The organism is Massilia varians (assembly GCF_027923905.1).
Taxonomy (GTDB): Bacteria; Pseudomonadota; Gammaproteobacteria; order Burkholderiales; family Burkholderiaceae_D; genus Telluria; species Telluria varians_B.
The window spans coordinates 1,451,979-1,508,325 of the sequence record NZ_AP026966.1; the positions used below are offsets into that span (position 1 = coordinate 1,451,979).

The 56,347-nt window shown below is 65.4% G+C and carries 53 protein-coding genes, 1 tRNA gene and 1 pseudogene (1 of these 55 running past the window's edge); 27 read left to right on the forward strand and 28 right to left on the reverse strand.

All coding sequences use genetic code 11. The annotated features are described in order from the left end of the window. Positions 1 to 542: the final stretch of a type VI secretion system Vgr family protein gene (locus tag MasN3_RS06735; protein WP_307730404.1), read on the forward strand. Its footprint begins 760 nt before the window's first position; the window shows 542 of its 1,302 coding nt (coding positions 761–1,302); the start codon falls outside the window, past its left edge; the stop codon is at positions 540 to 542. Between the two features lie 184 nt (positions 543 to 726). After that, a complete protein-coding gene (locus MasN3_RS06740) occupies positions 727 to 1,368 on the forward strand; it encodes a DUF2076 family protein (protein WP_281913167.1) in 642 nt (213 codons plus the stop codon). Between the two features lie 20 nt (positions 1,369 to 1,388). On the opposite strand, the gene MasN3_RS06745 is transcribed toward MasN3_RS06740, so the two are convergent. The 6 genes from MasN3_RS06745 to MasN3_RS06770 all read right to left on the reverse strand — a co-directional run bounded on the left by MasN3_RS06745 (position 1,389) and on the right by MasN3_RS06770 (position 6,103). Then, positions 1,389 to 2,171 (reverse strand): LytR/AlgR family response regulator transcription factor, encoded by a 783-nt coding sequence (locus tag MasN3_RS06745; RefSeq protein WP_281913168.1) that lies wholly within the window; start codon positions 2,169 to 2,171, stop codon positions 1,389 to 1,391. Further along, entirely contained in the window at positions 2,171 to 3,061 is an 891-nt protein-coding gene (locus tag MasN3_RS06750) for a sensor histidine kinase (RefSeq protein WP_281913170.1), read from the reverse strand. The genes MasN3_RS06745 and MasN3_RS06750 overlap by 1 nt, the downstream gene beginning before the upstream one ends. A gap of 3 nt (positions 3,062 to 3,064) precedes the next feature. After that, entirely contained in the window at positions 3,065 to 3,316 is a 252-nt protein-coding gene (locus tag MasN3_RS06755) for a hypothetical protein (protein WP_281913171.1), read from the reverse strand. 131 nt (positions 3,317 to 3,447) lie between these two features. Next, entirely contained in the window at positions 3,448 to 4,026 is a 579-nt protein-coding gene (locus tag MasN3_RS06760; protein WP_281913172.1) for a GNAT family N-acetyltransferase, read from the reverse strand. 39 nt (positions 4,027 to 4,065) lie between these two features. Next, positions 4,066 to 4,698 carry a TetR/AcrR family transcriptional regulator gene (locus tag MasN3_RS06765; protein WP_281913173.1) on the reverse strand — a complete coding sequence of 211 codons (633 nt, stop codon included), beginning with the start codon at positions 4,696 to 4,698 and terminating at the stop codon, positions 4,066 to 4,068. A gap of 7 nt (positions 4,699 to 4,705) precedes the next feature. After that, positions 4,706 to 6,103, reverse strand: a complete 1,398-nt coding sequence (locus MasN3_RS06770) for an aminotransferase-like domain-containing protein (protein ID WP_307730405.1) — start codon at positions 6,101 to 6,103, stop codon at positions 4,706 to 4,708. 248 nt (positions 6,104 to 6,351) lie between these two features. On the opposite strand from MasN3_RS06770, the gene MasN3_RS06775 reads away from it, so the two are divergent. The 8 genes from MasN3_RS06775 (at position 6,352) to MasN3_RS06810 (ending at position 16,745) form a co-directional block, all read left to right on the forward strand. Then, positions 6,352 to 7,668 carry an aspartate aminotransferase family protein gene (locus MasN3_RS06775; protein ID WP_281913175.1) on the forward strand — a complete coding sequence of 439 codons (1,317 nt, stop codon included), beginning with the start codon at positions 6,352 to 6,354 and terminating at the stop codon, positions 7,666 to 7,668. A gap of 6 nt (positions 7,669 to 7,674) precedes the next feature. Continuing rightward, positions 7,675 to 9,168 (forward strand): CoA-acylating methylmalonate-semialdehyde dehydrogenase, encoded by a 1,494-nt coding sequence (locus tag MasN3_RS06780; protein WP_281913176.1) that lies wholly within the window; start codon positions 7,675 to 7,677, stop codon positions 9,166 to 9,168. A gap of 107 nt (positions 9,169 to 9,275) precedes the next feature. Continuing rightward, positions 9,276 to 10,652, forward strand: a complete 1,377-nt coding sequence (locus MasN3_RS06785; protein WP_281913178.1) for an NAD(P)-dependent oxidoreductase — start codon at positions 9,276 to 9,278, stop codon at positions 10,650 to 10,652. Beyond that, on the forward strand, positions 10,640 to 11,920 hold the full coding sequence (preA, locus tag MasN3_RS06790; protein WP_281913179.1) for an NAD-dependent dihydropyrimidine dehydrogenase subunit PreA: 1,281 nt from the start codon (positions 10,640 to 10,642) through the stop codon (positions 11,918 to 11,920). The genes MasN3_RS06785 and preA overlap by 13 nt, the downstream gene beginning before the upstream one ends. Positions 11,921 to 12,002: 82 nt before the next feature. After that, complete coding sequence (locus MasN3_RS06795; protein ID WP_281913180.1) at positions 12,003 to 13,517, forward strand: NCS1 family nucleobase:cation symporter-1; 1,515 nt, start codon at positions 12,003 to 12,005, stop codon at positions 13,515 to 13,517. A 10-nt stretch (positions 13,518 to 13,527) separates the two neighbouring features. Beyond that, on the forward strand, positions 13,528 to 14,919 hold the full coding sequence (hydA, locus tag MasN3_RS06800) for a dihydropyrimidinase (RefSeq protein WP_281913181.1): 1,392 nt from the start codon (positions 13,528 to 13,530) through the stop codon (positions 14,917 to 14,919). Positions 14,920 to 14,933: 14 nt separating this feature from the next. Beyond that, positions 14,934 to 16,181, forward strand: coding sequence for a Zn-dependent hydrolase (locus MasN3_RS06805; protein WP_281913182.1), 1,248 nt, complete (start codon positions 14,934 to 14,936; stop codon positions 16,179 to 16,181). Positions 16,182 to 16,253: 72 nt separating this feature from the next. Next, positions 16,254 to 16,745, forward strand: coding sequence for an MgtC/SapB family protein (locus tag MasN3_RS06810; RefSeq protein ID WP_281913183.1), 492 nt, complete (start codon positions 16,254 to 16,256; stop codon positions 16,743 to 16,745). Between the two features lie 8 nt (positions 16,746 to 16,753). On the opposite strand, the gene MasN3_RS06815 is transcribed toward MasN3_RS06810, so the two are convergent. Together MasN3_RS06815 and MasN3_RS06820 are read right to left on the reverse strand one after the other, a co-directional pair. Next, positions 16,754 to 18,511, reverse strand: a complete 1,758-nt coding sequence (locus tag MasN3_RS06815; RefSeq protein WP_281914445.1) for an allantoate amidohydrolase — start codon at positions 18,509 to 18,511, stop codon at positions 16,754 to 16,756. A gap of 94 nt (positions 18,512 to 18,605) precedes the next feature. Next, positions 18,606 to 19,544, reverse strand: a complete 939-nt coding sequence (locus MasN3_RS06820) for a LysR family transcriptional regulator (protein ID WP_281913185.1) — start codon at positions 19,542 to 19,544, stop codon at positions 18,606 to 18,608. Between the two features lie 102 nt (positions 19,545 to 19,646). Here MasN3_RS06820 and MasN3_RS06825 point away from each other — a divergent pair, with 102 nt between their 5' ends. Together MasN3_RS06825 and MasN3_RS06830 are read left to right on the forward strand one after the other, a co-directional pair. Continuing rightward, positions 19,647 to 20,882: a urate hydroxylase PuuD gene (locus MasN3_RS06825; protein ID WP_281913186.1), complete on the forward strand. Its 1,236-nt coding sequence runs from the start codon at positions 19,647 to 19,649 to the stop codon at positions 20,880 to 20,882. Beyond that, on the forward strand, positions 20,882 to 22,114 hold the full coding sequence (locus MasN3_RS06830) for a M20/M25/M40 family metallo-hydrolase (protein WP_281913187.1): 1,233 nt from the start codon (positions 20,882 to 20,884) through the stop codon (positions 22,112 to 22,114). The genes MasN3_RS06825 and MasN3_RS06830 overlap by 1 nt, the downstream gene beginning before the upstream one ends. A 142-nt stretch (positions 22,115 to 22,256) precedes the next feature. Here the strand turns inward: MasN3_RS06830 and MasN3_RS06835 are convergent, their stop codons facing one another. Continuing rightward, positions 22,257 to 24,623, reverse strand: coding sequence for a S9 family peptidase (locus MasN3_RS06835; RefSeq protein WP_281913188.1), 2,367 nt, complete (start codon positions 24,621 to 24,623; stop codon positions 22,257 to 22,259). 652 nt (positions 24,624 to 25,275) lie between these two features. Here MasN3_RS06835 and MasN3_RS06840 point away from each other — a divergent pair. Next, positions 25,276 to 25,974: a PEP-CTERM sorting domain-containing protein gene (locus tag MasN3_RS06840; protein WP_281913189.1), complete on the forward strand. Its 699-nt coding sequence runs from the start codon at positions 25,276 to 25,278 to the stop codon at positions 25,972 to 25,974. 7 nt (positions 25,975 to 25,981) lie between these two features. Here MasN3_RS06840 and MasN3_RS06845 read toward each other — a convergent pair whose 3' ends face one another. The 8 genes from MasN3_RS06845 to ispB form a co-directional block, all read right to left on the reverse strand. Beyond that, positions 25,982 to 26,878, reverse strand: coding sequence for an amidohydrolase (locus MasN3_RS06845; protein WP_307730406.1), 897 nt, complete (start codon positions 26,876 to 26,878; stop codon positions 25,982 to 25,984). A gap of 47 nt (positions 26,879 to 26,925) precedes the next feature. Continuing rightward, complete coding sequence (locus tag MasN3_RS25195) at positions 26,926 to 27,315, reverse strand: hypothetical protein (protein ID WP_307730407.1); 390 nt, start codon at positions 27,313 to 27,315, stop codon at positions 26,926 to 26,928. A 308-nt stretch (positions 27,316 to 27,623) separates the two neighbouring features. Continuing rightward, a complete protein-coding gene (locus tag MasN3_RS06850) occupies positions 27,624 to 28,220 on the reverse strand; it encodes a hypothetical protein (protein ID WP_281913190.1) in 597 nt (198 codons plus the stop codon). 47 nt (positions 28,221 to 28,267) lie between these two features. Beyond that, a complete protein-coding gene (locus MasN3_RS06855) occupies positions 28,268 to 29,518 on the reverse strand; it encodes an IS256 family transposase (RefSeq protein WP_281913402.1) in 1,251 nt (416 codons plus the stop codon). Between the two features lie 232 nt (positions 29,519 to 29,750). Next, a complete protein-coding gene (locus MasN3_RS06860) occupies positions 29,751 to 30,836 on the reverse strand; it encodes a DUF2515 family protein (protein ID WP_281913191.1) in 1,086 nt (361 codons plus the stop codon). 65 nt (positions 30,837 to 30,901) lie between these two features. Continuing rightward, the gene (locus MasN3_RS06865; protein ID WP_281913192.1) at positions 30,902 to 31,468 is read right to left on the reverse strand and encodes a PAAR domain-containing protein; all 567 of its coding nucleotides are present in this window, start codon (positions 31,466 to 31,468) and stop codon (positions 30,902 to 30,904) included. A 275-nt stretch (positions 31,469 to 31,743) separates the two neighbouring features. Continuing rightward, a tRNA-Pro gene (locus tag MasN3_RS06870) sits at positions 31,744 to 31,820 on the reverse strand. 52 nt (positions 31,821 to 31,872) lie between these two features. Further along, a complete protein-coding gene (gene ispB / locus MasN3_RS06875; RefSeq protein ID WP_281913193.1) occupies positions 31,873 to 32,859 on the reverse strand; it encodes an octaprenyl diphosphate synthase in 987 nt (328 codons plus the stop codon). Between the two features lie 283 nt (positions 32,860 to 33,142). Here ispB and rplU point away from each other — a divergent pair, with 283 nt between their 5' ends. The 6 genes from rplU (at position 33,143) to MasN3_RS06905 (ending at position 36,928) form a co-directional block, all read left to right on the forward strand. Continuing rightward, the gene (rplU, locus tag MasN3_RS06880; RefSeq protein ID WP_027865917.1) at positions 33,143 to 33,454 is read left to right on the forward strand and encodes a 50S ribosomal protein L21; all 312 of its coding nucleotides are present in this window, start codon (positions 33,143 to 33,145) and stop codon (positions 33,452 to 33,454) included. A 43-nt stretch (positions 33,455 to 33,497) separates the two neighbouring features. Further along, positions 33,498 to 33,770: a 50S ribosomal protein L27 gene (gene rpmA, locus MasN3_RS06885; RefSeq protein WP_005668438.1), complete on the forward strand. Its 273-nt coding sequence runs from the start codon at positions 33,498 to 33,500 to the stop codon at positions 33,768 to 33,770. Between the two features lie 107 nt (positions 33,771 to 33,877). Continuing rightward, positions 33,878 to 34,990 carry a GTPase ObgE gene (gene obgE / locus MasN3_RS06890; protein ID WP_281913195.1) on the forward strand — a complete coding sequence of 371 codons (1,113 nt, stop codon included), beginning with the start codon at positions 33,878 to 33,880 and terminating at the stop codon, positions 34,988 to 34,990. A gap of 62 nt (positions 34,991 to 35,052) precedes the next feature. After that, positions 35,053 to 35,412 carry a hypothetical protein gene (locus MasN3_RS06895; protein WP_281913196.1) on the forward strand — a complete coding sequence of 120 codons (360 nt, stop codon included), beginning with the start codon at positions 35,053 to 35,055 and terminating at the stop codon, positions 35,410 to 35,412. Next, positions 35,409 to 36,539: a glutamate 5-kinase gene (gene proB, locus MasN3_RS06900; protein ID WP_281913197.1), complete on the forward strand. Its 1,131-nt coding sequence runs from the start codon at positions 35,409 to 35,411 to the stop codon at positions 36,537 to 36,539. The genes MasN3_RS06895 and proB overlap by 4 nt, the downstream gene beginning before the upstream one ends. Before the next feature lie 26 nt (positions 36,540 to 36,565). Further along, positions 36,566 to 36,928 carry a nuclear transport factor 2 family protein gene (locus tag MasN3_RS06905; RefSeq protein ID WP_281913198.1) on the forward strand — a complete coding sequence of 121 codons (363 nt, stop codon included), beginning with the start codon at positions 36,566 to 36,568 and terminating at the stop codon, positions 36,926 to 36,928. Here the strand turns inward: MasN3_RS06905 and nth are convergent. Both nth and rsxB read right to left on the reverse strand, forming a co-directional pair. Next, the gene (gene nth / locus MasN3_RS06910; protein ID WP_281913199.1) at positions 36,925 to 37,617 is read right to left on the reverse strand and encodes an endonuclease III; all 693 of its coding nucleotides are present in this window, start codon (positions 37,615 to 37,617) and stop codon (positions 36,925 to 36,927) included. The two genes, MasN3_RS06905 and nth, sit on opposite strands and share 4 nt — an antisense overlap. A gap of 9 nt (positions 37,618 to 37,626) precedes the next feature. Then, positions 37,627 to 38,319: an electron transport complex subunit RsxB gene (rsxB, locus tag MasN3_RS06915; protein ID WP_281913200.1), complete on the reverse strand. Its 693-nt coding sequence runs from the start codon at positions 38,317 to 38,319 to the stop codon at positions 37,627 to 37,629. A 164-nt stretch (positions 38,320 to 38,483) separates the two neighbouring features. Between rsxB and MasN3_RS06920 the strand changes: the two genes are divergently transcribed. Then, positions 38,484 to 38,816, forward strand: a complete 333-nt coding sequence (locus tag MasN3_RS06920; protein ID WP_281913202.1) for an RcnB family protein — start codon at positions 38,484 to 38,486, stop codon at positions 38,814 to 38,816. A gap of 54 nt (positions 38,817 to 38,870) precedes the next feature. Here MasN3_RS06920 and MasN3_RS06925 read toward each other — a convergent pair whose 3' ends face one another. The 6 genes from MasN3_RS06925 to MasN3_RS06950 form a co-directional block, all read right to left on the reverse strand. Beyond that, a complete protein-coding gene (locus MasN3_RS06925) occupies positions 38,871 to 40,106 on the reverse strand; it encodes a polyhydroxyalkanoate depolymerase (protein WP_281913203.1) in 1,236 nt (411 codons plus the stop codon). A gap of 303 nt (positions 40,107 to 40,409) precedes the next feature. Next, complete coding sequence (locus tag MasN3_RS06930) at positions 40,410 to 41,507, reverse strand: NAD(P)/FAD-dependent oxidoreductase (RefSeq protein ID WP_281913204.1); 1,098 nt, start codon at positions 41,505 to 41,507, stop codon at positions 40,410 to 40,412. 122 nt (positions 41,508 to 41,629) lie between these two features. After that, positions 41,630 to 41,953, reverse strand: a complete 324-nt coding sequence (fdxA, locus tag MasN3_RS06935) for a ferredoxin FdxA (RefSeq protein ID WP_027865906.1) — start codon at positions 41,951 to 41,953, stop codon at positions 41,630 to 41,632. Between the two features lie 182 nt (positions 41,954 to 42,135). Then, entirely contained in the window at positions 42,136 to 42,411 is a 276-nt protein-coding gene (locus tag MasN3_RS06940; RefSeq protein ID WP_281913205.1) for a protealysin inhibitor emfourin, read from the reverse strand. Then, positions 42,408 to 43,514: a hypothetical protein gene (locus tag MasN3_RS06945; protein WP_281913207.1), complete on the reverse strand. Its 1,107-nt coding sequence runs from the start codon at positions 43,512 to 43,514 to the stop codon at positions 42,408 to 42,410. Before MasN3_RS06945 ends, MasN3_RS06940 begins: the two co-directional genes overlap by 4 nt. Next, the gene (locus MasN3_RS06950) at positions 43,481 to 43,915 is read right to left on the reverse strand and encodes a hypothetical protein (RefSeq protein WP_281913208.1); all 435 of its coding nucleotides are present in this window, start codon (positions 43,913 to 43,915) and stop codon (positions 43,481 to 43,483) included. The genes MasN3_RS06945 and MasN3_RS06950 overlap by 34 nt, the downstream gene beginning before the upstream one ends. A gap of 183 nt (positions 43,916 to 44,098) precedes the next feature. Between MasN3_RS06950 and MasN3_RS06955 the strand changes: the two genes are divergently transcribed. Next, positions 44,099 to 44,380, forward strand: a complete 282-nt coding sequence (locus MasN3_RS06955; RefSeq protein WP_027865904.1) for a polyhydroxyalkanoic acid system family protein — start codon at positions 44,099 to 44,101, stop codon at positions 44,378 to 44,380. A gap of 25 nt (positions 44,381 to 44,405) precedes the next feature. On the opposite strand, the gene MasN3_RS06960 is transcribed toward MasN3_RS06955, so the two are convergent. Then, on the reverse strand, positions 44,406 to 44,660 hold the full coding sequence (locus tag MasN3_RS06960; RefSeq protein ID WP_036211942.1) for an acyl-CoA-binding protein: 255 nt from the start codon (positions 44,658 to 44,660) through the stop codon (positions 44,406 to 44,408). A gap of 260 nt (positions 44,661 to 44,920) precedes the next feature. Beyond that, the gene (locus MasN3_RS06965; RefSeq protein WP_027865902.1) at positions 44,921 to 45,277 is read right to left on the reverse strand and encodes an FKBP-type peptidyl-prolyl cis-trans isomerase; all 357 of its coding nucleotides are present in this window, start codon (positions 45,275 to 45,277) and stop codon (positions 44,921 to 44,923) included. Positions 45,278 to 45,438: 161 nt separating this feature from the next. On the opposite strand from MasN3_RS06965, the gene MasN3_RS06970 reads away from it, so the two are divergent. The 5 genes and pseudogenes from MasN3_RS06970 (at position 45,439) to MasN3_RS06990 (ending at position 54,006) form a co-directional block, all read left to right on the forward strand. Continuing rightward, positions 45,439 to 46,245 (forward strand): EI24 domain-containing protein, encoded by an 807-nt coding sequence (locus MasN3_RS06970; RefSeq protein ID WP_281913209.1) that lies wholly within the window; start codon positions 45,439 to 45,441, stop codon positions 46,243 to 46,245. Between the two features lie 16 nt (positions 46,246 to 46,261). Beyond that, positions 46,262 to 47,047, forward strand: coding sequence for a competence/damage-inducible protein A (locus tag MasN3_RS06975; RefSeq protein ID WP_281913210.1), 786 nt, complete (start codon positions 46,262 to 46,264; stop codon positions 47,045 to 47,047). 337 nt (positions 47,048 to 47,384) lie between these two features. Next, positions 47,385 to 50,576: a transglycosylase domain-containing protein gene (locus MasN3_RS06980; protein ID WP_370662348.1), complete on the forward strand. Its 3,192-nt coding sequence runs from the start codon at positions 47,385 to 47,387 to the stop codon at positions 50,574 to 50,576. A 44-nt stretch (positions 50,577 to 50,620) separates the two neighbouring features. Beyond that, positions 50,621 to 51,986 (forward strand): annotated as a pseudogene (locus MasN3_RS06985) (TAXI family TRAP transporter solute-binding subunit). Between the two features lie 70 nt (positions 51,987 to 52,056). Then, the gene (locus MasN3_RS06990; RefSeq protein WP_281913213.1) at positions 52,057 to 54,006 is read left to right on the forward strand and encodes a CocE/NonD family hydrolase; all 1,950 of its coding nucleotides are present in this window, start codon (positions 52,057 to 52,059) and stop codon (positions 54,004 to 54,006) included. Positions 54,007 to 54,105: 99 nt separating this feature from the next. Here the strand turns inward: MasN3_RS06990 and MasN3_RS06995 are convergent, their stop codons facing one another. Further along, positions 54,106 to 54,564: a rhodanese-like domain-containing protein gene (locus tag MasN3_RS06995; RefSeq protein WP_281913214.1), complete on the reverse strand. Its 459-nt coding sequence runs from the start codon at positions 54,562 to 54,564 to the stop codon at positions 54,106 to 54,108. A gap of 286 nt (positions 54,565 to 54,850) precedes the next feature. Here MasN3_RS06995 and glnA point away from each other — a divergent pair, with 286 nt between their 5' ends. Then, positions 54,851 to 56,266, forward strand: a complete 1,416-nt coding sequence (gene glnA, locus MasN3_RS07000; RefSeq protein ID WP_281913215.1) for a type I glutamate--ammonia ligase — start codon at positions 54,851 to 54,853, stop codon at positions 56,264 to 56,266. Positions 56,267 to 56,347 lie beyond the last annotated feature (81 nt).

A 56,347-nucleotide genomic window follows, 5' to 3' on the forward strand; every position in this document is an offset into this window, starting at 1 on the left:
CGAAGGGCATCAGCCTGTTCACCTACGGTAAAGCGACGAACAAGGAAAAGCCGAATCAGGAGGTGGGCATCAAGTTGCACGCGGCCAGCGGGAAGCTGAGCAGCCAGAGTCAGTCAGGCCCGACCAGGCTGACGGCGGACAAGACCATCACCGTGGCGAGTGTGAGCAAATCGGTGGCGATTGCGGCACCGAAGAAGCATGTGTTGCTGACGGCGCAAGGGGCGCACATCAAGCTGGAAGGGGGGAATATCGAGGTGCATGCGCCGGGGAATGTGGAGTTCAAGGCGGGTAAGAAGGAGCTCGCGGGGCCGGTCAGTATTTCCAGCCCGGAGCTGGCCATGAAGGTCTCCGAACTCAAGCTGAAACGCGATCTTGAGATCGAATACGTGGATGCGGACGGTAATAAGCTGGCAGATGAGCCGATTGCACTGCGATTCGCATCGGGTGCCGAGAAAGCTACGGTATTGGATGGGAGCGGAACAGCGGTCATCAAGAATGCACACCTCAGGCCGTTCGGAGCGAAACAGCCGCGACGAAAGTGAGGTTCATCAATGGCAACGAAAATGCAGGTACCGTTAGTCACACGTGTCGCGGTGGCAGACAAGGCAAGACGGACAGCCATCCAGGCGCTACGTCACAGGGCATCGCGACAGCCCAGCGGGCCTTGAAAACGCCACTATCCTCACAACATGCAGCTTTGACCACGTTTTCGATGAGGAGCACCCCATGAGCCCATCCGACACCCAACTGCTGCATGACTTCCTCGGCCAGCTCGTCCAGGCCCGCGGCATCCAGAAAGACCCCGAAGCCGACGCGCTCATCCAGCGCGCGGTCGCACAACAGCCAGATGCCGCCTATCTGCTGGTCCAGCGCGTGCTGCTGATGGAACAAGCCCTCGACAGCGCCAAATCCCGGATCGCCGCACTGGAAAGCCAGCTGCAACAACAGCAGCAACCGGCCAGCCGCGGCGGCTTCCTCGACCCCAACTCCTGGGGCAACCGCCGGCACGCCAGCCACCCGCAATCCCAGCACATGCACTACCAGCACGCCATGCCCGGCTCGATGGGCCGCGGCTTGGGCGGCTTCCTGCGTGGTGGCGGCGGAGGCGGCCTGCTTGGCTCGATCGCCGCGACCGCCGCGGGCGTGGCAGCGGGCAGCTTCCTGTTCCACGGCCTGGACAACCTGCTCCATGACCACGACGGAAACAGCGGCGCCCATCTGCTGGGCGGAGAGAACCTGTCAGGCGGCGACCTGTCGGGCAGTGCGCTGGCCGACCAGGCCGGCCTGAACGACATCGGCACCGGCGACAGCCTGCTCGGCGGCGGCTTCTTCGACGGCGACGGTTCTGACGAAGGCCTGTTCGGCTGAGCGTCAGGCCGGTAAGAAGATCACATCTGCTGGAACAGGTGCCCGTGATTGCGGCTCACTTCCAGCTCGCCCGGGAAGTTACGCAGCCGGACCATCTGGCGCCCGCGCAGGTCGCGGAACACTTCGGCGATCGCATCCACCCGGACCAATGTCGAGCGGTGGATGCGCCAGAACTCGTCCGGGTCCAGCTCGTCCGCCAGTTCCTTGAGCGTCTTGCGGATCAGGAGCTGGGCGGTCGCGGTCTGCACGCAGGTGTACTTGTCGTCGGCCTGGAAGAACAGTACCTCGCGCGTGCTGACCATGCGCAGGCTGCCGCCCACCTGGGCCTGGATCCACTTCAGGTAGTTTGGCCTGGCCGCGCCGCCCTGCTTGAGCAGGGTGCCCAGCTCGGCCAGTTGCGCGCCGATGTCCTGCGGCGCCTTGCTGAGCCGCGCACGGAGGCGCTCGCAGGTGGTCTGCAGCCTTGAAGGGGTCACCGGCTTGAGCAGGTAGTCGATCGCGCCCTGCTCGAAGGCGTCGAGCGCGTACTGGTCGTAGGCGGTGGCGAACACGATGTGGCAGCGGTTGTAGAGCTGGCGCGCGGCGTCGATGCCGCCCATGCCGGGCATGCGGATGTCCAGAAAAGCGATATCGGGCTTGTGCTGCGCCGCGAGTTCCAGCGCCTCGGCGCCGTTGGCCGCTTCGGCCACGATGCGCAGCTCGGGCCACGTATCCGCCAGGCGCATGCGCAACTGGTCGCGCATCGGCGCTTCGTCGTCGGCGATCAGGGCGGTCGGGGCGCCTGGACTCACTTGAGCGCTCATCAATCGAACTCCGTCATGCGGTAAGGGATGCGGATCGAGGCGCAGGCGCCGCCGCCCGGGGGCATCTCGATCACCAGTTCGGCATCGTTCCCGTACAGCAGGGCCAGGCGCTCGCGGATGTTGGCCAGGCCCACCCCTTCGTCGGCGTGCACGTTGATGCCGACACCATCGTCGCACACGTCCACGTGCAGCGTGGCCACTTCGACGTGGGCGCGCACCGTGATGGTGCCGCCGGCCACCTTCGGCTCCAGCCCATGCTTGATTGAATTCTCGATCAGGGTCTGCAGCATCATCGGCGGGAAGGGCGAGCTGCCCAGGAAATCGGGTACCTCGAAGCGCACCTGCAGGCGCTCCTTCATGCGCGCCTGCATGATCGCCAGGTAGGCGCGCGACAGCTCGACCTGCTTGCCCAGGGTGCCACTGCCGCCGGAGCGCATCTGCGGCAGCGAGGAGCGCAGGTATTCGATCAGGTGGGCGTGCACGCGCGCCGCTTCCTTCGGATCGGTCTCGATCAGCTGGCCGATCAGCGCCAGCGTGTTGAACAGGAAGTGCGGTTCGACCTGGGCCTGCAGCGTCGCCATCTGCGCTTCCATCAGGCGGCGCTCCAGGGTGGCCACATTGGCCTTGTCGGCGGCCTCGCGGGCGGTCAGTTCGGCACGGCGCTTGCCGCCGGCCAGCACCTTGACGCCGAACGAGATCAGGATGAACCAGATCGCCAGCTCGGTCAGCTGGAACGAGATGCCGAACACGAAAACCAGGAACCAGGTCACGTACAGCTTGCGCCACTCGACCAGGGCCAGCCAGTCGAAGAAGCTCCACCACAGGGCGCTGGCTTCGTTGACGGCTTCGCGCACGAAGTCGAGTGCGCGGTTGATCGGGGCGGCAGTCATGGCTTACTCCACGAGCTGGGCCGGACGGCGGCCGAACAGGGCCGTCGCGACGACCTTCAGCAGCAGGAAGGCGATGAACAGGGTCAGTGCCAGCGGCACGATGCTCAGGATCAGCGCCAGTCCGATCGACACCGCCAGCAGCGACGGCCAGGACAGCGATGCCAGGGTGCGGGCGCCGGAGCGCAGCGCACGGTTGGCCTTGCGGGCGATGTCTTTCATGTCAGTCATGAACGTATCGAAGCGGGAGGGTTTCATGCGAGGTCCTTCGGTTGAGTTGATGGCGCCACTGTATGCCCTGAGGCGAGGTGGCGCCATGGCCATCCGACGAACGGTCGAAATCCCGGGTCTGGCGGTAGCGTGGACGGATAAGCGGGGGGACCGTTCCCTCACTTTCGGGAGAGCGGCGCGCGGCCGCGGGCGTCCCAGTAGCTGCGCAGCAGCCCATAGTTGACGGTGTCGGCCATCTGGCCGTGCACGAACCAGCGCTCGGGCATGTAGCCTTCCTTGCGAAAGCCCAGGCGTTCGAGTACCGCGGCCGAGGCGCCGTTGCGCGGGTCGATGTCGGCTTCGACGCGGTTCAGCCGCAGCTCATGAAAGCCGTAGTCGAGCGCCACTTCCAGCGCTTCGGTGGCGTAACCCTTGCCCCAGTGGGGACTGCCGAGCGCATAGCCAAGTTCGCAACGCCGGTTCTGCGGAAAGAAATGGTGCAGGTTGACGGTGCCGATGAGAAGGCCGGTGTCGGCAAGCTCGATGCCGAAGCGCACCTCCGTCCCCTCGCGGTAGGCTTCGAGGGCACGCGCAATCGCGCTTTCGGCAAAGGCGACCGAGGTCCAGGGTTCGGCGCTCCAGTAGCGCACCACGGCCGGATCCGAGAACACGGCGAACAGGTCCGCGGCGTCCAGCATCGTCATGGGGCGCAGGGTGAGGCGCTGGGTGGTGAGGATGGGCGTGGGGTAGCTGGACATGGCGAAATGATAACATCGCAAGCGCGGCAGCGGTCTATCTCAGCCGGCAGAGGCCACCGCCCGCACCACCAGGTCGCCGATCAGGCGCTCGGCGTCCTCGAAGTCGGCGCCGGTCAGTTCCGGCTTGTCCAGCACCAGCGCCATCTGGGCCGAGAAATCGGCGTAGGACTGGGTCATGGCCCACAGCGCGAACAGCAGGTGGGTGGCGTCCACGCGGGCAATGCGGCCGTCCGCCATCCAGCGCTCGAAGACCTCGATGTCGCGGCGCAGCAAGGGCACCACGCGGGCGCGGATCTGTTCGCCGTAGCGCTTGGCCCCGCCGATGACCTCCATCGCATACACGCGCGAGGCCCAGGGCTGCTCGCGCGAGAAGCGCAGCTTGGCGGCGACGTAGGCGCGCAGCACGTCGCTTGGCTCGCCGCCGGCATCGGCCAGGTTCGCCATGCGCTCGAGCCAGTCGTCGAGCACGTCGTCGAGCACGCGCCGGTACAGGCCCTGCTTGGTCGGGAAGTAATAGAGCAGGTTCTGCTTCGAGATGCCGGCCCGTTCGGCGACCGTGGCGATGCTGGTGCCGTCGACGCCGCATTCGGCGAACAGGCGGGTGGCGGCGGCAAGGATCGCGCTTTCCAGCTTGTCGCGCCGCCTGGCGCTGTCGGTGACGTGGATGTCCATGGGGTCCTCAGTGCTGCGCGCGCAGGAAGTCGAGCAGTTGCGGGTCGGCCGCGTAGGCGGCATTGAAGCGGAACCAGATGCCCTGCGGTTCGCGCTGCGTGAAGAATTCGCCTGGCGCCAGCAGGATGCCGATTCTCAAGGCGGCGTCGGCGATGCTGCGGCCGTTCCTCGTGGCGCTCGGCGCCTCCGCCCAGCCGGCGCTGACGAACATGCCGCCGCGCGGCCGCGCCAACGGGCGCAATCCGGCATCGAGCAGCGCTTCCAGGCTGCGTTCGCGCGCGTCGTCCAGCTGGCTGCTCAGGCGCTCGACCATGCGGCGGTAGCCGCGCATGCCGGTGGCGTGAAAGACCGCGCGCTCGTTGATCTCCGAGGTCGTCAGGCCCGCCACCATCTTCACGCGCAGCAGTTCCGGCACCAGCGAATGCGAGGCGCACAGCGAGCCCACGCGCAGCACCGGCGACAGGGTCTTGGAAAAGCTGCCGACCCGGATCACGCGGCGCAGCCCGTCCATGGCCGCCAGCGAGGCCTCGCCGGGCGCCGCCAGCTCGCGGTAGATGTCGTCTTCGACCAGCCAGAAATCGAACTGCTCGGCCAGCGCCAGCAGGCGGTGCGCCTGGGCTTGCGACAGCGAGGTGCCGAGCGGATTCTGGAGCACCGTGTTGACGAACATGAGCTTGGGATGCAGCAGGGCGGCCTGGCGCGCCAGTTCCTCCATGTCCAGCCCGGCCTCGGTGCGCGCGATGCCGACCGGGACGCAGCCGTGGTGGCGCACCAGCGACAGCAGGTTGCTGTAGCCCGGGTCTTCCACCAGCACCACGTCGCCGGGCCGGGTGAGCGTGCGCAGCACCAGGTCGAAGGCGTGGGTGGCGCCATTGGTGAGCAGGATCTGGTCGGGCTCGACGGCGAACAGTTCGCCGGAAAGGGCCGAGGCCAGGTGCTGGCGCAGCGCGGGAAAGCCGAGCGGATGGCCGTAGCCGCGCAGGCGGCTGGACGGGATCTTCATCGCGTGGCGCACGGCGTCGAGGATGGTATTTTCGCCATACCACGCGGGCGGCAGCCAGCCGGCGCCGACGGGCAGGGCTTCGGCTTGCCCGTTGTACAAGTCCGGGGCCAGCGCGTCGATTTCGGATTGCAGGCTGGGCGGCGAGGCGCTCGGGGCGCAGGGCGCCTGCGGCAGGCTGCGCGCGACAAAAAAGCCGGCACCGCGGCGCGAGCACAGCAGCCCCAGCTGGGTGAGCCGCTCGTAGGCTTCGACCACCGTGTAGGTGCTGACGCCATTGCACTTTGCGAATTGTCTAACCGATGGCATTTTCGTACCGGCACCGAGCTGGCGCTCGTTTACCATCGTCGAGACCGTTCCGACGATCTGGTCGACCAGGCTGCCGCGGCCCTTCCGATCGATCACGAGCAGCGGCCATGCCGCGCCGCCTGCCATACTGGACGTCGATCGCAAGGCTTCACAAGGAATGACCTCTGTCAAAACAGCTTCTTCCATTGCACCACTCCACTCGAACTGTACAGGTCGCGTTGCCTGTACGGTTGGTCGGTTTTACCCTTGGTGTATCTGTGCCGGTGTTGCCTTGCTGACTATTATTGATCAATATTTTGCCAACTGGTAAAAATTTTTCGCCGTGAACGGCGGGGGAGAGATGCATGAACGAGTCCAGGCCCAATTCGATGTCCGCATTCTGGATGCCTTTCACCAACAATCGCGACTTCAAGGCCAATCCGCGCCTGTTGGTGTCGGCCGAGGGGATGTACTACAAGGATGTGGACGGCAACAGGGTGCTCGACGGCACCGCCGGTCTCTGGTGCGTGCCTTGCGGCCACGCCCAGCCGCGCATCACCCAAGCCGTGAGCGAGATGGTCGGCCAGCTCGACTTCGCGCCGACCTTCCAGATGGGGCACCCGGCCGCGTTCGACCTGGCCGAACAGCTGATGGCGTACACCGGCCACAAGTTCGGCCACGTGTTCTATACCAACTCCGGTTCCGAGGCGGTGGACACCGCGCTCAAGATCGCGCTGGCCTACCACCGGGCGCGCGGCGAAGGCGGGCGCACCCGTCTGATCGGCCGCGAGCGCGGCTACCATGGCGTCGGCTTCGGCGGCCTGTCGGTGGGCGGCATCGGCAACAACCGCAAGAGCTTCGGCCCGTTGCTGCCGGGCGTGGACCACCTGCCGCACACGCACAACCTGCTCAAGAACGCCTTCTCGCGCGGCGAGCCGGACTTCGGCGCCGAGCTGGCCGACGAGCTGGAACGCCTGGTCACGCTGCACGACGCCTCGACCATCGCCGCCGTCATCATCGAGCCGGTAGCCGGCTCCACCGGCGTGCTGGTGCCGCCCAAGGGGTACCTGAAGCGCCTGCGCGAGATCTGCGACAAGCATGGCATCCTCCTGATCTTCGACGAAGTCATCACCGGTTTCGGCCGCCTGTGCACGCCGTTTGCAAGCGACTACTTCGGCGTCGAGCCAGACATGATGACCACGGCCAAGGGCCTGACCAATGGCGTGGTGCCGATGGGCGCCGTGTTCTCCAAGCGCTTCATCCACGACGCCTTCATGGAAGCGCCGGCCGGCATCGAGCTGTTCCACGGCTATACCTATTCCGGCCACCCGCTGGCCTGCGCGGCCTCGCTGGCCACGCTCGAGGTATTCCGCGAGCAGGGCATCATCGAGAACGCCAGGGCGCAGCAAGCCTACTTCGAAGACGCGCTGCACTCGCTGCGCGGCCTGCCGCACGTGATCGACCTGCGCTCGATCGGCCTGGTGGCCGGCATCGAGCTCGAACCCATCGCCGGCAAGCCGGGCGCGCGCGCCTACAGTGCATTCAAAAAGGCCTTCGCGGACGGCATCCTGATCCGCGTGACGGGCGATATCATCGCGCTGTCGCCGCCGCTCATCCTGGACAGGCAGCACATCGACGAACTGTTCGGCAAGCTGGCCAACGTACTCAAACACCTGGACTAGACACACATGAATCTCATTTCGCACTTCATCAACGGCCAGCCGGCGCACGCCGAAGGCACGCGCCAGCTGGATGTCTACAACCCGGCGCGCGGCGAGCCCTGTGCGCGGGTCGCGCTGGCCGAGCCGCGCGAGGTCGACGCTGCGGTGGGCGCCGCGCTCGCCGCCTTCCCGGCCTGGGCCGCCACGCCGCCGCTGGCGCGCGCGCGCATCCTGTTCAAGTACCTGCAGCTGTGCCAGCAGCACGTCGACGACTTCGCCGCCATGGTGGTGCGCGAACACGGCAAGACCTTCGCCGACGCGCAAGGAGAGGTCGCGCGCGGCATCGAGGTGGTCGAATTCGCGGTCGGCATCCCGCAGCTGCTCAAGGGTGAATTTACCGACCAGATCGCGCGCGGCATCGACGCCTGGTCGATGCGCCAGCCGCTCGGCGTGGTGGCCGGCATCACCCCCTTCAACTTCCCGGTGATGGTGCCGATGTGGATGTTCCCGGTCGCGCTCGCCTGCGGCAACACCTTCGTCCTGAAACCCTCGGAACGCGACCCTTCGCCCTCGCTGCTGCATGCGCAGCTGCTGAAGGAAGCCGGCCTGCCGGACGGCGTGTTCAACGTGGTGCAGGGCGACAAGGTGGCGGTCGACGCGCTGCTCGACCATCCGGACGTCCAGGCCATCAGTTTCGTGGGGTCGACCCCGATCGCCGAATACATCTATTCCCGCGGTTCCAGCAAGGGCAAGCGCGTACAGGCCCTGGGCGGCGCCAAGAACCACATGGTGGTGATGCCGGACGCCGACATGGACATGGCGGTCGATGCGCTGATCGGCGCGGCCTACGGCTCGGCGGGCGAGCGCTGCATGGCGATCTCGGTCGCGGTGGCCATCGGCGACGCCGGCGACCAGTTGGTCGCCGCGCTGGCCGAGCGCACCGCCAGGCTCAAGGTAGGCGACGGCATGGCCGACGGGGCCGAAATGGGCCCGGTTGTCAGCGGTGCCGCCAAGGAGCGCATCGAACGCCTGATCGGCCAGGGCGTGGAGCAGGGCGCAACGCTCGTGGTCGACGGCCGCAGCTACCGCGTGGACGGCTGCCCGAACGGCTTCTTCGTGGGCGGCACCCTGTTCGACCACGTCACGCCCGACATGAGCATCTACCAGGAAGAGATCTTCGGCCCGGTGCTGTGCGTGGTGCGCCTGCCGGACGTGGGGCGCGCGGTGGAACTCATCAACGCCAACGAGTACGGCAACGGCGTCGCCATCTTCACCCGCGACGGCGGCGTGGCGCGCGAGTTCGTGCGCCAGATCGAGGTCGGCATGGTCGGCGTGAACGTGCCGCTGCCGGTGCCGATGGCCTTCAACAGCTTCGGCGGCTGGAAGCGCAGCCTGTTCGGCGACCACCACGCCTATGGGCCCGAAGGCGTGCGCTTCTACACGCGCCACAAGGCGGTGATGGAGCGCTGGCCCAGCAGTGCGAGCAGCGGACCGGAGTTCGCTTTTCCGCAGATGAAGTAGGGTGGTCGGCTTTGCCGACCGCGCGTTCAGCTTCCGGATGCAATGTGCCAGCGCATGATCTGGCCACACTGCAGCATGTCCTCGACTTACAAGAAGAAGGGATGCACATGATCGAATCACTCCAGCACCTGCCGGCAGCAAGCGGCTCGAACGCCGAGCTGGCCGCGCAGTTCACCGACCTGGCGCCGCCGCTCAACGCGCGCCAGGCCGCCGTCGAGGCGGCGCGCTGCCTGTACTGCTACGACGCTCCTTGCATGAACGCCTGCCCGACCGGCATCGACGTCGCCGGCTTCATCAAGAACATCCATGACGGCAACGTCGATGGCGCCGCGCACGGCATCCTGAAGGCAAACATCTTCGGCAGCAGCTGCGCCCGGGTGTGCCCCACCGAGATCCTGTGCGAAGACGCCTGCGTGCGCAATAACCCGGCCGAGCGCGCGCCGGTGCGCATCGGCCTGCTACAGCGCTACGCGATCGACAACGCCCGTTTCGAGGGTCATCCCTTCCAGCGCGCACCAGGCACCGGAAAGGTGATCGCCGTGGTCGGCGCCGGCCCGGCCGGCCTGTCCTGCGCCCACCGCCTCGCCATGCTGGGCAACGAGGTCGTCGTGTACGAGGCGCATCCGAAACCGGGCGGCCTGAACGAATACGGCATCGCCCGGTACAAGCTGCCGGGTGATTTTGCCCAGCAGGAGATCGACTTCCTGATGTCGATCGGCGGCATCCGCATCGAATACGGACGCCGGCTCGGCGAGAACCTGGCCCTGGCCGAGCTGCACACGCGCTACGACGCGGTCTTCCTCGGCATCGGGTTGCAGGCCAGCCGCGCGCTCGGCCTGACTGGCGAAAACGCACCCGGCCTGATGGCGGCCATCGACTACATCGCCGCGCTGCGCCAGGCCAGCGACCTGTCGCGGCTGCCGGTGCCGCGCCGCGCGGTGGTCATCGGGGCCGGCAACACCGCCATCGACATGGCGGTGCAAATAAAACGCCTGGGCGCCGAAGACGTCACCCTGGTGTACCGCCGCGGCCTCGAATCGATGAGCGCGACCGGCCACGAGATCGAGATCGCCAAGGCGAACTTCGTGCGCATCCGCACCTGGGCCGCGCCGCTCGAGGTGCTGCTGGACGACAGCGGGCGGGTCGCCGGCATGCGCTTCGAACACACCCGCATGGAGGAGGGCCGCCTGGTGCGTACCGGCGGTGTGCTGGAGATCGCGGCCGACGCCGTGTTCAAGGCCATCGGCCAGGGCATGAGCGAGGAAGGCTTTCAGGAACCCATCGCGCGCGAGCTGTCGCGCGAGGGCGAGCGCATCTGGATCGACGATCGCTTCCGCACCGCGCTGCCGGGCATCTACGCCGGCGGCGACTGCGTCGCGCCGGGGCAGGACCTGACCGTGCAGGCCGTCCAGCACGGCAAGCTGGCTGCAATGGCCATCCACCAAGACATCCAAGCGAACATGGAGGCAGCATGGCCGACCTGAGCATCGATTTCTGCGGCATCAAGAGCCCGAACCCGTTCTGGCTGGCTTCCGCGCCGCCGACCGACAAGGCCTACAACGTCGTGCGCGCCTTCGAGGCGGGGTGGGGCGGCGTGGTGTGGAAGACCCTGGGCGAAGACCCGCCGGCGGTCAACGTCTCCTCGCGCTACTCGGCCCATTACGGCAAGAACCGCGAGGTGATCGGTTTCAACAACATCGAGCTGATCACCGACCGCAGCCTGGAGATCAATCTGCGCGAGATCACCCAGGTCAAGAAGGACTGGCCGGACCGCGCCCTGATCGTGTCCCTGATGCTGCCCTGCGAGGAGGCGCCCTGGGCGGCGATCCTGCCGCTGGTCGAAGCCACCGGCGCCGACGGCATCGAACTGAACTTCGGCTGCCCGCATGGCATGCCCGAGCGCGGCATGGGCGCCGCGGTGGGGCAGGTGCCCGACTACGTGCAGATGGTCACGGCCTGGTGCAAGAAACACACCCGCCTGCCGGTGATCGTCAAGCTGACCCCGAACATCACCGACGTGCGCCACCCGGCGCGCGCCGCGCTGGCGGGCGGCGCGGATGCGGTGTCCCTGATTAACACGATCAATTCCATCAGCCACCTCGACCTCGACCGCATGGTGGCCTTTCCCATCGTGGGCGGGGCCAGCACCCATGGCGGCTATTGCGGTTCGGCGGTCAAGCCGATCGCGCTGAACATGGTGGCCGAGATCGCGCGCGATCCGCAGACCGCGGGCCTGCCGATTTCCGGCATCGGCGGCATCCAGAACTGGCGCGACGCGGCCGAGTTCATTGCGCTGGGCGCCGGCAGCGTGCAGGTGTGCACGGCCGCGATGCTGCACGGGTTCCGCATCGTCGAAGAGATGAAGGACGGGCTGTCGCGCTGGATGGACAGCAAGGGCTACCCCGACATCGACGCCTTCTCGCGCAAGGCGGTGCAGAACACCACCGACTGGAAGTACCTGGACATGAACTACCAGGTGATCGCCCGGATCGACCAGGACAAGTGCATCAAGTGCGGCAAGTGTTATGTGGCCTGCGAGGATACCTCGCACCAGGCGATCGCGCGCACGGTCGACGATGCGGGCACGCGCCGCTACGAGGTGAAGGATGCCGAGTGCGTGGGATGCAACCTGTGCGAGATCACCTGTCCGGTGGAAGCCTGCATCAGCATGGTGCCGCAGGAGAGCGGCAAGCCCTATATGAACTGGACGCAGGACCCGCGCAATTCGAGGGCCGAGCCGGTCGCCGTTTGACCCGGCCAAACGCCGCACCGGCGTACTTACGATTGCGCTACACTCGGTCGCATTATCCGCAACCGACGAGGAGAGTCCCCCCGTGACCACGCACCATGACGCGCCGACGGGCGCAAGCACCGAACTCTGGAACCACGACCTGGCCCCGACCACGGCCGCGCAGCGCACCTGGCGCTGGTATCACTTCGCGGCGCTGTGGGTCGGCATGGTGATCAGCATCCCCGCCTACATGCTGGCGGCCAGCCTGATCGAGGGCGGGATGTCGGCCTGGCAGGCGGTGCTCACGGTGTTCCTCGCGAACGTGATCGTGCTGGTCCCGATGCTGCTGGTCGGCCATGCCGGCACCAAGTACGGCATTCCCTATGCGGTGCTGGCGCGGGCCTCCTTCGGCACCCGCGGCGCGCGCCTTCCGGCCCTGATGCGCGCGATCGTCGCCTGCGGCTGGTACGGCATCCAGACCTGGTTCGGCGGCAGCATGATCTACACGCTGCTGGGCGTGCTGCTGGGCGCCCCGATCGGCGGCGAGAACCTGCCGGGCCTGGGCATCAACCTCGGCCAGCTGGCCTGCTTCCTGTGCTTCTGGGCGATCCAGATGTACTTCATCGTGCACGGCATGGAATCGATCCGCAAGCTCGAAACCTACACCGCGCCGCTGAAGATCGCGATCTGCTTCCTGCTGCTCTGGTGGGTGTACGACAAGGTGGGCGGCTTCGGCCCGCTGCTCGACCAGCCCTCGCAATTCGTCGAGGGCGGACCGAAGGCCGGTCTGTTCTGGTCGGTGTTCTGGCCGTCCCTGACGGCGATGATCGGCTACTGGGCCACGCTGGCGCTGAACATTCCCGACTTCACCCGCTTCGCCAAGACCCAGCGCGACCAGGTGGTCGGCCAGACGCTCGGCCTGCCATTGCCGATGGGCCTGCTCGCGGCGCTGGCCGTGACCGTCACCTCGGCCACCGTCGTCCTGTACGGCAAGGCCTTGTGGGATCCGGTCGACGTGGCCAGCCGCATGACCGGCATTGCCGTGCTGGTGGCGCTGCTCATCCTGCTGATCGACACCGCCAGCGTCAACCTGGCCGCCAACCTGGTGGGCCCGGCCTACGATTTTTCGGCGCTGTCGCCCAAGCGCATCTCCTACCGCACCGGCGGCTACATCACGGCCGGCATCGCGCTGGCCATGATGCCCTGGAAGATACTCGAGACCACCCAGAACTATATCTTCATCTGGCTGACCGGCTACTCGGCCCTGCTCGGGCCGATCGCCGGGATCATGATCGTCGACTACTACTTCGTGCGCAAGACCAGGCTCGACGTCGACCAGCTCTACAAGGAAGGCGGGAGCTACTCGTATAAAGGCGGCTGGAACGTCGCCGCCATCGTGGCCTTCGCGGCCGGGGTGCTGCCCAACCTGCCGGGCTTCCTGAACGCGGCCTTGCCGAACGCCTTCCCGGACGTGGGCGAGGCTTTCAAGACCATCTATACCTATGCCTGGTTCGTCGGTGTCGTGATCGCGGCCATCGTCTATGGCCTGATGATGAAGGGCCGCACGGCGCCGGCGCCCGCAAGCGTGAACCACGCAGCGAACAACTATCCAACCTGAAGGGAGAGTCATGACTACCTTGATCCGTGGCGGTACCGTCGTGAACGCCGACCGTGCGTTCCGCGCCGACGTGCTGTGTGTGGGGGACAGGATTGCGGCGGTGGGCGAAAACCTCGACACGCCCGCGGGCGCCGCCATCGTCGATGCCGGCGGCCAGTTCGTGATGCCGGGCGGGATCGACACCCATACCCACATGCAGCTGCCCTTCATGGGCACCGTCACGGCCGACGACTTCTTCAGCGGCACCGCGGCCGGCCTGGCAGGCGGCACCACCACGATCATGGATTTCGTGATCCCCGACCCGAAGCAGTCGCTGCTGGAGGCCTTCCACACCTGGCGCGGCTGGGCCGGGAAGTCGGCCGGCGACTACACCTTCCACGTCGCCGTCACCTGGTGGGACCAGTCGGTGCACGAGGAGATGGGCGTGCTGGTGCGCGAGCATGGCGTCAACAGCTTCAAGCACTTCATGGCCTACAAGAACGCGATCATGGCCGATGACGAGACCCTGGTCAGAAGCTTTCGCCGGGCGCTCGAACTGGGTGCGATCCCGACCGTCCACGCCGAGAACGGCGAACTGGTCTACCAGCTGCAGCAGGAGCTGCTGGCGAAGGGCATCCGCGGCGCCGAAGCCCATCCGCTCTCGCGCCCGCCGGAAGTGGAAGCCGAGGCCGCCAACCGCGCCATCGCGATCGCGGGCGTGCTCGGCACCCCGGTCTACATCGTGCACGTGTCCTGCGCCGAATCGCTGGAGGCGATTGCGCGCGCACGCGCCAAGGGACAGCGCGTGTACGGCGAAGCGCTGGCCGGCCACCTCGTCATCGACGACAGCGTCTACCGCCATCCCGACCCCGCTTTCGCCCGCGCCCACGTGATGAGCCCGCCGTTTCGCAGCAGCCATCATCAGCAGGCCTTGTGGCAAGGCCTGCAGGGCGGGAATTTGCATACCACCGCGACCGACCACTGCACTTTCTGCGCCGAGCAGAAGGCGGCCGGCAAGGACGATTTCACCAGGATTCCGAACGGCTGCGGCGGCGTCGAGGAGCGCATGGCCGTGGTGTGGGACGCGGGCGTCAACACCGGGCTGCTCACGCCTTCCGAATTCGTGCGCGTGACCTCCACCAACGCGGCTCAGATCTTCAACATGTACCCGCGCAAGGGCTTGATCGCGGCGGGTAGCGACGCCGACATCGTGGTCTGGGACCCGAACGGCACCCGCAGCATCTCCGCCGCCACCCAGCATTCGAAAGGCGGTTTCAACGTTTTCGAAGGCCGCACGGTGCGCGGCATTCCCACGCATACGGTAGCAAGAGGCAAGCTGGTGTTCGAGCGCGGCACGCTGCGTGCCGAAGCCGGGGCAGGGCGCTATATCGCGCGTCCAGCCTTCAGCGCCACCACCGCCTGATCGAGGAGAAGCTCATGGAAGAACTGCGTATCAATGGTGAGCGCCTGTGGCGGTCGCTGATGGAGCTGGCCGCGATCGGCGCCACGGACAAGGGCGGCGTCAAGCGCCTGGCGCTGACCGACCTGGACCGCCAGGGCCGCGACCTGGTGGTGCGATGGGGCCGCGAGGGCGGGCTGGAAGTCACGGTCGACCAGATCGGCAACGTCTTCATGCGCCGCGAAGGGCGCAACCCGTCCGCGCCGCCGATCGTCACCGGCAGCCACGTCGACACCCAGCCGACCGGCGGCAAGTTCGACGGCAACTACGGCGTGCTGGCCGGGCTCGAAGTGGTGCGCACCCTGAACGAGCGCAAGATCCAGACCGAGGCTCCGATCGAGGTCGCCTTCTGGACCAACGAGGAAGGCTCGCGCTTCGTGCCGGTGATGATGGGCTCGGGCGTGTTTTGCGGCGCTGTCAAGCTCGAGACGGCCTATGCGGCGGTCGATACCGAGGGAAAAAGCGTGCGCGAGGAACTGGAACGCATCGGCTACCTGGGCGACCAGGTGCCGGGGGAGCATCCGATCGGCGCCTATTTCGAGACCCACATCGAGCAGGGCCCGGTGCTGGAAGACGCGGACAAGGTGATCGGCGTGGTGCCGGCCGTGATGGGCCTGTCGTGGTACGACTGCACGGTGACGGGTATGGAGGCGCATGCCGGCCCGACCCCGATGGGACTGCGGCGCGATGCGCTGCAGGTGGCGACCGCCATCATGCAGGAAGTCGTCCGGATCGCGAACCGCTACCCGCCCTACGGACGCGGGACCGTGGGCATGGTGCAGGTATTCCCGAACAGCCGCAACGTGATCCCCGGCCAGGTCAAGTTCAGCATCGACCTGCGCAACGTGAGCGACGCGCTGCTGAACACCATGCACGAGGAGATGCTGGCCTTCATCGCCAGAACCCGCAGCGACAGCGGCCTGGCCATCGAGGTCGAGCGGGTGTCCTATTACCCGCCTTGCCCCTTCCATCCGGATTGCGTGAACGCGGTGCGCGCCGCCACCGAGAAGCTGGGCTACTCGACCATGGACGTGGTCTCGGGCGCCGGCCACGACGCCATCTACGCCGCGCGGGTGGCGCCGGCGGGCATGATCTTCGTGCCCTGCAAGGATGGCATCAGCCACAACGAGATCGAAGATGCCCAGCCGGCCCACCTGGAGGCGGGCTGCAACGTGCTGCTGCATGCGATGCTGGAGCGGGCCGGCGTGGCCGCGGTGGGCGGATAGGGGCTGGGCCTGCGTGGCGACGTCATCCATGTATAAATGGCATCATTCCGGGGAATTCTCGGGAGGAGCGGTATGGAGTGGATGGAGCGAAGCTGGCTGACGATACAGCATGAATTTTCGGACCTCGGCAACGTCGAGGACATCACGCGCATCGTGGTGCGCCTGCTGGTGGCGGTCGTGCTGGGAGGGATGCTCGGTTACGAGCGCGAATCGGTCGGCGCCTCGGCGGGCCTGCGTACCCACATGCTGGTATCGCTCGGCGCCGCCCTGTTCGTGCTGATTCCACTGCAGGCAGGCATGGAGATCGGCGACCTGTCGCGCGTGCTGCAGGGCGTCACCGCGGGCATCGGCTTCATCGGCGCCGGCGCCATCCTCAAGCAAACCGACAAGGAAGACGTCAAAGGCGTCACCACGGCCGCCAGCGTGTGGCTGAGCGCCGCCATCGGCGTCGCCGCCGGCATGGGCCGGGAAGCGACGGCGGTCCTCAGCGCCCTGTTCGCGCTGGTGATCCTGGCGATCCTGAAGATGTCGCCGAAGGACGAATCGACGCGCGCGACGAAGTAGGCGCCTGCCTATCGTCCGCCCACGTCCAGGCCTCTCAGGAAAGCGAGCAGCACGTCGCCCGCAACTTCCGCATCGTCCGCCGTCATGGTCTCGAGCGGATTGTGGCTGATGCCGCCATTGCCGCAGCGCGTGAACAGCATCGCCACGTCCGTGATGGCCGCCATCTCCATGGCGTCGTGCCCGGCGCCGGACAGCAGATCGAAGCGCGGCAGGCCGGCGGCCTCGATGGCGGCGCCCAGCCGGTCCATCAGGCGCGGCGCGCAGGGCGCGGCGTCCGCCTCCACCAGTTTCCACAGCTTTTCCTCGATGCCGCGGCGCGCGCAGATGGCGCTCACGCCTGCCAGGACGTCGTCCACCGCCGCCAGGCGCTCGTCGTCGGTCGCCGCGCGGATGTCCAGCGACAGCCGGCACCGGCCGGGAATGACGTTCACGGAACCGGACGGCACCTCGAGCTGGCCGACCGTGCCGACCAGCGAACCGCGCCCGCTGCAGCGCTCCTCGACCAGCAACACGATCTCGGCGGCGGCGGCCGCCGCGTCGCGGCGCATGCCCATCGGCGTGGTGCCGGCATGGCTGGCCACGCCCGAGAGCTCGACCAGGTAGCGCGAGCTGCCGGCGATCGCCGTCACCACTCCCACCGGCAGACCGTGCTCCAGCAGCACCGGTCCCTGTTCGATGTGGACCTCGACAAAGCCCAGCAGCGCTGCCGGGTCGCGCGCGATGGCGGGGATGGCCGCCGGATCGTGGCCGGCGGCCGCCAGCGCCGCGCGCATGCTGGTGCCATCGCTGTCGCGCTGCTCGAGCAGGGCCGGGTCGAAACGGCCGGTGATGGCGCTCGATCCCAGGAAGGTGCATTGATACCGCACGCCTTCTTCTTCCGCGAAGCCGATCACTTCGAGGTGGAAGGGCAGGCGCTCGCCGCGTTCATTCAGGTGCCGCACCACGGCGACGGGCAGCAGGATGCCGAGCCGGCCGTCGTACTTGCCGCCGTGGCGCACGGTGTCGTAGTGCGAGCCGGTGATGAGGGTCTTGGCGTCAGGCTGCGCCGCCGCGTAGCGCCCGACCACGTTCCCGACCGCGTCGATGTGCGCGTCCATGCCGGCCTCGATCATCCAGTCGCGCAGCTGGGCGGCAGTGCGCCGGTGCGCCGCGCTCATGTAGGCGCAGGTGAGACCGTCGGGACTGTCGCTGATCGCGCCCAGCGCTTCGGTCCAGTCCATCACCTGCGGCCCGAACAGGAGCGCTACCCGCAGCAGTTCGTTGAGGCGGATCTCGGCGATGCGGTGCACCTGGCGCAGGCACTCGCGCAGTTCGTCGGCATACGCGTTCTTCAGGCGCCGCGCGAAGGTCTCGATGATGGCGGCGCGGGTGAGGCCGCGTCCCGTCGGTCCCTTCACCGCCAGGATGAAGGGGAAGCCGAACTTCTCCTTGTATTCGGCATTGAGTTCGTGCAGCACGGCGTATTCTTCCGGGCTGCAGCGGTTCAGGCCGGAGGCCGCCTGTTCGCCCTTGGATTCCGCCGTCAGCTCGCCGGCGATCGCGGCCTTGCCAGCCAGTTCCGGGTGGGCGCGCAGCAGGGCCAGCTGCTCGTCTTGCGTGGCCGCCGTGACCGCCGCCTGCAAGGCCTGCTTGAGGGCGGCGAGACTGGCGAAGGGCCGCTGGCCGCTGGCACGTTCCGCGATCCACGGGGAGTGTTCGTAGATGCCGCGCAGCGCCTCGACGAAGGCGGCGGACGGGCAGGTGTTCAGGTCCGACAGGGTGGTCATGGTTCGCATCGCCTCAATGGAATCGATGATGATAAGTCCTGCAAGCTCTCCGGTTATACGCCCGGCACCATAAAGGGTATTGCGCGGCCTTGGTCTATTTTGCAACCAGCGCACGCGCCGCCGCGCTGACCTGGTCGCGCAGCCACTTGTGCTCAAGCGACTGGTGCACCCGCTGGTGCCACAGCTGGTAGAAGCGCATCGGCGGGAACTTGATCGGCACCGTGAAGCTCTTGAGCGGCAGCGTGCGCTCGTAGAAGCGGATGAACTGGCGCCCGGTGGTGAGCACCAGGTCGCTCTGGGTCAGCATGTAGGGAATCACGCCAAAATAGGGCGACTCGACCGCCACCTTGCGGCGCAGCCCCAGGCGGTCGAGGTGGGCGTCGATCACGCCGTGGTAGCCCGGCAGCATCTGCGAAGGCGCCACGTGCGGCAGCGCCAGGTAATCCTCGACCGTCATCGCATCGGTCGCGGTGCGCTTGGCATACGGGCTGTCGGCGCGCATGGTGCAGATGATCGGGTCTTCGAACAGCTTGGACATGTGCAGGTGCGCGGGCGGCTCGTCCCAGTTGGCGATCACCAGGTCCATCTCGCCGTCGGACAGCATGCGCAGGTAGTCCAGGCCCGGCCCCAGGCCGTGGATCACCACCTTGCTGTTGGGCGAGCCGCGCCTCAAGGAAGCCACCACGCCCGGCAGGAACTGGGTGTCCAGGTAGTCGGGAGCGGCGACGTGGAAGGTGCGCGCCGCTTCCTCCGGCACGAAGGGCGACTTGCGCACGAACAGGCTCTCGGTCTCGTCGAGGATGCGCTTGGCCGGCTTGAGCAGGCTCTCGCCGTGCTGGGTCGGCACCATGCCGCGCGCACCGCGCACCAGGAGCGGGTCGCCGGTCAGTTCGCGGAGTTTACGCAGCGAGGCCGAGATCGAGGGCTGCGGCTGGTTCAGCTTGAGCGCCACGCGCGAGACGTTCTTCTCCACCAGCAGCAGGTAGAGGATGCGGATCAGGTGCAGGTCGAGGTGCTGGGGCAGGCTGGCCATGGAAGCGTATATCAATACAGTTATGTCGAATATACGCTAAATTTCATGTTGCAGAAAATGAAATCAGGCTATCGTCGAGGGATACTCGACAAGGACGCATACATGGATGGATTCGGATATCTCGGACCGTACGCCCTGGAATGGTTCAACATGCTGGTGCGCTGGCTGCACATCATCACGGGTATCGCCTGGATCGGTGCGTCCTTCTACTTCGTCTGGCTCGACAACACCATCCGCCCGCCGGCGCCGGGCTCGGAGCTGGCGAACAAGGGCGTGGCCGGCGAGCTGTGGGCGGTGCATGGCGGCGGCTTCTACAACCCGCAGAAATACCTGGTGGCGCCCGCCGAGCTGCCCAGGGAACTGCACTGGTTCAAGTGGGAAGCCTATTCCACCTGGATCTCCGGCTTCGCGCTCTTGGTGATCGTCTACTACCTGAACGCGCAGGCGATGATGGTCGACCGCAGCGTGGCGGACCTGAGCAGCTGGCAGGCGGTGGGCATCGGCCTGGCCAGCCTGGCGATCGGCTGGATCGTCTACGACCTGCTGTGCCGTTCGCCGTTGGGCAAGCATGACCTGGCCTTCGGGATCACCATCTTCGCCTTCCTGGTTCTAAGCAGCTACGTGCTGACCCACCTGCTGAGCGGCCGCGCCGCCTACCTGCATGTGGGGGCGATGATCGGGACCATGATGGTGGCGAACGTGGCGATGCTGATCATTCCCGGCCAGCGCAAGATGGTGAACGCCATGATGGCCGGCGAGAAGCCCGACCCGGTCCACGGCATCAAGGCCAAGCAGCGCAGCGTCCACAACAACTACTTCACGCTGCCGGTGCTGTTCATCATGATCAGCAACCACTACGCGATGACCTACCGCCACGAATATGCGTGGGCGGTGCTGGCCGTGATCATGGCGGCGGGCGTGCTGATCCGCCACTTCTTCAACCTGCGCCACAAGGGCCGCGTCGAGTGGACATACCCGGCGGCGGGCGTGGCCCTGCTCGCCATCCTGGCCTTCGCCATCGCGCCGGAGGCGCCGGTAGCGGTCAAGGCGCAGTCCGGCGCGGATGACGCGGCGCGCTTCGCCCAGGTGCGCACCGTCATCGACCAGCGCTGCGTGTCCTGCCACGCGCAGCATCCGACCCAGGCGGGCTTCGCGACGGCGCCGGCCGGGGTCATGCTGCATACCCCCGAACTCGTCAGCCAGAACGCGCAGCGCATCTACCAGCAGACCGTGCAGCTGAAGGCGATGCCGCTGGCGAACCTCACCAACATGACCGATGCCGAACGGGCGCAGGTCGGCGCCTGGTTCGAAGCCGGGGCCAAGACAGGACAACCCTGATGGACCAACACCACCAAGAACGCCTGCTTGCCTGGATCGACGAGCACTTCGACGAGCAGGTCGGCTTCCTGCAGCAGGTCATCCGCATCCCGACCGATACGCCGCCGGGGAACAATGCGCCGCATGCCGAAGCGGTGGCGGAGATGCTCGCGCAATACGGCTGGAGCGCCGAGAAGCATGCGGTGCCGCAGCAGCAGGTGCGCGACTACGGCATGGAAAGCATCACCAACCTGATCGTACGCCGCCCCTACGGCGCGGGCGGCCCGACGCTGGCGCTGAACGCCCACGGCGACGTGGTGCCGCCGGGCGAGGGCTGGACCACACCGCCCTACGGCGCCGAGATCGTCGACGGGGCCGTCTACGGCCGCGCGGCGGCGGTGTCGAAAAGCGACTTCGCTACCTACGTCTTCGCCGTGCGTGCGCTGGAGGCGCTGGGCCTGCCGCTCAAGGGCGCGCTCGAGCTGCACTTCACCTACGACGAGGAATTCGGCGGCCTGCTCGGGCCGGGCTGGCTGCTGGAACAGAACCTGACCCGTCCCGACTACGTGATCGCGGCCGGCTTCAGCTACAACATCGTCACCGCCCACAACGCCTGCCTGCAGCTGGAGATCACGGTGCACGGCAAGGCCGGCCATGGGGCCATGCCGGAAACCGCAGTGGACGCGCTGCAGGCCGCCACCCGCATCCTGAACGCGATCTACGGCCAGCTGCCGGAACTCAAGAAGATCAAGTCGCAGGTACCCGGCATCGATTCGCCCACGATGCTGGTGGGACGCATCGACGGCGGCACCAATACCAATGTGGTGCCGGGCAAGGTGGTCATGAAGATGGACCGCCGCATGATTCCGGAAGAAGACCCGGTGGCGGTGGAAGCGCAGGTGCGCGCCCTGATCGAAGCGGCGGTGGCCGGCATGCCCGGCATCCGGCTCGAGATCCGGCGCCTGCTGCTGTCGCACGCGCTGCGCCCGCTGCCCGGTTCCGACAAGCTGGTGGACAGCTTGCGGCGCCACGGCCGCGCCATCCTCGGCGAAGAGATCACGGCCCAGGGCACGCCGCTGTACGCGGATGCGCGCCTGTACGGCGAGCGCGGCATCCCGGCCGTGATGTACGGCGCCGGGCCGCGCACGGTGCAAGAGTCGAATGCCAAGAAGGCCGACGAGCATGTGCGGCTGGATGATTTGCGCAAGGCCACCAAGGTGGTGGCGTTGACGCTGATGGATTTCCTGGCGTAGGTAGGGTGGACGGCTTCGCCGTCCGCGCGTTCAGACAGAGCGGATGTGGCCACCAGCGCTGTATCCATTTACACGGGAGTTGAACGCGCGGTCGGCAGAGCCGACCACCCTACGAAAAAGGCGCCCGGAGGCGCCTTCGTTCCTACTGCTTGAGCGTGCGCTCGAACAGCTGGTAAATCCGGCGGTACTGGTCATACCAGGCTTCCGGCTGGACGTAGGCGTGGCGCTCCAGCGGGTAGCTGGCCAGCTCCCAGTTGTCCTTCTTCAGCTCGATCAGGCGCTGGGCCATGCGCACCGAGTCCTGGTAGAACACGTTGTCGTCGACCATGCCGTGCGCGATCAGGAGATGGCCCTGCAGCTTGTCGGCGTACTCGATCGGCGAAGAGATCCGGTAGGCTTCGGGATCGATGTCCGGCGTGTTCAGGATGTTGGCGGTGTAGCCGTGGTTGTAGGTCACCCAGTCCGTCACCGGACGCAGGGCGGCGCCCGACTTGAAGGTTTCCGGCGCGCGCATCAGGGCCATGAAGGTCATGAAGCCGCCGTAGCTGCCGCCGTACACGCCGACGTTCTTGGCATCGCCCTGGTGCTGCGCCACCATGTAGTTCACGCCGTCGATGTAGTCGACCAGTTCCGGATGGCCCATCTGGCGGTAGATCGCATTGCGCCATTTGGCGCCGTAGCCCTTGGAGGCGCGGTAGTCCATGTCGAGCACGACGTAGCCCTTCTGCACCAGCAGGTTATGGAACATCTGCTCGCGGAAGTAGTTCGGGTAGCGCTTGCTGACGTTCTGCAGGTAGCCGGCGCCGTGCACGAACATCACGACCGGATACTTCTTGCCCGGTTCGAGCTGGGCCGGGCGGTACAGCTTGGCCCAGACCGGATCGCCGCCGGCGCTCGAAGGCACCGCCACGTACTGCGGCTCGATCCACTGGCGCGCCTTGAACTCGGCCGTGCGGGTGTCGGTCAGCTTGGTCGCCGCGCCGCCGCTGGTCGGCACCGTGGCCAGTTGGACCGGGGTGTAGCTGCTCGACCAGTGCACCAGCAGTTTCTTCTCGTCGGGCGACAGGGTGAAGCGCTCGACGCCGTCCAGGCTAGTCACTTCGCGGACCGCGCCGTTCCTGGCGTCGACCGCGCAGACCTCATAGTCGCCCGGCGTCTCGCGGTTGCACATCACATAGGCCATGCGGCCGTCGTGCGACCAGCGCACGTCGGAGGCTTCCCACTTGCCCGAGGTGAGGGCGCGGGCAGGACCGCCTTCGGCGGATTGGGTGTACAGGTGCGAGTAGCCGCTTTCCTCGGACAGGTACCACAGGGTGCGGTTGTCCGGCAGCCAGCCGAATTCGTTGTTGTCGTAGTTGACCCAGGCGTTGTCGGTCAGGCGGTGCAGTGGCTTGAGCTTGGCGCCCTGCAGGTCGACGGTGGCGATCCAGCGGTCCTTGTTGTCCACCGCGCGCAGCATGACGGCGACGTTGGCGCCGTTGGCCGACCATTCGATCGCATCGGCGCCGTCGATGACGCGCACCGCGCGGTTACCCTTGAGCGGTTCCTTCTTGGCGGCGGCGCGCAGCTCGGCCAGCGGGTCGACGTTGATGCCCGGCAGCACGTCGAAGGACAAGTCCTGCACCTTGTTGGTGCGCAGGTCGACCAGCTTGAGCGCATGGGGCGCCGGCATGTTGCGGCCGACGCGGGTGCGCTGGTCGTCGAATTCCTCGTAGCCCGATTCGGTCACGTAGCGCGGCATCTTGCCGACGCGGCCCTTGTCGCCGCCTTTCGGCGCGGTGACGACCAGCAGCCAGCGGCCGTCGGGCGAGAGCATACTGCTCTCGATCGCGACCTTGTCGCCCAGGTAGACCGGAGCCGGGGGCAGGGTCGGGTCGACGCGGCGCTGTTCGTTCATGCGCTCGCGCAGCGCGTCGCGATCGTCCTTCTGGCGCTTGAGGTGGGCCATCAGGCGCAGCTGCTGGTCGCGCAGCGCGTCCTCTTCGCTCACCGCCGGGTCCTTGGCGGCGCGCGGCAGCGCGACCGGGCCGACCACGCGGCTTGCGCGGTCCCAGCCGTACCAGTCGGTGCCGATGCGGTAGTAGACCGTGCGTTCGTCGGCCGAATACTGCAGCCCGTCGATCCTGGTGGCGCCGCGCGTGATCTGCACCAGCGCGCCGTTCTTCAGGTCGCGCTCGAACAGGTCGCCGTTACGCAACATCAGGGCGCGGGTCTGGGCCGGGTTGTAGATGACCTCGGCGCCGTCGATCCTGGCCGCATCGAGGTCGCTCACCAGCTTCGGCTTGCCGCCCTGGCTGATCTGCCAGGTGTCGCGGATCGGCGAGCCGGTGCGCTTCTGTTTGTAGAACACCTGCTTGCTGTCCCAGCTCCACCAGGCGTTCTCCACCGGCGTGCCGATCCAGTCGGGGTGGGCCATGGCCTGGTCGAGGGTGATGGGCGTGGATGCCGCCGTGGACAGCGCCGGCAAGGTCAGGAGCGCTGCGAAGATCGTGAGTGCTGGTGTACGCATCGTGTTGTAGGAGCTGAAGTAGAAAGGAGATTGGCTTTCTTGCCAGAAAATGCGACTTGCATTCTAGCTCAGCATTTCACGCTGCGGGTGATATGGAGAATATCCCTGCTAAAAAAGGAAGCGCCGGCGTACGTACATACGTACAACCGGCGCAAGCCCATCAATACTGCTGTTGCATCGCAGCGTTCAGGCCGCCTTGCCCGGGCGTTTCGCCGGGCGCAGGAACAAGGCCAGGCGCACGACCAGCGCCACGATGGCGCAGGCGCTCAGGACGGTATCGAGCATGTCCATGTTCAGCCCCGGATTGCAGGAGCCCAGCCGCCATGCGCGGCATAAAGTTCGATCGAGAAGCTGCGCACTGCGGCGAGCGCGCTGGCAAAGAAGCGGCGGGTCGTGGCCATGGTGTTTCCCCTGTAAAGATTGCGATGTTGCGGTGCAGTATAAAGAGGAAGGGGCCATAAATAAACTTTAGATTGGTGATTCCTTCGATACAGTTATTGAATAATTGACGAAATAGATCGGACAGTGATATTTACGTGGCGAATGTCTCATTGTCGCCACTGTGAATAGCTGAGGTATCGAAAGGAGCGGAAGGCCTGTCGGAAATATTTACAGTCGTAACTACTTATGTATTGAAGGAAAAGCCAAGTACTTGACGCAGCATGCATTTTTAGCGCTGGTCCTGAATTTGCTTGACCATGAGTTCCGCATTCAAACCAACCATCAAGGAACTGTCATGCGTACTTCGCCCGCCGCTCTGTTTGCCGGCCTGCTCATCGGCACCGGCATGCTCGCACCCTTCCAGGCAAGCGCCACGCCGATCGTGCGCGATTTCGACAACTACACCTCACCGCCCGTGAGCTGCTGTTACACGAGCAGCGAGGTGAGGGTAGCCGTCTATGCCGACCTGACGGTCTCCGGCGGAGAAAGCGGCCGGGTCATGAATGCGAGTGGCTGGAACAATCTCCAGACATCCGGCGCGAACCTGTACGGCAGCAAGGACGGTTTCATCGACCTGTTGTTCACTGCGCCCGTCTACAACCTGGCCTTCGACCTCATCCACGGCAATTTCGGCAACATCAATCTCACGGTCAATTACTTTGACTCTGGTAATGTGCTGTTGGAACAGGCTTCGGTGCCGTTGACCTCGTACGCCATGCCCGGCTCGGTCAAGCACGTGATAGGGCGTGCGACCAACATTGCGCACGTACGCATTACCGGCGCGTCGAACATGGCGATCGACACGATCAGCTTCGAGCTTGCCCCGGTGAACGTGCCGGAACCCGCCAGCATGGCCCTGATAGGGCTTGCCGCCCTCGGCATGACGGCGGCCCGCCGCCGTCGTGCATGAGCGGCTGTTATTTCGCCGCCACCTGGTTGCCGCCCCCAAGGTAGTTGAGCGCCATCATGGACATGGCCCGTACCCCGACAACCAGGGCCTTTTCGTCGACGAAGAACTTGGGATTGTGGTTGGGCGCCGCCTTGGCAGGATCCTGCCCATCGGGCGTGATGCCCAGGAAGACATACAGTCCCGGCACCTGTTCGGAGAAGAAGGAAAAATCTTCCGATGCGCCTGACAGGAGCGCCTGCGAGACCTTGCCGTCGGCAGCGCGCTCCAGCACCGGCCGCATGCTGTCGGCCAGGGCTTTTTGATTCTCCACCGCATCGTACATCGGGACGATGGTAACCTTCGCTTCCGCGCCGGTGCTGGCGGCGATGTTCTGTGCGCTGGTCTTGATGTCCGCCACGACGTCGCCGCGAACTTTCTTGCCATAGCTGCGAATCGTTCCCGTCATGTTCACCGTTTCGGGAACGATGTTCGGGCCGGTGCCGCCATTGATCGTGCCGACGGTCACCACCACGGGAGACTCCGTCAGGTTGGCCTGCCGGCTCACCACGGTTTGCAGGCCGTTGATGACGAGCGCCGAGGTCACGATCGGATCGATCGTATTCCATGGCATGCCGCCATGTCCTTGCTTGCCGGTGACGCTGATGTCGAGCGAGTCGCTGGCGGCCGTGATGGGGCCGGTACGCCAGCTGATCTCGCCCGAGCGGCCCGGCATGACGTGCATGACCAGTATCGCATCCGGCTTGATCTGCTTGAACAGGCCCTCATCGAGCATCAGCTTGGCGCCCCAGGCTTTGCCGGTGCCGGGCAGGAAGGTGCTGGAACCTTCCTCGGCGGGCTGGAAGATGAACATCACGGTGCCGGCCAGGCTGTCGCGCATGCCCGAGAGCACCGTTGCGGTCGCCATTAGCATGGCCGTGTGGGTATCGTGGCCGCATGCATGACGTCGACCTCTCATCCCTGGTAATTGCCCTTGGCCTTGGATGCGAAAGGCAGGCCGGCCGGTTCCTTGACCGGCAGCGCATCCATGTCGGCGCGCAGCGCCACCGTCTTGCCCGGCTTGGCGCCCTTGAGGATGCCGACCACGCCGGTGATGCCGATCCCGGTGCGCACCTCCAGGCCAAGCTGGCGCAAGTGGTCGGCCACGAGTTTGGCGGTGCGGGTTTCCTGGTTTCCGAGCTCGGGATGCTGGTGGATGTCGCGTCGCCACTTGATCAGTTGCGGCTCGACCGCGGCGGCGCGCTGGCGGATTTGCTGCTCGCCGGCGCTCGGCTCGGCGGCATTTGCTGTATGGGAGAGAACCATTGCTGCCAGCGCGGCAGGGACGAGTCGCGAGAGTCGCATTTTCATTCCTTCCTTATGTGGCCGTGACACCGCTGCACATATCGACGCGGTGTGATGCGGGGTGTCTACGGCGTGCGAGATATCTTGAATATAATCCTTTCCTATGCAGATATAATCCTTTCCTATGCAGGGTGCATGAACCGAGGCTTAAGGCGCTCCGAGCAGCGCCGGCGGCAGGCGAGCGCCGACGAGGCAGGTGCTATGAAGCTCGACTAGGGATGAGTGCGGGACTGCCGAGCTGAGCGACGGCCGAGCAATTCCTGCGCATCGCGATCGGCGTGGGAGGGGCCTTACTACTCGTGTTGCATCTATGGCATCTTGTTCGCAGTCGGACCAGCCGGGCACCTGAACCGCGCCGGCGCATTGGATACCTCGTTGCCGAGGAAAGACTTATCCCACGGGTTAGGGGCTCCCGGTTCCCGTCCAACGGTGTCCATGCTAAGGCCCACGTCAACGAGGAAAAGGTAAGGCGGCTTCTCGTCGGGCCAGCAGCCATCGGTGCACTTGAGCCGGAATGTCATGCCGTACTTCTTCGGAACACGCAACTCTGCCGACTGGCTGTAACCTGGCTCGAATATCCGCTGGTACAGTCGCTTCTTGCCTTCCGGCGTCAGGTCGAACCACTTGCTGCCATTGTCGGCCCATGGTTCCCAGCCGCCCGCCTTGAACTGGTTCTGCAGGTTCTCCAGAATCGCTACTGCCTGATCGAAGGGTAACTTGTCCAGCATTGGCGAGGTGGAAACAGTATCAACGACGTTATGCAGGTAGCCGACGAACGCGAACTTCGTCGGCGGTAGGATGAATCCGTGCTGTGGGTCGTTGAAACACAGGATGACCGCCGGTTCCTTGACGATGGTGTCTCCGGTTAGCGATGTGGTTTCGCTGGGATGATTTGATCGTTCCAAGACCGGGGACCTGTCAGAAATTCTGTGTGCGGGGCCAGAATTCGTAGTTAGGTAATTGCGTTCGTGAAGCGCTCGCCGAACATAATGGCGAACTGATTGGCAGCCTGTTTCCAGGTACGCTGCGGCATCTTCCAATCTTTCTCGATATTGCGCAAGGCCAGAAACAACAATTTGGTTGCTGCTTCGTCGCTGGGGAAGTGGCCGCGGTTCTTGACGATCTTTCGCAGGCGCATATGCAAGCTCTCGATGGCATTGGTCGTGTAGATGATGGTGCGCACTTCCGGCGGATAGGCGAAGAAGGGAATTACCTGCTGCCACTGGCGGCGCCACATCGCTGCCACCGTCGGAAATCTGGTGCCCCATGGCCCGGCCGCGAACGCGTCAAGCGCCGCTTCAGCCAAGTCAGCATTGGCAGCCTGGTAGACGGGCTTCAGGGCCGCCGCCAGCTCCTTGCGGTCCTTCCACGCTGCCAGCGTTGTCGAGTTGCGAATCAGGTGTACGATGCAGGTCTGAATCTGCGCTTGCGGGTATACCGCCTCGATGGCCTCAGGGAAGCCGCGCAGGCCGTCGACGACGGCGATCAGGATGTCCTCCAGTCCTCGGTTCTTCAGTTCGTTGAAAACCTTCAGCCAAAACTTGGCTCCTTCCGTTTGCTCGATCCACAGGCCCAGCACCTCCTTGCGGCCATCGGCACGAATGCCCAAGGCCAGGTAGACGGCCTTGTTCTTGACGGTGCCTTCGTCCCGGATTTTCAGGCGCAGCGCGTCGAAATAGACGATCGGGTACATCGCTTCGAGTGGCCGCTGCTGCCATTGATTGACCTCTTCGAGAACCTCGTCGGTGATGGTCGAGATCAGGTCTGGCGAGACGTCGGTACCGTACAGCTCCAACAAATGCCCCTGGATTTCGCGCACGCTCATGCCGCGCGCGTACATGCTGATGACGTGATCGTCAAAGCCCGTCATCCGGCGCTGGTGCTTGGCCACCAGCTTGGGCTCGAAGCTCGACAGGCGATCACGTGGAATGTCCAGATGGAGTTCGCCGCCCGGTGTCAGCACCTTCTTCGGACTGCTGCCGTTACGGTGATTCTTGCTGCCTTCGCCCTCGCTGGCCAGGTGATGGCTCAGCTCGGCCGACAGCATGCGCTCGGCCAGCATCTTCTTGAGCTGTCCGGCCAGGCCAGCTTCACCGAGGATCGATTCGGCGTCCTTGTTCTCGACCTGGGCGAGCAACTGGTCGATCAGCTCGACCGGGAATGGGTATGCGGCTTTCTGTTTCTTGGGCTTTTTGGTGGTCATCACTTCGGTCATGGAACAGTCCTTTCGAGATTATTTCATGACCCCGTTCCACACAGAAATACTGACAGGCTCAAGACCGGGTAGGTTGATGCTTTCACCACCTCCTCAAAACTCTGCCCGACCCTGAACGACAGCATGGTGGGCGCTGCCGCCGGGGCGGGCGACCGCTGCCAAGCGCCGAGCCCGAGCACAGCCGCAACGGTCACAAGTACCAGCACGAGATTGCGGCGCTTCACGCTACGCCCCCTCCCGAGGCGATCTTGAGCATTGACGCTTCGACATAAGGCCACTCCCTTCCTCTCAGCAGTTCGTTGAAGCGGTCGGCGGCCTTGTAGACAAACTTCATCCGTTCCTCGACTACCCAAAGCTTCGCGTCTTTCAGGCGGGGGAAGTACGAGGTCAAGCCAGCTTTCGGTTTGCACTGCGCTGACAGGGTGAGTTGAACCTCCATGTACACGCCGGACGGGAACCCTATCGCCCAAGCCAGCTGATTGTTGGCGAGCGCGGCCTGCATCCGTGGATCGTTGTACATAATGGCCTGGAGAACATTCACCTGTTCATGCCAAGCGAGGGCCTTGACGCTTTCTGCGGGATTTCCTTCTGCGATCCGCTCAAAGCCCGTCTTGATTTCGCCGAAGGGGAACCCGAACTTCAACTGGTTCTCAACGTCCCATTTGATCCTCTTGGCAGCACCTTGCCTGTTGGCGATGGCTTGCCTCCTGTCGAGATAGGTCTGGAACTCCTTTGAGCCACGCTCCATGTAGAAACGGTGCAGCGGGTAGATGTCGAGAAAAAGGTGCATGTTCCCGAACCCCAGACGTGCAAGCATGTCGTCCGCGCCGTTCCTGATCGTCACCGGCATCGCGCTCATTCCGGCCGCCTCCGTGCTGTTTCCCGCCCAGTTCACGACGGAGCGGAGCTCATCGCTGCTCTTGTCCGATAACTGCCGGGCATGGAGCAGGCCGCACCCTACCTGTTTCGACGCGAACGCCGCCAGCCCGGCCCACTGGAAGCGGTTATCGGCCAGCCACAGCCTGGCGTAGGCCGCGTTGATGCGCTTGTTCCGCTCCGTGTCGTCCTCGATGATGTTACCGTTGACTGCGATGATGTCCTCCGCCTCCTGTTGGAAGGTCCTCCACAGGTGTTCAGGGCTCAACTGATAGCTCAGAAGTCCCTGTTTCACTGTCGCAGCTGGTCCGACGTAGTGATGCACGCGACATTCGCGGATTGGCTGAAGGTTCTGACCGATCGCGATGCCGTGGTACTGATGCTTGGGGAAGTACGGATTGGGCTTGCCGGGGACGTAGGTCGTGGGCACAGGGCGCTCCTCATGGGCATCGGGCGGCCGCAACCCGTCGCAGGACTGCGGCCCGCTCAGCTGGATCAGGCAGGGGCGGTGTCGTTATCGACGTGCCACTGGATGAAGGCCGCGTGCTCCTGGGCCGTCAGGGGTCGTGTCGCCCCGTTCCGGTTGGTGGTTCCCTCGATAACGCTGTCCTGGAGTTGAAGCCTGTAGCGGCGATGCCTGTAGGGTTCGTCGGTATCCGGGTCCAGCAGCACCAGCGCGATACCATCGGATTCGGTGGCTGCGCTGCCTCCGGTTTCGTTGAGCGTTGCCGCAGCTGCGCCGGCAGCACCCGCTTGCCCGGCGTGCCAGTCGCCGTCGAACTGTTGGCAGGCATAGGTCTGGTTTTCGACCAGGCGCGGTGGCGGGCTGCATTTGCAGATGCACAGGTCGCCGCTCAAGGCCAATTGTTTCCCGTTGAAGGTGTCGCTGAGCCGGGGACCGTCCGGTTTGATGACGCCGACCGTGTTGCATGCCGGGCACGACACCTGATCGTCCTCGTGCGCGACCGGAACGCCGTTGATTGTCGTGAAAGGATCGGCAGAGATGACCTTGCCCCCAGCAGTCGTAGTGGCCCCAAGCGTGATTTCATATCTGATGATCATGCCATCCCCTTCGATGTGAGTCTTATAGGCGAAGACTCCAATCTAGTCAGGGGTGGGGCCGCTACTTTGACGAACAGCAACAGTCGTCAGCGACCAGCAGTGAGCCGCACTCGCTGGTCCGGGTGCCTTTAACGGCGAAGATGTCCTGAGCACCGATGCAAAGGAGGGCGTGGACACCTTGACGCTCAATGACTGACAGCGGACCGGTGCAGGCTGGCGCTCGCCAAAACAAAAAAGCCAGATCACCTTGCGGTTGATCTGGCTTTCGAATTCGGTGGTCGGGGTGAGAGGATTCGAACCTCCGGCCTCTACGTCCCGAACGTAGCGCTCTACCGGGCTAAGCTACACCCCGACTGTTTGAGACTTCGTTACCGAAATCTCGGGAAGGCATTACTATATTCGGCTCAATGGTTCCTGTCAACAGCGAAACTGCAGAGCTGCAGCAGGCTCGCCTTGTAGACGCTCTCCGGCAGGCCGGCAATTGCCTCGGCCGCGCGGCGCGCAGCCTGTTCCGCCTGCTGGCGGGTATAGGCCAGTGCGCCGCTCGAGCTCACCGCCGCCAGCACCGCTTCGAACTGCGCTTCGTCGCCATGCTCGATGCAGCTGCGCACTAGCTGGCGTTGTTCCGGCGTGCCGTTTTCCATCAGCCAGATCAGGGGCAGGGTAGGCTTGCCTTCGCGCAGGTCGTCGCCCAGGTTCTTGCCGATCTCGGCGGCGTCGCCGGCATAGTCCAGCACATCGTCGATCAGCTGGAAGGCCGTGCCCAGCGAGCGGCCGTATTCGCCGGCCGCGGCGATCTGCTCGTCGCCCGCGCCGCCCACCAGGGCGCCCAGCTCGGCGGCCGCCTCGAACAGCTTGGCGGTCTTGGAGCGGATCACATTCAGATAGCTCTCATGGGTGACGTCCGGATCGTGCATGTTCAGCAGCTGCAGCACTTCGCCTTCGGCGATCACGGTGGTGGCGCGCGACAGGATGCTCATCACGCGCATGTTGTCGAGGCTGGTCATCATCTCGAAGGAGCGCGAGTACAGGTAGTCGCCCACCAGCACCGAGGCGGCGTTGCCGAACAGGGCGTTGGCTGTCTGGCGCCCGCGGCGCATCGAGGATTCGTCGACCACGTCGTCGTGCAGCAGGGTCGCGGTGTGGATGAACTCGACCACCGCCGCCAGTTCGTGATGGTCGGTGCCCTTGTAGCCGTAGGCATTGGCCAGCAGCAGCACCAGCACCGGCCGGATCCGCTTCCCGCCCGCGCTGATGATGTACTCGGCAATCTGGTTCACCAGGCTCACTTCCGAGTGCAGTCGCTGTCGGATCACCGTGTTCACGGCCTCCATGTCGGTGGCGATCGAATGGGCAATGGTGTTCTGGGCGTGTTGGGTAGCGGCTGACAAGGCGAACCTGCAATAAACGGTGAGTATTTGGTTAAGTGGCGAGATTATACGTCATGCAAGGGGAGGGCGTCCCACGGATGGCTTATCGCTCGCACGGACGAGCGAAGGCCGGTCCGGGGCGCGTTGGCATTGTGCTACGTCCACAACACGATCTCTTCCGAATCGTCAAGGCCTTTTGACGCGCTGCAGCGAGTTATGTATAATCCCCTGTTCCCCGGCTTCCGAACAGTCCAGCGTCTCGACGCCGGTGGGAATCTTTTAAACATTTGATGAGGTTTCAATCATGTACGCGGTCATAAAAACCGGTGGCAAGCAATATAAAGTTGTCGCTGGCGAAAAACTCAAAGTAGAACAGATACCTGCTGACATTGGTTCCGAACTCACCATCGATCAAGTTCTCGCGCTCGGCGCGGGCGACAGCATCAAGTTTGGTGCTCCGCTGGTCGAAGGTGCCTCGGTCCTGGTGAAAGTTGTTTCCCACGGTCGCCACGACAAGGTTCGCATTTTCAAGATGCGCCGTCGTAAGCACTACCAGAAGCGTCAGGGCCATCGCCAGAACTTCACCGAAATCCAGGTGGTGTCGATCAACGGCTAATTGCCGTTCGATTCACCAAGTTCATTCATCAAGGAGCAAATAAATGGCACACAAAAAAGGTGGCGGTACTACCCGCAACGGCCGTGACTCAGAAAGCAAACGCCTTGGCGTGAAAGTCTACGGCGGCCAGGCGATCAACGCCGGCGGCATCATCATCCGTCAACGCGGCACCCCGGTGCGCGCTGGCGCCAACGTCGGCACTGGCAAGGATCACACCCTGTTCGCGCTGGTCGACGGTACCGTCAAGTTCGTCAAGCAAGGCGTGGGCTCGAAGCAGTTCGTGACCGTCGTTGCTAACGAAGCAGTCGCTGCTTAAATAAGCACACGCGCCGTTTTCGAACGGCGCTTCTTTGTAAGGCGCAAGCCTTCCATCGAAAGGCTCTGCCCACGGTAGGGCCTTTTTAGTTTTTATCGGTCACCATCATGAAGTTTATCGACGAAGCAAGAATTGAAGTCATCGCCGGCGACGGCGGCAACGGGTGCGCCTCGTTCCGCCGCGAGAAGTTCCGCCCATTCGGCGGCCCGGACGGCGGCGACGGCGGCAAGGGCGGCTCGATCTACGTGGTGGCCGACCGTAACATCAACACCCTGGTGGACTTCCGCTATTCGAAGACCCATCACGCCCGCAACGGCGAACCGGGCCGCGGCTCGGACTGCTACGGCAAGGGCGCTGAGGACGTTTACATGCGCATGCCGGTCGGCACGCTGATCGTGGACGACGTCAGCGGCGAGATCATCGCCGACCTGACCGAGCACGGCCAGACCGAACTGCTGGCCAAGGGCGGCGAGGGCGGCTGGGGCAACATCCACTTCAAGACCTCGACCAACCGCGCGCCGCGCCAGAAGACCGAAGGCAAGGCCGGCGAGCGCCGCACCCTGCGCCTGGAGCTGAAGGTGCTGGCCGACGTGGGCCTTCTGGGCATGCCGAACGCCGGCAAGTCTACTTTTATTACGGCCGTGTCGAACGCCAAGCCGAAGATCGCCGACTACCCGTTCACCACCCTGCACCCGAACCTGGGCGTGGTGCGCGTGTCGCACGAGAAGAGCTTCGTGATCGCCGACATCCCGGGCCTGATCGAGGGCGCGGCCGAAGGCGCGGGCCTGGGCCACCAGTTCCTGCGCCACCTGGCGCGCACCGGCCTGCTGCTGCACATCGTCGACCTGTCGGGCTTCGACGAGAAAGTCGATGCGGTCAAGGAAGCCAAGGCCCTGGTCAAGGAACTGGAAAAGTACGACGAAGAGCTGCTCAACAAGCCGCGCTGGCTGGTGCTGAACAAGCTCGACGTGGTCGACGAAGCCGAGCGCAAGAAGCGCGTCAAGGACTTCGTCAAGCGCATGGCCTGGAAAGGCCCGGTGTTCGAGATCTCTGCACTGAACCGCGAAGGCTGCCAGGACCTGGTCAACGCGATCTACCTGCACCTCGAAGAGAAGCGCACCAGCGAGCAGCGCGCCGAAGAAACCGCCATGACCGAGGAAGCGCGCGGCATCAATTCGATCGATCCGGACGATCCGCGTTTCAAGATTCTCGAGGATTAAGAGACGCTAAGTTGGCCGCGTCGTCCGTCACTCGCAGCTGGCTGCGCAGCCAGCTGCTGCACATGATCGCCACCGCCAGCTCACTGGCGGCGCTGGCGGCCATGCTCGATCCCGACCGCATTGCGTCGGCGATGGGCATCTTTCTCGTCGGCGTCAACGGCTACAGCCAGTTCTACGCCGTCTACGTGGGCATGCGCCTCGCTACCGCGATGCTGGCGCTGCTGGCATCGAGACAGGGCGACCAGCCCCTCCTCGTCGACCTCACCGCATTGTTCCTCCTGGCCCAGCCGGCCGGGCGCCTCGTCGCCGCTTTCGCGATCGGGCTGCCGAAGGGGGTATTATTAGCAGTCTGCGCGGTCGAGTTGTTGGCAGGACTTTCCCTGCTGGCCTTACGGCCGCGAGGAAAATTCTTGTCACCATGACCTCAGCTCACCACTCAGCGCTCCAGCACGCCTCCCGCATCATCGTCAAGGTCGGTTCCTCGCTCGTCACCGACGAGGGCAGGGGCCTCGACCATACCGCCATCGCCCGCTGGGCGGCCCAGATCGCCGCGCTGCGCGTCCTCGGCAAGGAAGTTGTGCTCGTGTCCTCGGGCGCGATCGCCGAAGGCATGCTGCGCCTCGGTTTCAGCGCACGCCCGACCGACATCCACGAACTGCAGGCCTGCGCCGCCGTGGGCCAGATGGGGCTGGCGCAGATCTACGAAACCAGTTTTCGCACGCACGGCGTCCAGACCGCCCAGGTGCTGCTGACCCACGCCGACCTGGCCGACCGCGAACGCTACCTGAACGCGCGCTCGACGCTCACCACCCTGCTGCGCCTGGGCGTGGTCCCGATCATCAACGAGAACGACACCGTCGTCACCGACGAGATCAAGTTCGGCGACAACGACACCCTCGGCGCGCTGGTGGCCAACCTGATCGAGGCCGACGCGCTGGTGATCCTGACCGACCAGCGCGGCCTGTTTTCCGCCGATCCGCGCAAGGACCCGAACGCACGCCTGATCCAGGAAGCGCAGGCGGGCGACCCGCAGCTGGAAGCGATGGCCGGCGGAGCGGGCTCGAGCATCGGACGGGGCGGCATGCTGACCAAGGTGCTGGCGGCCAAGCGCGCGGCGCGCTCGGGCGCCCACACCATCATCGCCTGGGGCCGCGAGGAAGACGCGCTGCTGCGCCTGGCTGGCGGCGAGATGATCGGCACCCAGCTGACCGCGCCGACCGGCCGCCTGACCGCGCGCCGCCAATGGATGATCGACCACCTGCACACCACCGGCGAAGTCGTGATCGATGCCGGCGCCGTGCAGAAGCTGACCCGCGAGGGCAAGTCGCTGCTGCCGATCGGCGTGGTCGCGGTGCGCGGCGAATTTGGACGCGGCCAGGTGATCACCTGCATCGACGAAGCGGGCAAGCCGCTGGCGCGCGGGCTGACCAACTACACCAGCAGCGAAGTGCGGCGCATCATGCGCCATTCCTCGGCGGAGATCGAGCGCATCCTCGGTTATGTCGAGGGGCCGGAGCTGGTCCACCGCGACAACATGGTGCTGCTGTAGGCGCTGTTTTCTCTACTAATAAACTGATGAAACCGACTTCCCCTCTCGCTGTCGTCCAGGCGCAGCTCGACGCCTACAACGCCAAGGACCTTGATGCCCTGATGGCCACCTACGCGCCGGATGCGCAGCAGTTCGCGCTGCACGGTGCGCTGCTGGCACAGGGGCACGAACAGATCCGCCCGCGCTACCAGGAGCGCTTCCTTGAACCCGACCTGCATGCATGCCTGCTCACGCGCTCGGTCCTCGGCAACTTCGTCACCGACCTCGAGATCGTGACCCGCAACTTCCCGGAAGGACGTGGCACGGTCGAGATGCTGTGCGTGTATGAAGTGGTCGACGGGCGCATCGTGCGCGCCTCGTTCGCGGCCGGGGAACAGCGGCTCGGCTAGCCCAGTTCGGCCGCCTGGCTGGCCAGGTCGGCCGCCGGATCCATCACGCCGGCGGGCGCCGGCGTCTTGTCCTTGAACTCGCACAGGTCCTTGATCAGGCAGTTCCAGCACTTGGGTTTTCGCGCCACGCAGGTGTAGCGGCCGTGCAGGATCAGCCAGTGGTGGGCATCGATCAGGAACTCCTTGGGCACGAACTTGAGCAGCTTCCGCTCGACGATGTCGACGTTCTTGCCCGGTGCGATTTTGGTGCGGTTCGCCACCCGGAAGATGTGGGTGTCGACCGCCATGGTCGGCTCGCCGAAGGCCGTGTTGAGCACCACGTTGGCGGTCTTGCGGCCCACCCCGGGCAGGGCTTCCAGCGCCTCGCGCGAGTGCGGCACTTCGCCGCCATGCTGCTCCACCAGGATGCGGCAGGTCGCCATGACGTTGGCGGCCTTGGTGTTGTACAGGCCGATGGTCGAAATATAGGACTTGAGTTCGTCCAGGCCCAGGTCGAGGATGGCCTGCGGCGTGTTGGCCACCGGGTAGAGGCGGCGCGTGGCCTTGTTGACGCCGACGTCGGTCGATTGCGCCGACAGCAGCACCGCGATCAGAAGTTCAAAAGGCGTGCTGAACTCCAGTTCGGTGGTCGGCTTGGGATTGGCGGCGCGAAAGCGCGTGAATATTTCTAAACGTTTGGCGGAATTCATCAGTTTTGCTTACGTTTTGTCCGGTGCCGCATCGGGCGCATTCGCGGCCGCCTTCTGGCGCGCCCGTTCCATCGCCGCCGCGATGATGGCGCGCTTGCGTTCCTTTTCCGCCAGTTCTTCCGGCGTATTGGCGGCCTCCGCTGTCACCGCGCGCATCTTCTCCAGCGCCTTGGCGGCCAGGCGTGCGTCGTTTTCTTCCTTCTCGCGGCGCAGGCGCTCGCTGCGGAAGTCATGGCGGCTGCGCGCCGCATCGGCGGCTTCCTGCGACCACGCGGCCCAGCCGGTGCGTTCGCCCGTCACCGGGACCATCGAGATGCAGTCGACCGGGCAGGGCGCCACGCACAGGTCGCAGCCGGTGCACAGGCTCGGCAGGATGGTGTGCATCTGCTTGGCCGCGCCCAGGATGGCGTCCACCGGGCAGGCCTGGATGCACAGCGTGCAGCCGATGCAGAGCGACTCGTCGATGAAGGCGACCGGGCGCGGGCGTTCGATGCCGTTGGCCGGGTTGATCGGGATGACCGGACGGCCGGTGACGCTGGACAGGCGCTGCACGCCCTCCATGCCACCGGGCGGGCACTGGTTGATCTCGGCTTCGCCGCGCGCGATCGCTTCCGCATACGGACGGCATGCGGGATAGCCGCACTTGGTACATTGCGTCTGCGGCAGTGCGTCTTCGATCAGGTCGGCAAGGGTCTTGGTCACGGCGCGAAGGTGAGGCGTTCAAAGCCGACATTATCCGCCAAAATCGGAGGGGGTGCGAAGTTGCGTGGGATGCCACTGGCATCCCACGCTCTCCGTGCTGGAGCGAACAGACTGCCGGGTTGGTGCGTGATGTACTGGAGCCTCGACGCTGAAGAGGAGCTCATATGAACAAACTCATCGTACCGGTGCTCGTCGCCGCGGTGCTGGCCGGTGGCGCCGCGGCCCAGGCGCACCAGCGCGGCGAACAGGAAGCGCGCGCGCAAGCCAGGCAGGCCGCCAAACCCGGGCCGTATCGCAGCGTGGCGGCCAGCGGCCAGCTCAAGCGCGGCGAGCAGCTGCCGCCGCGCTACCGGACGCATCACTTCGTGGTGGAGAACTGGAAAGCGCACCGCCTGACGGAACCGCCGCCGGGACACCAATGGGTGCAGGCGGGGAATGACTATGCGCTGGTGGCGATCGCCACCGGGGTGGTGCAGGAAGTGCTGGTGGGACGCTGACGCGCGCCGCCGGCCGCAAACGAAAAAGCCGGAGCGCGCTCCGGCTTTTTTACATCACGCATGCTTGCGGATGAACTCCCCGATCTTCGGGCAGATGATCTCGCGCCAGCGGCGGCCCGAGAAGATGCCGTAGTGGCCGCACTTGGGCGCCACGAACTCCTGGTGCATGTCCTTCGGGATGCCGGTGCACAGGTCGTGCGCGGCGCGGGTCTGGCCCAGGCCCGAGATGTCGTCCAGCTCGCCCTCGACGGTGAACAGGGCCACCGTCTTGATGTCCTGCGGGCGCACCAGCTGGCCGCCGACTTCCCAGGTGCCCTTGGGCAGGCGGTGTTCCTGGAACACGGTCTTGATGGTCTCGAGGTAGTACTCGGCCGGCATGTCGAGCACGGCGTTGTATTCGTCGTAGAACTGGCGGTGCGCCTCGGCCGAGTCGTCGTCGCCGCGCACCAGGTGCTGGTAGAACTCGCGGTGGCTCTGGGCATGGCGGCCCGGGTTCATCGCGATGAAGCCGGCGTGCTGCAGGAAGCCCGGATAGACCTTGCGCCCGAAACCGGGGTAGTTGCCCGGCACCGAGTAGATCACGGTGTTCTCGAACCACGAGAAAGGCTTTTCGACCGCCAGGTCGTTCACCGCGGTGGGCGACTTGCGCGGGTCGATCGGACCGCCCATCATGGTCATGGTCCTGGGCAGCTTCGGATCCTTGTTGGTAGCCATCAGCGCAATCGCGGCCAGCACCGGCACGGTCGGCTGGCACACCGAGATCACATGCACGTCCGGGCCGAGATGGCGGATGAAGTCCTGCACGTAATAGATGTAGTCGTCCAGGTGGAATGGACCGCTCGACAAGGGCACCATGCGCGCGTCGATCCAGTCGGTAATGTAGACGTCATGCTCGACCAGCAGGGCGCGCACGGTGTCGCGCAGCAGGGTGGCGTGGTGGCCCGACAGGGGCGCGACGACCAGCACGGTGGGCTGCTCGAGCGCGGCGAAATCCTGGTCGCTCAGGTCTTTCTTGAAATGGATGAGCTTGCAGAACGGCTTCTCGACGACCGTGCGCTCGATAATGCCGACGTCGGCGCCCTTGATGGGTACGGTCTTGATGCCGAATGCCGGCTTTTCGTAGTCCTTCCCGAGGCGGTACATCAGCTCGTAGCCGGCGGCGATACGCTGCGAGAACGGGGTGTGCGCGAAGGGCGAAACGGGGTTCGAGAACAGTTTCGAGGACGCATCTGCCCACTGCATCAGCGGGGTCAGGAAGGAGCGTTGCATCTCGTGCAGTTGGTAAAGCATAAATATTTCCTTCGTGTGGACTGGGCGTCGCAATCGCGTATTTTCTCAACGCATGCATGCTCTCAGTCAATTATAGGGGATAGTGATTTACTTGTGGAAACAGTCGTTTTCACATCCCTTGTGCATAGTTCAGTTGTAGCATATTTGCCCAAAACTGCTCGGTGAAGCCGCCCACATAAGCAGGTAGGCCTTGTTCGACAGCGTCTTTCCGTTGTTTGACCCACACTAAACGCAGCCTCGAGCGGCAATGAAAAATGCCGCCGGGCTTGCGCCGGGCGGCATCTCTTTAGCGGTAGCGGATGATCAGTCGAACACGGGGGTCTCGACGCCAAGGATCTTGTGCAGCTTTGGCGAGGTGGTCGTGTACTGCATGTGGATCTTCTTGTCCGGGAAGATGTAAGGCGCGGCGCCGAAGGCGGCCAGCGCGGCTTCGTGGAAGCCCGACAGGATCAGCTTCTTCTTGCCCGGGTAGGTGTTGATGTCGCCCACGGCGAAGATGCCCGGCACGTTGGTCTCGAACTTTTCGGTGTCCATGACCTTGAGCTGCTTGCGCTCGATGTCCAGGCCCCACTCGGCGATCGGGCCCAGCTTCGGCGACAGGCCGAAGAACACCAGCAGCATGTCCAGCGGGACGCGGCGGGTGACGCCGTCGGCGCCGGTGACCTTCACTTCGGAGAGCTTGCCGTCGGTCTCGTCGAAACCGGTGACCTGGCCGATGATCAGCTGCATCTCGTATTCGTCGCACAGGGCCTTCATCTTGGCCACCGAGGCCGGGGCCGCGCGGAAGTCTTCGCGGCGGTGCAGCAGCACGACCGACTCGGCCTTGCCGACGAAGTTCAGGGCCCAGTCCAGGGCGGAGTCGCCGCCGCCGCAGATGACCAGGTTCTTGCCTTCGAACAGGCTCGGGTCCTTGACGCGGTAGAACAGCTGGCTGTTCTCGAATTTCTCGATGCCGTCGACCTTCATGGTGCGCGCCTGGAACGAGCCGACGCCGGCAGCGATGAAGATGGTCTTGGTGATGAAGCGGGTGCCGGTCGAGGTCTCGACGTTGAAGCGGCTGTCTTCGCGGCGCTGGACGGTGGTGACTTCCTGGCCCAGGTGGAAGGTCGGCTCGAACGGCTCGATCTGCTTGAGCAGGTTGTCGGTCAGTTCCTGGCCGGTGCACACCGGCACGGCCGGGATGTCGTAGATCGGCTTGTCCGGGTACAGTTCCACGCACTGGCCGCCGACGGCCGGCAGCGAATCGATGACGTGGGCCTTGATTTCGAGGAGGCCGAGTTCGAAGACCTGGAACAGGCCGACCGGACCGGCGCCGATGATCACGGCATCGGCTTCGATCGCGCCGGCGAACGAGCTGTTGGGAGCGATGGCGCCCGCTTCGTGGGAGGCACTGATAGTCATGCTAGAACTTTCTGTGAGTATGGCTGTAGATGCGAGGGGTTGGATGAGACGTGGCCGCTAGTGTGCCATGATTGACGAGCCGGTGCAGACGGCGGCCCCGGGCGGGGCCGCGCCGGTCATGGTCAGCGGGCCAGCTGGTCCAGCTTGTCCTTGACGTCTTTCCACTCTTCCGCGTCTGGCAGGGCCGGCTTGGTCTTGGTGATCGACGGCCAGAAACGCGCCAGGTCCGCGTTCAGCTTGATGAATTGCTGCTGATCCGACGGCACGTCTTCTTCCGCGTAGATCGCGTTCACCGGGCACTCAGCCACGCAGACGGCGCAGTCGATGCACTCGTCGGGATCGATGGCGAGGAAATTCGGGCCTTCCCGGAAACAATCTACCGGGCATACATCGACGCAGTCGGTATAGCGACAACGGATGCACGATTCGGTGACAACGTGGGTCATAACAGTCCTATTGTTTGGTTGAAGTGTCGCGGCGCCTGGCGCTGAATCGGCTGGCGGGACTTGCAAAGCACTGTATTTTAGGGCAATTCGGGTTTTCCTACAAATTAGGCTTATACACAATATATATAAGCAAATGTAGACCATGATGGCGCCGCGCTGGGGCCATCATGGTGGCGGGCGGCTCAGGCGCTGGCGCGCAGGCGGTCGAGCAGGGCCTGCCAGTCGCCGCCGCTGCCGTCTTCGCGCAGGAATACGGTGTGGCAGCGTGACCCGTCCTCGACCGTGATCTCCCAGCGCGGCAGGTCGGCGCCGACTGGGCAGCTCGGCGCCGCCGCGAAGAAGTCGAGCCGCTGCACGAGGTCTTCGAGCTCGCCGCCGACCGGGTGGGCGGCGGTGTCGATGTCGTAGGCTTCGGCCAGCCCGGCGAAGCCGCCGCAGGCGCGCGCGCTGATCTTCATGCCGACACCGGCACCACGGCCGCCCCGGGAACGACGCATTCGCCGAGCCGGCCGTTGGAGGCGCACCAGCGCGCCAGCGCCTGGGCTTCGCTGTCGAGCACCCGGTCCACCCGGTAGTACTCGGGCAGGTTCATGGTGCCGCAGCAGGAACGGCGGTCCTGGCGCGCGCCCGGCTTGTCGCAGACCTTGGGCGCCAGCGGGCCGCACACCAGCTGGGGCATGGCGGCCGATGCGGCGGCCTCCGGCGGCGGCTCGACCACGTCGCGGCGCGCGAACTGGTTGTGGATGAAGCCCGCGTAGGCGGCCGGCTTGCCGTCTTCCTGCACCAGGCGCAGCATCTCGTTGACCACGTCGACATAGGTGGCGGCGCTGTCGGGCGCGGCGATCAGGGCGCGCAGCAGCAGCCCGCGCAGGTAGGCCGCCACCCGGTGCAGCACGGCGGCGCAGTCGTCCTGCGTGGGGTTGCGCTCGTAGGCGAACATGTCGGCCAGCACGTCGTACATGGCGCCGGTGAAGACCTGCGAGATCGCATGCACCTGGGTGCCGGCCTGGCCCAGGGTCAGGTCGTTGTCGGCATTGCGCAGGCCCGTGCTGCCGCCCAGCGCCATGCCGAACTGTTCGGCGATGTCGGCCAGGTAGGTCTTGTCGTGCAGCCAGGCCTTGGTCTGGGCCACCACCGCCTCGCACTGGTCGAGCTGGGACAGGGCCAGGAAGATCGCGGTGAGGTCGCCGAAGGCTTCGTGCAGGCCGCCGGTCTGGGGCGGGGCATCGGCCTGCAGCCATTGCGGCTTGAGGCCGTCGAGCACGGCGTGCGCGGTCTCGTGGGCCACGATGTCGAAGGAGCGGCAGGTGTACACGCGCGCCGATTCGTCGACCGGGCCGCCGCCGACGCCGGGGGGGATGAAGTCGCCGAACTTCAGGCAGGCCTGGGTGCGGCTGTAGAAGGCGTTCATCACGTTGGGCAGGCCGTAGGGGTAGACCGCCAGCGGGCGCGTGTCCATGCTGGTGTTCCACTGCCAGGGCAGGGGCATGTCCAGGCCCGCCGCCAGCATCGAGCGCTGGTACATGGTCAGGGTCTGGCGCACCACGGCGAAGGTGTGCACCGCGTCGAACTGGGGGTGTCGGGCTGGGTGACGAAGTCGCCCAGGGCGTTCGGCTCGACCGGATCGATGCCGGGGCTGCCTGGCGCGATGCGGGCGTCGCGCGGGCCGGCCAGCACCGGGCCGGGCAGGTAGGCGCGGCGGGTGCCGATCTCGCCCACCGAGGGATCCTGCTTCCACATCAGCACGCGCGCACCGAAGGCGTGCGGCAGGGACGGCGCCTCGAGCTGCTCGTCGTCCGGGCCGGATTCCATCTTCGGCGCGTCGGATGGCTCGGCGGGCTGCTCGAGCAGCCGGGCGAGGCGGTGCTGCTGATAGGGGGCGCTGGGCGTGGGGATGAAGCGGACCGGCGGCTGGTCACGGGACGTGTCCAGTTCGTCCGGCAAGAGGGCACCTGGTTCCATGACGGCTCCTTGCGAAATGTCGGGCGGCATCTCCATGGTCGCGCGCCGGGCGGCGTGGATATTGACAAGAGTCAATTGACTTGGATCGGGACCCGAAACGCTCGCCAGACTGGTCGACTCGGCCGTCTGCTGGCATCATGGCGGACTTTTCTTGCAACGAATTCAGTAGAAGGATGAACAAGCATGTCGGAAATTAGCATCGTCCAGGAACATAACCTGAGCCCGCAAGAGGCGCGCGAGGCCGCCCAGCAGGTGGCGCAGCGGATCGCCACCGAGTATGGCCTGGCGTGCAAGTGGGACGGCGACGTCTTGCGCTTCGAGCGCAGCGGTGTGGAGGGTGCGCTCAGCCTGGAAGGGCAGCGCGCGGCGATGCGGATCCGGCTGGGATTCTTCATGGGCGCATTCGCCCCGGCCATCGAGGCCAAGGTGACGGAAAAGATGCGCAAGGTGTTCGTGCCCGCCTGAGCGGCGGGCGGTCATGGGGGGCTGGTCAGCCCTTCAGTTCTTCGATCAGGTCGATGTACTGCTGCATCGCGTCGTCCTGCGAGGTGCCCTTCAGGGCGGCCCAGGCGTCGTACTTGGCGCGGTTGACGAAATCGGTCATGCCCGGGCGCTCGCCGCTGACGTCGCCGTTCGCGCCCTGCTTGTACAGCGCGTAGATCTTCAGCAAGGTCATGTTGTCCGGGCGTTCCGGCAGATTCTTGGATTCGGCCTGGGCCTGGGCGAACTGTTCCTGCAAGCTCATGAATACTCCTGTGTTGGTTGCGTTGGCAATGTGCTAAATGCGAGGGCATCTTAGCGCAGGAGGAGGGGGCACGCCGGGAAACCGGGCGCATTTTAGAGGGGATGCTCGGGGAGCGGTAGGGGTGGTTCAGTCCAGTGGACTGAACCACGCTTTGCCGACCGCGCGTTCAAGCAGCGTTTGGACAAGCGATGTGCGTCATCTCACCGTGTAGTTGAACGCGTGCACGGCGAAGCCGTGCACCCTACGGGTTGCCGTAACTCTTAGACGGCCAGCAGTTCGACGTCGAAGATCAGGGTCGCATTCGGCGGAATCACGCCGCCGGCGCCGCGTGCGCCGTAGCCCAGGCTGGCCGGGATGGTCAGACGGCGCTGGCCGCCAACCTTCATGCCCTGCACGCCTTCGTCCCAGCCGCGGATCACGTGGCCGGCGCCCAGCGCGAACTGGAACGGGTCGTTGCGGTCCTTGCTCGAATCGAACTTGGCGCCCTGGCTGCCGTCGTCGTTGCGCAGCCAGCCGGTGTAGTGGACGGTGACGTACTGGCCGGCTTTGGCCTCGTCGCCGCTGCCGACGACGGTGTCTTCGTATTGCAGGCCGGAATCAGTGGTATTGGTGGACATGGTTTTCCCTGTTGTTCAAGTTGAACGGCGATTGTAGTGCATCGCCCCCGGCCGCGCCAAACGGCAGCGCGGGCGCTCAGTTGCGTAGAATGGCAACATTGGAATCCAGAACCAGGAGCCGCAATGCACCCTTACCGCCCATCGTCCGCCGAGGTCCGCCCATGAGGGGCGTCGGCACCGCCTACCGGCGCGCGCTGCGCGCCCAGTTCTCGCGCCGTATGCTGCTGTTGTCCGGCGCCCCGCTGGTGCTGTCGCTGCTGCTGTGGGGCGCGCTGCTGTGGACCGGCCTGCAGCCGCTGCTGGACTGGCTGCAGGGGACCTTCGCGGATTACGGGTGGTTCCAGACCAGCGGCAACATGCTGGCCATGCTCGGCCTGGGCATGCTCAAGGTGATGGTGGTGCCGCTGCTGGCGATCGCGCTGCTGCTGCCCCTCATGATCGCTTCGGCGCTGCTGTTCATGGGCGTGATCGCGATGCCGGCGATCGAGCGCCACGTCGGCAACAGCCAGTACCCCAAGCTGGAGCGCAAGGAGGGCGGTTCCTTCGTCGGCAGCATCGCCATCAACCTCGGCAGCACCGCGGTGTTCGCGGTGCTGTGGCTGTTCACGCTGCCGCTGTATGCGGTGCCGCCGCTGGCCTGGCTGGTGCAGGCCCTCCTGTGGGCCTGGGTCACCTCGCGCGTGATGAGCTACGACGCGCTGGCCGCGCACGCCAGTCCCGAGGAACGGCAGGCGCTGATGCGGCGCCACCGCGGCGCGCTGTGGGGCATCGGCTTCGCCTCGGGCCTGGCGGGCGCCTTGCCCGGCATCGCCTGGATGGGCGGGGCGCTGCTGTCGATCGTGCTGTTTCCTTTCCTGGCCATGCTGTCGCTGTGGTTGTACGTCATGATCTTCCTGTTCGCCGGGCTGTGGTTCCAGTATTTCTGCCTGGGGGCACTGGAAGAACTGCGCGCCGGCACGCAAACCTGAACCAGAGGAGACGCACATGGCATTCGGCCTGATCGTCATCGGTGACGAGATCCTGTCCGGCAGGCGCCAGGACAAGCATTTTTCGAAAGTCGTGGAGCTGCTCGGCGCGCGCGGCCTGCAGCTGGCCTGGGCCGAGTTCGTGGGCGACGACCCGGGCCGCCTGACCGACCTGCTACGGCGCAGCTTTGCCGGCGGGGACATCGTGTTTTCCTGCGGCGGCATCGGCGCCACGCCCGACGACCACACGCGCCAGTGCGCGGCCGCGGCGCTCGGATTGCCGCTGGTGCTGCATCCGGAAGGGCGCCTGAACATCGAGGAGCGCATCCGCGAGAGCGCGCGCGAGGCCGGCCTCGAGCCCGACCTGCAGGCGCCCGAGAACCTGCAGCGCCTCAAGATGGCCGAGTTTCCGCAAGGCGCGGGCCTGATCCCGAATCCCTACAACCGCATCGCCGGCTTCAGCGTGCGCGACCACCACTTCGTGCCCGGCTTCCCGGTCATGGCCTGGCCCATGATCGCATGGGTGCTGGACACCCATTATTCGCATTTATTTCACACCACTGTCCACCTGGAACGCTCGCTGATCGTTTATGAACAGGCGGAAGCCTCGCTGACCCCGCTGATGGAGGCGCTCGAGCGCGATTATCCCGGTTTGCGGGTGTTCAGCCTGCCGAGCGTGGGCGACGCCCAGACCCGGCGCCACATCGAGCTGGGAGTGAAGGGCGCGCCTGCGCAAGTGGAACCCGCCTTCCTTGCCATGCAGGCGGAACTGCAGAGCCGCGGCGCTGAATTTCAGTGTTTGTAGGACTGCATGCCGTCCTGATAACTCAGCCGTTGTTTTTTTGCGAAAATACATCGCGCGCATCAAAATTGTTAAACCGCGTCTCGCGCGGGTCGTGTTGATGTGGTGGAATGATACCTGTGGAGGTGCAATCCTGAGTGAGTTTGCACCGCGCATTTTTGCAGACTGACGAGAACCAATCACTCGAACACAACAGGGCAAGGATGGCGGGCAGGTTGCAGGGATTGAGCACGTATTGATTCGAACCAGTTGAGCCATCATGGAAAGTATTCGCCGCATCGAGCGGCCCAGTAATGTCTTACGCGCGCTAGGCGAGTGGTTGCGGCGAACTGCCCAGGCCATGGCCGGCGGCGCCCCCGTACTCGCATCCGCAGGCGGCAACGATGTTCCCCTGTACGAAGCCTATCCGCACCTGGCGGCGGGCGGCGGTGCGCCCGGCGGCGCGCCCTTGCCGCCGCCCGAAGGTCCCGACGGCACGCCGGAAGGGTCGTCCGAGCCGGCGCCGCGCAAGCGCCGCTGGAAGCCCTGGTTCTACCTTGCGCTGCTGATCCTGCTGGTGCTGCTGGGCGGCTGGGGCGCGCTCGAGATGCGCACTTCGCGTCTGCAGGCGAAGATCTTCGCCGACATGGCCAAGGACCTCACCTGGCGCGTGGAAAAGGGCCCGAGCGACGCGATCCGCTTCCCGGCCGCCAGCCCCTACGACACCCGCCTGGGCTATGCCGGCATGCCGGCCTACCTCGAGAAGCTGCAGTCGCGCGACTACCACATCGCCGCCCAGGCCCGCATGTCGCCCAGGATGGTCGAATTCGCCGACCGCGGCCTGTACGCCACCTACCCCGAGAAGACCAAGGTCGGCCTCGAGATCCTCGACTGCCGCGCGCAGCCGCTGTTCGCCTCGCGCTTCCCCGAGCGCTTCTACCACAAGTTCGAAGACGCGCCCTCGCTGCTGGTGCAAAGCCTGCTGTTCATCGAGAACCGCGAGTTGCTCGACCCGGCCTACCCGCACCGCAACCCGGCGGTCGAATGGGACCGCTTCTCGAAAGCGGTGTTCGACAAGACCCTGAGCAGCGTCGGCCTGGGCGGCGGCGGGCGCGTGGCCGGCGGCTCCACGCTTGCGACCCAGATCGAGAAGTACCGGCACTCGCCGGAGGGGCGCACCGGTTCGCTGCAGGACAAGATGATCCAGATGGCCTCGGCCACGCTGCGCGCCTACCGCGACGGCGAAGACACTACCAAGGCGCGGCGCCAGATCGTGCTCGACTACCTGAACACCGTGCCGCTGTCGGCCAAGCCGGGCTATGGCGAGGTCAACGGCATCGGCGATGGCATGTGGGTCTGGTACGGACGCGACTTCGACAAGACCAGCGCCATGCTGCGCGGCCCGATGAACACCCAGGAGGCCGTCACCGCCTACAAGGAAGCGCTGTCCCTGATGATCGCGCAGCGCCGTCCGGCCTACTACCTGGGCGCCGGCGAGCATGACCTGGAAACCCTCACCAACAGCCACCTGCGCGTGCTGGCCCAGGCCGGCGTGATCTCGCCGCAGCTGCGCGACGCCGCGCTGAAAGTGGCGCTGCATCCGGCCCAGGGCTCGGGCGTGGCGCCGCCGGGGGCCGACGCCTTCGTCTCGCGTAAGGCCGCCAACGCGGTGCGCAACCACCTCGGCTACCTGGTGGGCGACTCGCGCCTGTACAACCTCGACCGCCTCGACCTGTCGGTGGTCTCGACGCTCGACGCAGGGGTGCAGCAGGCCGTCACCGACGTGCTGCGCAAGCTGTCCGACGCCGAACATGCCAAACAAGCCGGCCTGACCGGCAAGGGCATGCTCGGCAACGGCGACCCGTCCCAGGTGGTGTACAGCTTCACCCTGATGGAGCGCGGCGAGCACGTCAACTACCTGCGGGTTCAGACCGACAACTACGACCAGCCGCTCGACATCAACGAGGGCGCCAAGCTCGACCTCGGCTCGACCGCGAAGCTGCGCACCCTGGTGACCTATCTCGACATCGTCGACCAGTTGCACAAGCGCTTCGAGCCGATGGACGAGATCGGCCTGATGGGCGTCGAGGTCGACGCCAAGGACCGCATGTCGCAATGGGCGCTGGAATACTTCCGCACGCTGCCGCGCGGCGCCGACCGCGGCCTCAAGCCGATGCTGATGGCGGCGATGGAGCGTAAGTACTCGGCCAACCCGGGCGAAGCCTTCTTCACCGGCGGCGGCATCCACACCTTCGGCAACTTCAGCAAGCTGGACAACAGCAAGATCATGACGGTCACCGAGGCGCTGCGCAGTTCGACCAACCTGGTGTTCGTGCGCATGATGCGCGACGTGGTGCGCTACTACATGTTCCAGCTGCCGGGCTCCTCGGCCCAGCTGCTGGCCGATGCCGACGACCCGCGCCGCCAGACCTACCTGGCGCGCTTCGCCGACAACGAAGGCAAGGTGTTCCTCGCCAAGTTCTGGAACAAGTACAAGGGCAAGACCCCGCAGGAAGTCGAAGCGCTGCTGTTCTCGGGCGTGCGTCCGCTGGCCTCGAAGCTGGCGGCGGCCCATCGCACCGTGTTCCCGGGCGCCACGATGGCGCAGTTCGGCAACTTCATCGACAAGTCGCTGCCGGATTCGCACGACATGGATCCGGACCGCATTCCGAAGATGTACGAGATGTACGACCCGCGCAACATGACGCTGGCCGACCGCGGCTACGTGGCCTCGGTGCACCCGCTCGAACTGTGGCTGGCGGGCTACCTGATCACGCACCCGAAGGCGGGCTGGACCGAAGTCACCAACGCCAGCGTCAAGGAGCGTCAGGAAGTCTATTCCTGGCTGTTCAAGACCCACCGCAAGCACGCCCAGGACAAGCGCATCGCGGGCCTGATCGAGGTCGAGGCCTTCCTGAAGATCCACGCGCAGTGGAAGAAGATGGGCTACCCGTTCGACTCGCTGGTGCCGTCCTATGCGACCACGCTGGGCGCCTCGGCCGACCGTCCGGCCGCGCTGGCCGAACTGATGGGCATCATCGTCAACGGCGGCGTGCGTAAACCTGTCGAGCGCATCGACTCGCTGCACTTCGCCAAGGACACGCCCTACGAGACCCTGGTCAGGCGCACCAAGGGCAGCGGCAAGGAGCAGGTCCTGGCGCCGGAAGTGGCGCGCGTGGTCGCGGATGCGATCCAGGGCGTGGTCACCGACGGCACCGCCAAGCGCGTCAAGACCGCCTTCGTGCAGTCCGACGGCAGCGTGATCGCCGTGGGCGGCAAGACCGGCACCGGCGACCAGCGCTTCGAGACCTATGCCAGGGGCGGGCGTGTGATCGAGTCGCGCTTCGTGAACCGCTCGGCGACCTTTGTGTTCAACATCGGCGAGCGCTACTTCGGCAGCATGACCGCCTACGTGCACGGTCCGCAGTCCGGCAACTACGACTTCACCAGCGCGCTGCCGGTGCAGCTGCTGTCCAACCTGGCGCCGAGCCTGATGCCGATGATCGAGCCGCCCGCGGGCAGCATCGCCGCCCAGCGCCAGTGCGTCCGTTGAACCGGGAGCCGACCCCGGTTCGTAACGGCGCGCTCAAGCGCGCCATGACGCGCGTGCGCCAGTTCAGCATCGTGTCCCTGCGCGACCTGCTGGTCGCGTCCGGCCCGACGCTGCTGGCGGTGATCGCGGTGGTCGTGCTGGCCTATGTCTGGGTCGACCCGGCGCCGCCGCGCCAATTCTCAATGGCTACCGGCCAGTTCAACAGCGCCTACCAGGAATTCGGCCGCCAGTACGCCGCGCGGCTGGCGCGCGACGACATCAAGCTGACGCTCCAGCCTTCGCTGGGCTCCCATGAGAATCTGCAGCGCCTGATGGACGGCAAGGTGGACGTCGCCTTCGTGCAGAGCGGCTCGACCGAGAATGGGCAGGCCGAACCTCGCTTGGACACGACCGGCCTGGTGTCCTTGGGCAGCCTGTTCACCGAACCGGTGTGGCTGTTCCTGCGCGAGGGCGCCAGGGTCGCCCACCTGACCGACCTGAAGGGAAAACGCATCAACCTGGGGCCGGAAGGCACCGGCGTGCCGCGCCTGTTCCGCCAGGTGCTGGACGCCAACGGCATCGAGCCGAACGAACTGCAGATCGGCGCGCTGGAGAACACGCCGGCCACGGTGGAACTGCTGGCGGGCCGCATCGACGGCCTGGTGTTCAGCTCCGCACCCGAAGCGCCCTTGATCCAGATGCTGCTGCAGACCCCCGGCATCCGGCTGTTCAACTTCACCCAGGCCGACGCCTACACGCGCCGCCTGCCTTTCCTCACCCACGTGGTGCTGCCGCGCGGGATCGTCGACCTCGGGCGCGACATCCCGTCCCAGGACTACCACCTGATCGCCCCCCACCGCCACCCTGGTGGCCAGGGAAGACCTGCATCCGGCCCTGGTGGGCCTCCTGGTGAAATCGGCCGGCGAGATTCACGGCAAGGCGGGCTGGTTCCAGCAGCAGGGCCAGTTCCCTTCGCCGAAGTACACCGAGATTCCGGTGGCGCGCGAGGCGGAACGCTACTACCGCGACGGGCCGCCTTTCCTGCAGCGCTACCTGCGCTTCTGGCTCGCCAACCTGTTCGAGCGCCTGTGGGTGTTCGTGGTGGCGCTGGCGGCGCTCCTGATCCCGCTGTCGAAGATCGTCCCGCCGATCTACGTGTGGCGCGTGCGCTCGCGCGTGTACCGCTGGTACGGCGAGCTGCGCAAGGTGGAGCAGGAGCTCGAAGCGACCGATCCTGACGATCGCGACGCCGTACGGGACGGTCTGCTGGGGCGCCTCGACGACATCGAGGAACGCGTCAACCACATCTCGATTCCGCTCGCCTATGCGGAAGAGCTGTACCGCCTGCGCAGCCACATCAACTTCGTGCGCGAGCGGGTGCGCGGCACCATCGACCGGCATGGGGTAGCGGTGCCGCAGCCGAAGCCATAGTGCAGGAATAGCAATTCCCTCGGGAAACGGATTACACTGGCGGTCTTTGTCCGCCTTCCCGAAAGAAGCCATGATCCGTCACCCGTTTTCCGCCCTGGCATTGGCCGCGATGCTGGCCTGCGGCGCAGGCGCGCAGGCCGCCAGCCAGGCCGTAGCCTCCGCCGATGCGCCGGCCCAGAAGCGCAACCCGCGCGAAGCCTACACCAAGTACGAGTACCGCATTCCGATGCGCGACGGCGTGAAGCTGTTCACGACGCTCTACGTGCCCAAGGACAGCTCCAGGCCCTATCCCTTCCTGGTGCAGCGCACGCCCTACAGCGCGGGCGTGTATGCGCAGGGCGAGCTGCGCTACGGGGTGGACTGGTTCCCCGAGGCGCTCAGCCCCTCGCGCGAACTGGAGGACTCCGGCTACATCTTCGTGACCCAGGACGTGCGCGGGCGCTACATGTCGGAGGGCAGCTGGCAGGAGATGACGCCGCACGCGAAGCCCAAGCGCGCCAAAGGGGAGGGCCAGGAAAGCGAGGACATGCACGACACCGTCGAATGGCTGCTCAAGCACATCCCGAACAACAACGGGCGGGTCGGCATCTGGGGCATCAGCTACCCGGGCTTCTACACGGCGGCCAGCATCATCGACTCGCACCCGGCGATCAAGGCGGCTTCGCCCCAGGCGCCGATTGCCGACCTGTACATGGGCGACGACTCCTACCACGGCGGCGCCTTCATGCTGTCGGCGAACTTCGATTTCTACGCGTCCTTCCTGCCGCAACAGAATCCGACCACGGGCAACAAGGAGCGTTCGCGCTTCGCCTATGGCGAGGCCGATGCCTACGACTTCTTCCTCAAGCGCCTGACGATGGAGAACATCCTCGCCACCATGAGCGCCGAGCAGCGCGAGCTGCTCGAGCCTACCATCGTGCACGACACCTACGACGAGTTCTGGCGCTCGCGCGCCATCACGCCGCACATGAAGAACGTCAAGGCAGCGGTGCTGACTGTGGGCGGCTGGTTCGATGCGGAAGACCCGGCCGGTCCGTTCGCGATCTACAAGGCGGTCGGCAAATACAACCCCGGCACGCCGAACGCGCTGGTGATGGGACCCTGGGTGCACGGCGGCTGGGCGCGCAGCGACGGCGCTCGTCTCGGCCACGTGAATTTCGATGCCAAAACGGGCGAATACTTCCGCCGCGAGATCCAGTTCCCCTTCTTCGAGCAGCACCTGAAGGGCGTCAAGCCGGCGCGTGCCTTGCCCGCCGTGACGGCGTTCGAGACCGGCACCAATGTCTGGCGCAGCTATGCTGCGTGGCCGCCGGCGCCCGCCAAGGCGCGCACCCTGTACTTCGGCCCGAACGGCACGCTGGGCTGGCAGCAGCCGGCCGCATCTGGCGCCGGCTACGACGAGTATGTCGCGGATCCGAAGAAGCCGGTGCCTTTCATCGGCTACCCGGCCACGGGCGTGCCGCGCGAGTACATGGTGTCGGACCAGCGCTTCGCCGCCACCCGCCCCGACGTCCTGGTCTACCAGAGCGAGGTGCTGGAAGAAGACCTGACCGTGGTCGGCTCCGTGGTGCCGAAGCTGTTCGTGTCGACCACCGGGACCGACGCCGACTGGGTGGTCAAGCTGATCGACGTTTACCCGAGCGACTATCCGGCGCCGGCGGTCGAGCGCAAGGGCAACGACGTCGCGCCGCCGAGCCTGAACCTGGGCGGCTACCAGCAGCTGGTGCGCGGCAATCCGCTGCGCGGCAAATTCAGGAACAGCTTCGAGAAGCCCGAGCCCTTCACTCCGGGCAAGCAAGAAGCGATCAGCTTCGACATCGGCGAGGTGAACCACACCTTCCGGCGCGGCCACCGCATCATGGTGCAGGTGCAGAGTTCGTGGTTCCCGCTGATCGACCTGAACCCGCAGACCTTCACCCATATCCCGAAGGCCAAGCCGGAAGATTTCAGGAAGGCGACCCAGCGCGTGTACCGCGCGCCGGGGGCGGCGTCGGGACTGCAGCTGATGGTGATGCCGTAGGGTGTTCGGCTCCGCCGAACGCGCGTTCAACCACCGTTTGAATAGACGTACAGGCTATTCACGCCCGGTTTGAACGCGCGGACGGCGAAGCCGTCCACCCTACGCGCCAACCCAGGGCAGCCCGGCCTTGCACCAGCCCCCGACCGTCTTGCGGTGCCCCTCCGCATCGCGGTCACCCTCGAAGCCTTCCAGGATGTCGTAGGACTCGGCAAACCCGTGCTCGGTCGCCACCCGCGCGCCGTGGCGCGAGCGCACCCCTGAACGGCACAGGAACAGCAGCACCTCATCCTTGCGCGCCACCTGCTCGAGCTGGGCAGCGAAGGCGGGATTCGGCGCACCGCCCGGATAGGTGGCCCACTGCACCGCGACGTGCTGGGTCTCGGGAACCGCGACTCGGCCGACCCAGTCGCGCTCGGCGTCGGTGCGCACGTCGACCAGCTTCACGCGCGGATCGCTTCGCAAGAGCGCGAAGGCCTCTTCGGGCGTGACCGCGCCGGCATAGGGCTGGCCGCTGGCGCGCTGGCGGGCTTGGGCAAGGATGGTCTCGGTAGTCGTCATGATGTGATCCGTTTTGAACAAGAAAAGTCGATGCACCAACTTGGTTCGGTGTATCCTGCGCTGCGATGGTGCATCGGCGCTGCGCGCGCACCAAGATGGTGCGGCACTGCACTGCCAGGCGATGCCTTGGTGGGAAGATTGTAGGCCGGAGTCGGGCGATTTCCAACGAAGCATTGTGCATTTGTTCATAACGGCAGCTTGGCATGGTTCATGCTTTTATGTACGGCAAGTTGCCCCGCTGCGAGGTCTTCCGGCGCGGCACCCCCTTTTCAATCAGGAGATACGAATGGCAAAGACGGCTGCAGACGTAATTCAACTCATCAAAGACAACGAAGTGAAGTTCGTTGACCTGCGCTTTGCAGATACCCGCGGCAAGGAGCACCACGTGACCGTGCCGGTCTCGCACTTTGACGAAGACAAGTTCGAGTCGGGCCACGCCTTCGACGGTTCGTCGATTGCCGGCTGGAAGGGCATCGAAGCGTCCGACATGCTGCTGCTGCCGGACCCGGCCACCGCCAACATCGACCCGTTCATGGAAGAGACCACCCTGTTCCTGCAGTGCGACGTGATCGAACCGTCGGATGGCAAGGGCTACGACCGTGACCCGCGTTCGATCGCCAAGCGCGCCGAAGCCTACCTGAAATCGTCGGGCATCGGCGACACCGCCTACTTCGGCCCGGAGCCGGAATTCTTCATCTTCGACTCGATCAAGTGGCGCATCGACATGTCGGGCTGCTTCGTCAAGATTGACTCGGACGAAGCCTCCTGGTCGACCGACAAGGACATCGAAGGCGGCAACAGCGGCCACCGCCCGACCGTCAAGGGCGGCTACTTCCCGGTCCCGCCGGTCGACAGCTTCCAGGACATGCGCTCGGAAATGTGCCTGATCCTCGAATCGATGGGCATCCCGGTCGAAGTGCACCACCACGAAGTGGCCGGCGCCGGCCAGAACGAAATCGGCACCAAGTTCTCGACCCTGGTCGAGCGCGCCGACTGGACCCAGAACATGAAGTACGTGATCTGGAACGTCGCCCACAGCTACGGCAAGACCGCCACCTTCATGCCCAAGCCGATCAACGGCGACAACGGCTCGGGCATGCACGTGCACCAGTCGATCTGGAAAGACGGCAAGAACCTGTTTGCCGGCGACGGCTACGCCGGCCTGTCGGAAACCGCGCTGTTCTACATCGGCGGCATCATCAAGCACGCGCGCGCCCTGAACGCGATTACCAACCCGGGCACCAACTCGTACAAGCGCCTTGTGCCGGGCTACGAAGCCCCGGTCAAGCTGGCCTACTCGGCCAAGAACCGTTCGGCCTCGATCCGCATCCCGCACGTGGCCAACCCGAAGGGCCGCCGCATCGAGACCCGCTTCCCGGATCCGCTGGCCAACGTCTACCTGTGCTTCGCCGCGCTGCTGATGGCGGGCCTGGACGGCATCCAGAACAAGATCCACCCGGGCGAAGCCGCGACCAAGGACCTGTACCACCTGCCGCCGGAAGAAGACAAGCTGATCCCGACGGTGTGCGCCTCGCTGGAGGAAGCGCTGGAAGCCCTGGACAAGGACCGCGAGTTCCTGACCCGCGGCGGCGTGTTCTCGGACGCCATGATCGATGCCTACATCGAGCTGAAGATGAACGAAGTGCAGCGCATGCGCATGACCCCGCACCCGGTCGAATTCGACATGTACTACTCGTCGTAATCAGGCAGTCAACGGAACCGTTGCGCTCGTGCATCACGCTGCGTAAGGGTCTGTAACAAAGGCGGGGAAAGCGGAGGCTTT

Bases quoted from the DNA above. Each gene is read 5' to 3' on its own strand.
- MasN3_RS06740 (WP_281913167.1), top strand. From the start codon at position 727: ATGAGCCCATCCGACACCCAACTGCTGCATGACTTCCTCGGCCAGCTC.
- MasN3_RS06745 (WP_281913168.1), bottom strand. From the start codon at position 2,171: ATGAGCGCTCAAGTGAGTCCAGGCGCCCCGACCGCCCTGATCGCCGAC.
- MasN3_RS06750 (WP_281913170.1), bottom strand. From the start codon at position 3,061: ATGACTGCCGCCCCGATCAACCGCGCACTCGACTTCGTGCGCGAAGCC.
- MasN3_RS06755 (WP_281913171.1), bottom strand. From the start codon at position 3,316: ATGAAACCCTCCCGCTTCGATACGTTCATGACTGACATGAAAGACATC.
- MasN3_RS06760 (WP_281913172.1), bottom strand. From the start codon at position 4,026: ATGTCCAGCTACCCCACGCCCATCCTCACCACCCAGCGCCTCACCCTG.
- MasN3_RS06765 (WP_281913173.1), bottom strand. From the start codon at position 4,698: ATGGACATCCACGTCACCGACAGCGCCAGGCGGCGCGACAAGCTGGAA.
- MasN3_RS06775 (WP_281913175.1), top strand. From the start codon at position 6,352: ATGAACGAGTCCAGGCCCAATTCGATGTCCGCATTCTGGATGCCTTTC.
- MasN3_RS06780 (WP_281913176.1), top strand. From the start codon at position 7,675: ATGAATCTCATTTCGCACTTCATCAACGGCCAGCCGGCGCACGCCGAA.
- MasN3_RS06785 (WP_281913178.1), top strand. From the start codon at position 9,276: ATGATCGAATCACTCCAGCACCTGCCGGCAGCAAGCGGCTCGAACGCC.
- preA (WP_281913179.1), top strand. From the start codon at position 10,640: ATGGCCGACCTGAGCATCGATTTCTGCGGCATCAAGAGCCCGAACCCG.
- hydA (WP_281913181.1), top strand. From the start codon at position 13,528: ATGACTACCTTGATCCGTGGCGGTACCGTCGTGAACGCCGACCGTGCG.
- MasN3_RS06805 (WP_281913182.1), top strand. From the start codon at position 14,934: ATGGAAGAACTGCGTATCAATGGTGAGCGCCTGTGGCGGTCGCTGATG.
- MasN3_RS06810 (WP_281913183.1), top strand. From the start codon at position 16,254: ATGGAGTGGATGGAGCGAAGCTGGCTGACGATACAGCATGAATTTTCG.
- MasN3_RS06815 (WP_281914445.1), bottom strand. From the start codon at position 18,511: ATGACCACCCTGTCGGACCTGAACACCTGCCCGTCCGCCGCCTTCGTC.
- MasN3_RS06820 (WP_281913185.1), bottom strand. From the start codon at position 19,544: ATGGCCAGCCTGCCCCAGCACCTCGACCTGCACCTGATCCGCATCCTC.
- MasN3_RS06825 (WP_281913186.1), top strand. From the start codon at position 19,647: ATGGATGGATTCGGATATCTCGGACCGTACGCCCTGGAATGGTTCAAC.
- MasN3_RS06830 (WP_281913187.1), top strand. From the start codon at position 20,882: ATGGACCAACACCACCAAGAACGCCTGCTTGCCTGGATCGACGAGCAC.
- MasN3_RS06835 (WP_281913188.1), bottom strand. From the start codon at position 24,623: ATGCGTACACCAGCACTCACGATCTTCGCAGCGCTCCTGACCTTGCCG.
- MasN3_RS06845 (WP_307730406.1), bottom strand. From the start codon at position 26,878: ATGGCGACCGCAACGGTGCTCTCGGGCATGCGCGACAGCCTGGCCGGC.
- MasN3_RS25195 (WP_307730407.1), bottom strand. From the start codon at position 27,315: ATGCGACTCTCGCGACTCGTCCCTGCCGCGCTGGCAGCAATGGTTCTC.
- MasN3_RS06855 (WP_281913402.1), bottom strand. From the start codon at position 29,518: ATGACCACCAAAAAGCCCAAGAAACAGAAAGCCGCATACCCATTCCCG.
- MasN3_RS06865 (WP_281913192.1), bottom strand. From the start codon at position 31,468: ATGATCATCAGATATGAAATCACGCTTGGGGCCACTACGACTGCTGGG.
- rplU (WP_027865917.1), top strand. From the start codon at position 33,143: ATGTACGCGGTCATAAAAACCGGTGGCAAGCAATATAAAGTTGTCGCT.
- rpmA (WP_005668438.1), top strand. From the start codon at position 33,498: ATGGCACACAAAAAAGGTGGCGGTACTACCCGCAACGGCCGTGACTCA.
- obgE (WP_281913195.1), top strand. From the start codon at position 33,878: ATGAAGTTTATCGACGAAGCAAGAATTGAAGTCATCGCCGGCGACGGC.
- MasN3_RS06895 (WP_281913196.1), top strand. From the start codon at position 35,053: ATGATCGCCACCGCCAGCTCACTGGCGGCGCTGGCGGCCATGCTCGAT.
- proB (WP_281913197.1), top strand. From the start codon at position 35,409: ATGACCTCAGCTCACCACTCAGCGCTCCAGCACGCCTCCCGCATCATC.
- MasN3_RS06905 (WP_281913198.1), top strand. From the start codon at position 36,566: ATGAAACCGACTTCCCCTCTCGCTGTCGTCCAGGCGCAGCTCGACGCC.
- nth (WP_281913199.1), bottom strand. From the start codon at position 37,617: ATGAATTCCGCCAAACGTTTAGAAATATTCACGCGCTTTCGCGCCGCC.
- MasN3_RS06920 (WP_281913202.1), top strand. From the start codon at position 38,484: ATGAACAAACTCATCGTACCGGTGCTCGTCGCCGCGGTGCTGGCCGGT.
- MasN3_RS06925 (WP_281913203.1), bottom strand. From the start codon at position 40,106: ATGCTTTACCAACTGCACGAGATGCAACGCTCCTTCCTGACCCCGCTG.
- MasN3_RS06930 (WP_281913204.1), bottom strand. From the start codon at position 41,507: ATGACTATCAGTGCCTCCCACGAAGCGGGCGCCATCGCTCCCAACAGC.
- fdxA (WP_027865906.1), bottom strand. From the start codon at position 41,953: ATGACCCACGTTGTCACCGAATCGTGCATCCGTTGTCGCTATACCGAC.
- MasN3_RS06940 (WP_281913205.1), bottom strand. From the start codon at position 42,411: ATGAAGATCAGCGCGCGCGCCTGCGGCGGCTTCGCCGGGCTGGCCGAA.
- MasN3_RS06950 (WP_281913208.1), bottom strand. From the start codon at position 43,915: ATGGAACCAGGTGCCCTCTTGCCGGACGAACTGGACACGTCCCGTGAC.
- MasN3_RS06955 (WP_027865904.1), top strand. From the start codon at position 44,099: ATGTCGGAAATTAGCATCGTCCAGGAACATAACCTGAGCCCGCAAGAG.
- MasN3_RS06960 (WP_036211942.1), bottom strand. From the start codon at position 44,660: ATGAGCTTGCAGGAACAGTTCGCCCAGGCCCAGGCCGAATCCAAGAAT.
- MasN3_RS06965 (WP_027865902.1), bottom strand. From the start codon at position 45,277: ATGTCCACCAATACCACTGATTCCGGCCTGCAATACGAAGACACCGTC.
- MasN3_RS06970 (WP_281913209.1), top strand. From the start codon at position 45,439: ATGAGGGGCGTCGGCACCGCCTACCGGCGCGCGCTGCGCGCCCAGTTC.
- MasN3_RS06975 (WP_281913210.1), top strand. From the start codon at position 46,262: ATGGCATTCGGCCTGATCGTCATCGGTGACGAGATCCTGTCCGGCAGG.
- MasN3_RS06980 (WP_370662348.1), top strand. From the start codon at position 47,385: ATGGCCGGCGGCGCCCCCGTACTCGCATCCGCAGGCGGCAACGATGTT.
- MasN3_RS06990 (WP_281913213.1), top strand. From the start codon at position 52,057: ATGATCCGTCACCCGTTTTCCGCCCTGGCATTGGCCGCGATGCTGGCC.
- MasN3_RS06995 (WP_281913214.1), bottom strand. From the start codon at position 54,564: ATGACGACTACCGAGACCATCCTTGCCCAAGCCCGCCAGCGCGCCAGC.
- glnA (WP_281913215.1), top strand. From the start codon at position 54,851: ATGGCAAAGACGGCTGCAGACGTAATTCAACTCATCAAAGACAACGAA.